At 64.1% G+C, this 42,996-nt stretch carries 33 protein-coding genes; 21 read left to right on the top strand and 12 right to left on the bottom strand.

The window, feature by feature from the left end:
- Positions 1-122 precede the first annotated feature (122 nt).
- A complete protein-coding gene (locus tag IV088_RS13955) occupies positions 123-3,455 on the bottom strand; it encodes a UvrD-helicase domain-containing protein (RefSeq protein WP_291103038.1) in 3,333 nt (1,110 codons plus the stop codon).
- 1,105 nt (positions 3,456-4,560) lie between these two features.
- Between IV088_RS13955 and IV088_RS13950 the strand changes: the two genes are divergently transcribed.
- Entirely contained in the window at positions 4,561-5,610 is a 1,050-nt protein-coding gene (locus IV088_RS13950; protein WP_291103036.1) for a TauD/TfdA family dioxygenase, read from the top strand.
- A 206-nt stretch (positions 5,611-5,816) separates the two neighbouring features.
- Positions 5,817-6,338: a thermonuclease family protein gene (locus IV088_RS13945; protein WP_291103033.1), complete on the top strand. Its 522-nt coding sequence runs from the start codon at positions 5,817-5,819 to the stop codon at positions 6,336-6,338.
- A 20-nt stretch (positions 6,339-6,358) separates the two neighbouring features.
- Here the strand turns inward: IV088_RS13945 and IV088_RS13940 are convergent, their stop codons facing one another.
- Positions 6,359-6,649 (bottom strand): hypothetical protein, encoded by a 291-nt coding sequence (locus IV088_RS13940; RefSeq protein ID WP_291103030.1) that lies wholly within the window; start codon positions 6,647-6,649, stop codon positions 6,359-6,361.
- On the bottom strand, positions 6,646-7,086 hold the full coding sequence (locus tag IV088_RS13935; protein ID WP_291103028.1) for an HAD domain-containing protein: 441 nt from the start codon (positions 7,084-7,086) through the stop codon (positions 6,646-6,648). Before IV088_RS13935 ends, IV088_RS13940 begins: the two co-directional genes overlap by 4 nt.
- A gap of 134 nt (positions 7,087-7,220) precedes the next feature.
- Between IV088_RS13935 and IV088_RS13930 the strand changes: the two genes are divergently transcribed.
- Positions 7,221-7,424, top strand: coding sequence for a hypothetical protein (locus IV088_RS13930; protein WP_291103025.1), 204 nt, complete (start codon positions 7,221-7,223; stop codon positions 7,422-7,424).
- 128 nt (positions 7,425-7,552) lie between these two features.
- On the opposite strand, the gene yfcF is transcribed toward IV088_RS13930, so the two are convergent.
- A complete protein-coding gene (gene yfcF, locus IV088_RS13925; RefSeq protein ID WP_291103022.1) occupies positions 7,553-8,170 on the bottom strand; it encodes a glutathione transferase in 618 nt (205 codons plus the stop codon).
- A gap of 629 nt (positions 8,171-8,799) precedes the next feature.
- Between yfcF and IV088_RS13920 the strand changes: the two genes are divergently transcribed.
- From IV088_RS13920 to IV088_RS13885, 8 genes are all read left to right on the top strand, one after another.
- Entirely contained in the window at positions 8,800-10,653 is a 1,854-nt protein-coding gene (locus IV088_RS13920; RefSeq protein ID WP_291103019.1) for a P-loop NTPase fold protein, read from the top strand.
- A gap of 233 nt (positions 10,654-10,886) precedes the next feature.
- Positions 10,887-11,504 (top strand): Qat anti-phage system associated protein QatB, encoded by a 618-nt coding sequence (gene qatB, locus IV088_RS13915; protein WP_291103016.1) that lies wholly within the window; start codon positions 10,887-10,889, stop codon positions 11,502-11,504.
- Entirely contained in the window at positions 11,501-12,763 is a 1,263-nt protein-coding gene (gene qatC, locus IV088_RS13910; protein ID WP_291103014.1) for a Qat anti-phage system QueC-like protein QatC, read from the top strand. The genes qatB and qatC overlap by 4 nt, the downstream gene beginning before the upstream one ends.
- The gene (qatD, locus tag IV088_RS13905) at positions 12,763-13,503 is read left to right on the top strand and encodes a Qat anti-phage system TatD family nuclease QatD (protein WP_291103012.1); all 741 of its coding nucleotides are present in this window, start codon (positions 12,763-12,765) and stop codon (positions 13,501-13,503) included. Before qatC ends, qatD begins: the two co-directional genes overlap by 1 nt.
- A gap of 305 nt (positions 13,504-13,808) precedes the next feature.
- Positions 13,809-15,542: a DNA internalization-related competence protein ComEC/Rec2 gene (locus tag IV088_RS13900; protein ID WP_291103009.1), complete on the top strand. Its 1,734-nt coding sequence runs from the start codon at positions 13,809-13,811 to the stop codon at positions 15,540-15,542.
- Between the two features lie 96 nt (positions 15,543-15,638).
- The gene (locus IV088_RS13895) at positions 15,639-17,078 is read left to right on the top strand and encodes a circularly permuted type 2 ATP-grasp protein (protein ID WP_291103007.1); all 1,440 of its coding nucleotides are present in this window, start codon (positions 15,639-15,641) and stop codon (positions 17,076-17,078) included.
- Between the two features lie 3 nt (positions 17,079-17,081).
- Positions 17,082-18,044, top strand: coding sequence for an alpha-E domain-containing protein (locus IV088_RS13890; protein WP_291103004.1), 963 nt, complete (start codon positions 17,082-17,084; stop codon positions 18,042-18,044).
- A 103-nt stretch (positions 18,045-18,147) separates the two neighbouring features.
- On the top strand, positions 18,148-18,984 hold the full coding sequence (locus tag IV088_RS13885; protein ID WP_291103002.1) for a transglutaminase family protein: 837 nt from the start codon (positions 18,148-18,150) through the stop codon (positions 18,982-18,984).
- 108 nt (positions 18,985-19,092) lie between these two features.
- Here the strand turns inward: IV088_RS13885 and mltB are convergent, their stop codons facing one another.
- From mltB to IV088_RS13865, 4 genes are all read right to left on the bottom strand, one after another.
- Positions 19,093-20,037, bottom strand: a complete 945-nt coding sequence (gene mltB / locus IV088_RS13880; RefSeq protein WP_291103040.1) for a lytic murein transglycosylase B — start codon at positions 20,035-20,037, stop codon at positions 19,093-19,095.
- Between the two features lie 149 nt (positions 20,038-20,186).
- The gene (locus IV088_RS13875; RefSeq protein WP_291103000.1) at positions 20,187-22,211 is read right to left on the bottom strand and encodes a DUF3488 and transglutaminase-like domain-containing protein; all 2,025 of its coding nucleotides are present in this window, start codon (positions 22,209-22,211) and stop codon (positions 20,187-20,189) included.
- A gap of 124 nt (positions 22,212-22,335) precedes the next feature.
- Positions 22,336-23,358, bottom strand: a complete 1,023-nt coding sequence (locus IV088_RS13870) for a DUF58 domain-containing protein (protein WP_291102998.1) — start codon at positions 23,356-23,358, stop codon at positions 22,336-22,338.
- A 139-nt stretch (positions 23,359-23,497) separates the two neighbouring features.
- Positions 23,498-24,418, bottom strand: a complete 921-nt coding sequence (locus tag IV088_RS13865) for a MoxR family ATPase (RefSeq protein WP_291102996.1) — start codon at positions 24,416-24,418, stop codon at positions 23,498-23,500.
- 26 nt (positions 24,419-24,444) lie between these two features.
- Here IV088_RS13865 and IV088_RS13860 point away from each other — a divergent pair, with 26 nt between their 5' ends.
- The 4 genes from IV088_RS13860 to IV088_RS13845 all read left to right on the top strand — a co-directional run bounded on the left by IV088_RS13860 (position 24,445) and on the right by IV088_RS13845 (position 27,862).
- Entirely contained in the window at positions 24,445-25,398 is a 954-nt protein-coding gene (locus tag IV088_RS13860; protein WP_291102994.1) for a histone deacetylase family protein, read from the top strand.
- Positions 25,399-25,408: 10 nt separating this feature from the next.
- Positions 25,409-25,621 (top strand): hypothetical protein, encoded by a 213-nt coding sequence (locus tag IV088_RS13855; protein WP_291102992.1) that lies wholly within the window; start codon positions 25,409-25,411, stop codon positions 25,619-25,621.
- Positions 25,618-26,403, top strand: a complete 786-nt coding sequence (locus IV088_RS13850; protein WP_291102990.1) for an enoyl-CoA hydratase — start codon at positions 25,618-25,620, stop codon at positions 26,401-26,403. Before IV088_RS13855 ends, IV088_RS13850 begins: the two co-directional genes overlap by 4 nt.
- 145 nt (positions 26,404-26,548) lie before the next feature.
- Complete coding sequence (locus IV088_RS13845; RefSeq protein WP_291102988.1) at positions 26,549-27,862, top strand: mechanosensitive ion channel domain-containing protein; 1,314 nt, start codon at positions 26,549-26,551, stop codon at positions 27,860-27,862.
- Between the two features lie 8 nt (positions 27,863-27,870).
- On the opposite strand, the gene IV088_RS13840 is transcribed toward IV088_RS13845, so the two are convergent.
- From IV088_RS13840 to IV088_RS13830, 3 genes are all read right to left on the bottom strand, one after another.
- Positions 27,871-29,163 (bottom strand): TRAP transporter large permease, encoded by a 1,293-nt coding sequence (locus tag IV088_RS13840; protein WP_291102986.1) that lies wholly within the window; start codon positions 29,161-29,163, stop codon positions 27,871-27,873.
- On the bottom strand, positions 29,160-29,660 hold the full coding sequence (locus IV088_RS13835) for a TRAP transporter small permease (protein ID WP_291102983.1): 501 nt from the start codon (positions 29,658-29,660) through the stop codon (positions 29,160-29,162). Before IV088_RS13835 ends, IV088_RS13840 begins: the two co-directional genes overlap by 4 nt.
- A 79-nt stretch (positions 29,661-29,739) precedes the next feature.
- Entirely contained in the window at positions 29,740-30,756 is a 1,017-nt protein-coding gene (locus tag IV088_RS13830; RefSeq protein WP_291102981.1) for a TRAP transporter substrate-binding protein, read from the bottom strand.
- A 362-nt stretch (positions 30,757-31,118) separates the two neighbouring features.
- On the opposite strand from IV088_RS13830, the gene IV088_RS13825 reads away from it, so the two are divergent.
- The 4 genes from IV088_RS13825 (at position 31,119) to IV088_RS13810 (ending at position 35,751) form a co-directional block, all read left to right on the top strand.
- A complete protein-coding gene (locus IV088_RS13825; protein WP_291102979.1) occupies positions 31,119-31,868 on the top strand; it encodes an electron transfer flavoprotein subunit beta/FixA family protein in 750 nt (249 codons plus the stop codon).
- An 11-nt stretch (positions 31,869-31,879) separates the two neighbouring features.
- Positions 31,880-32,812, top strand: coding sequence for an electron transfer flavoprotein subunit alpha/FixB family protein (locus IV088_RS13820; protein ID WP_291102958.1), 933 nt, complete (start codon positions 31,880-31,882; stop codon positions 32,810-32,812).
- 81 nt (positions 32,813-32,893) lie between these two features.
- Positions 32,894-34,684: an acyl-CoA dehydrogenase gene (locus IV088_RS13815; protein ID WP_291102956.1), complete on the top strand. Its 1,791-nt coding sequence runs from the start codon at positions 32,894-32,896 to the stop codon at positions 34,682-34,684.
- 89 nt (positions 34,685-34,773) lie between these two features.
- Complete coding sequence (locus tag IV088_RS13810) at positions 34,774-35,751, top strand: nitronate monooxygenase family protein (protein WP_291102953.1); 978 nt, start codon at positions 34,774-34,776, stop codon at positions 35,749-35,751.
- A gap of 210 nt (positions 35,752-35,961) precedes the next feature.
- Here IV088_RS13810 and IV088_RS13805 read toward each other — a convergent pair whose 3' ends face one another.
- Entirely contained in the window at positions 35,962-38,244 is a 2,283-nt protein-coding gene (locus tag IV088_RS13805; RefSeq protein ID WP_291102951.1) for a penicillin-binding protein 1A, read from the bottom strand.
- 134 nt (positions 38,245-38,378) lie between these two features.
- On the opposite strand from IV088_RS13805, the gene IV088_RS13800 reads away from it, so the two are divergent.
- Both IV088_RS13800 and IV088_RS13795 read left to right on the top strand, forming a co-directional pair.
- Entirely contained in the window at positions 38,379-41,444 is a 3,066-nt protein-coding gene (locus IV088_RS13800; RefSeq protein WP_291102950.1) for a transglycosylase domain-containing protein, read from the top strand.
- Positions 41,445-41,485: 41 nt separating this feature from the next.
- Positions 41,486-42,895 carry a DUF2130 domain-containing protein gene (locus tag IV088_RS13795; RefSeq protein ID WP_291102948.1) on the top strand — a complete coding sequence of 470 codons (1,410 nt, stop codon included), beginning with the start codon at positions 41,486-41,488 and terminating at the stop codon, positions 42,893-42,895.
- Positions 42,896-42,996 lie beyond the last annotated feature (101 nt).

The following is a 42,996-nucleotide window of genomic DNA, read 5'->3' as shown; positions in this document are numbered from 1 at the left end:
CCCATCTCCAGACTCAGCTCGTCAAGAAACAACCTCTTGACGCTTCACACCTAGCGCCTGACGTACTTCACACTCTTCAGACTTGTAAGCCTGAATGAGCTAGTTCGGTCGCAGAGCTCCAGCTAAGTTGGGATAGACGGGCAGATTGAGGAGAAGTCGCAACGTCCACAATGACGTCCAACCATAGGACTGTTGTCCCCGGTAGCGAACCGCAACGCGGCCTTATACGATTTGGTCATCTCGATTGACCTAGTGCCAGGGACTGCATCCGTCTTGTCTGAAAGAACATGATGAAGTGAAATTGATACAGGCCCAGGGAGGCAAATGCCCTGGAGCAATGGCTTCAGGATGGTCGTGTATTCACTGATACCGCGTCTCGAGAACCGAAGGATTGCAAACTCAGTACCTCCATACGTTCCAGAAATGCGAAACCCCCATGGCATCTGTAGCGTTAGACCGCCAATGACAGCCGACGTCTGCTCGAAAGTGCCACCTCGTTTCCGCAGTGCGATTACATGAGCTTCTCCTCGCTTCAGAGCAAAAATCGCATCACTCCACAGCGACGGGTCTTCGGTTGAAGGGGGCAATTTTTTTGCTATCCACTCGTCTTCGAGTGCACGCTCTGGGGTGCTTTTAGACCCTGACGAGAACGCCTTGAGCGCATCCATCACCGCCCACTTGGCACGCAAAGATGTATCGATGTCGGATTCGCTCTGCAGCTCCAAAACACGGGTATACCAGTAGCGCAGCGAGCAAGTCGCATAGCTGTAGAAGTCCTCGAAAGAAATTGCCGTTGGCGGGACAAACGCTCCGCTCGAGAGGCTCTTTCCCTTGGTCAGGGCTAGGCCCTTGTACGTCTCTGGTTGGAACTTCTTGGGGAAATGGTTTAGCTGGGGCGCAGTCGAATTCTTAAATTTGGTGTCCTGGTAAAGGAAGAGGTGGCGCTTTGCTCTGGATACCGCGACGTAGAGCAGGTTGTTCCGTTCCACTGACGCCTCGAACTTGTACTCGTCTAGGCTGCTGCCGAGCGCCTCTGGCGGCACGATGTCGAGAATTCCATCGGGACTCCAACTTGGTGCCTGGCTTCCATAGCTGTCAGAGCTCACAAAGCCGACGTGCACGGCGTCGAACTCCAGTCCCTTGCTCCCATGAACTGTCATCACTCGGACGCCGTTGAGAACTGCAGCTTCTGGGGGAAGCTCACGCCGGCCTTGGGCATCGCCGATTCTCTGGCGCAGGCGCTGTCTCAGGAAGTACCGGGACAGCCTCGCCTCCTTCATTTCTCCATCCCCGTTTCTCACGCTGTAGGCGAACTGCCAAAGAGCGATGCGGGATACCCAAGCTCGAACGCTTGTGTCCGCGAAGGGCGGAAGGCCGAGGCGCTGCTCCAGTAAGAGGTCGCAAATGACGGCCCACGGGTTGGAGCCATGTTGGTACTTCCCAATCAGCTTGCGGAGGTTTGACGTTACTTCAAGCCCTCGAGAGCTAAGGCCGGGCGGAGGGGTGTGAATCCATCTGCCTCGCTGGAAGGACACGTCGTTCTCGGCCGCCTTTTTGAGAATCTCTATGTCAATCAGCGGCATGTTGAGGGTTGGAATGCCCGATAGACCAACGAGGGCCTTTGGGCGACGCTCCACGAGAAGCTGAATCAGGCAGAGTAAGTGCTTAACCTCCGTCCGGGCGTTCAGTTCACCTACGTAGACAATGGGGATGCCAGCTTGCTCAAGTAGTTCTGCGGCCCTCTCCACATCGCTTGTTTTTCGGCAAAGGACAGCTTGGCCACCAAATGGCACCCCGTTGGCCTCTAGATTGCGAACATGTTCGGAAACTGCGCCGAGAATTGCATCGCTCTCGCTGCAGCTGACAACGACGGGCATTGCGCCCGATGCTCCGTGAGTTGCAAAGACGTCATCCAGCTTCAACGAACTCTCGAGAACATGCTCGCGACCAATCTTTTGAGTGAGGTCGACGACTTCTTGCGAGCTTCTCCTGTTGTATGTGAGAGGGTACCTTTGGATTGCGGACCCTCCGGCGTGGGCCTTAAATTCGGTATCGAACTTCAGCAAACTTTTCAGCGAAGCACCCCGCCAGTGGTGGATGGCCTGCCGAATATCCCCAACTACCCAGATATTTTTTTTGTAGGCCAACTGCCGTAGCAACTCGACCATAGCCTGTGTGACGTCCTGGTACTCATCCACCAGAACGTGCTCGAAGCGGTCGACCAGCTCTACGAAGGGCTTTCTGTCTTCTCGGAGGGCGTTGGCAGGTTTCGAAATGAGGTCTACGAAGTCAACAGTCTGGCGTTCCTTGAGCAGCGTCTCATACAGTTCGAAGAGGGTGGCTACATCAAGGCGCTTCTGCTGGAGCTCCTCATCATCGTCTTCGTTCTTCTCAACGAAATGTCTGTAGGCTGAGGGAGTGACCAATTCCTCTTTGAGCCGCGTGATTCCGTCGATAACAGGGCCAAGCCATTCGTATGGGTCCTCAACACGCAAAAAATGGTTGAGTTCCACTCTTGGCAAGGCCTTGACCATGTTGGTCATCGAACCCATCAGGTCTGAAACGTGTAGGTCAGAGTCCAAACTGAAGTGCTGGTGATACTTTCTCAGGAACTCCAGTCCAAACGAATGGAATGTGCCTGCCCAGATTTCAGAGGCATCCGCAATGCCAGCGTTGCGCAGCCGCTCTACCAGTTCAAATGCCGCCTTGTTTGTGAACGTGAGAACCAGAATCTGGCTCGGGTGTACTTGCTTGTCTTCCACCAGGTACTTCACGCGGTGGATGAGAGTCGTAGTCTTGCCAGTTCCTGGACCGGCCACCACGTTAGCCGCTCGCTCTTGAGCCATCGCTGCGGCGCGCTGGTCGGGACTTGGCTCGCTCAGTGGGCTTGTTGTCGCCGTAGCTTCAGGGAGCAACAGCCCGTCGAGCATCTGCTGCCGGACGAACTCCAGGGGGATGCCTAGCTCATTTGCAGTTTTTGCGGGCCCCTTTCCAGCTAAAGCAAATTGACGGGCATCATTCCGCGGCAGCAACAGCTCGCGAGCGAACACATTCGCTTGGAGCTCCTGCCTCTCACGTGCTCCGTAGGCCTCAACTTGGAGGACGGCTGGACTGCCGGCGCTTCCCAACAGTTTGCTAAGGTGGGTAACCGTTGTTGCCTGCTTAGTTGAGTCAAGGAAGTAGTGCCCGAGTTCGTGCGCAACAAGGCCACAGAATTCAGCACTCCATGACTCTACTTCCGAGCTTACGTAGATGAACATTTGCTCCCGCTGAAGTACTGCAGTTCCTCCGCCCAAGTCGGAGTAGGCAGGCGGCACTGACTCAATCGCAATGTTCAGGACGGACTCTACGTTTTCTAGGAGGTCCTTCGCCGTTACAGCAGTGGGTGAAAGCGTAGACGCTAACTTAGTTCTGATTGCAAGTGCTTCATTTCGCGCACGCTGGAACGGATTCATGTGCCTCAGACCCCTAGGTCCAGAAGGGCCTTGGCGTCTTGAGTCGACAGATTGAGCGACTTCACAGCTGATGTCCAAGTTGCGGGTGCAGTGGAGAGCACAGGCTTTCCGGCGTCTGCCTTATAGGCAGGTACCAACCTGCGGTCAAAGCTACCTCGGAACAATGTTGACAGTAGCGACTCATGGGTCTCAAAAGCCCCTGCCAGTTTGGAAAGCAATTTCCTCGGGGCTCGTATGTTTCCTACAAGGATGCCCGAGACAAGAGGGGTTGCAACTGTTTGAAGTCCAAGCTTTGAAACCAAATTGCGTATCGCGGCTCCCTTGCAACTCGAGACCTTTGTCTCGAGAGTTGCTAACAGCTTCTGCATCGCAAGTCCGTGGGCTGCGCATAGCGTGGTCAGCTCGGAGACTGACTTCTTGTACTCCTTCGCAGTTGTCCGAAGGCGAACAGCGTAGCCTGGGTCCAAGCGAATCATTGTCTGCCCCGTTCCAGAGCCCTGCCAGTCACTAAGCTCGTGACTAAGCATCTCGAATAGCGAAGTCGAGCTCGTATAGAGCGACCTTGAAACGAAATCCTCAAAACCGAAAACAACGTATCTGCGGGATACCTCCGCAAAATTCGTACCTTCTGAGGAAGCTATCTCATAGAGATGCTCCTTCAGGCGCAAAGGCAATGTAGTTCCAATAGTTTGTTGCCGCGACTTGGATAAAGAGCGTTCGGACGAGGATGGGATTTCTGTATCAACTTCAGGCGCGGTTTCGCTGGCGAAACTTTGAGCCGTAGGTTGTTGCTCGGTGCAGTGCGTGAGGATGGAAGCTAGGTCAACCAGTGCCTGTCGAATCGCTTCGTTTGGAGAAGAGGCCACGGCAAGGCATCTCCCTGCGCCAGCAACTTCGTAAGACACAGCAACACACCCGTTAGGCCGCGACTCGAGTTGGGCTGTCTGGAGAATGTTAGAGAATGTGTCCGGGAGGCGAGTCAAGAGCACTTGCCCTTGAGCAAAGTCGACTGGGTTGAGTGTGGTTCGCATTGGCGCCCTCCATGGCTACGGGGCGCACATGTGCCCCTTGACACCAGTATAGTGTGTATATCAACAATGTATCAATGTCAGGGAAATTTATGACAGAGCCAAAGTTGGCGACGGCAATCAGGGCCGTACTAACATCATGGGAGCAGGCGACCACCTTTGAACATCGAACGAACGCTCTAGCTTGTCCTGGTGAGCTCAGTGTTGTCTTGGGTAAGGCAGTCGAGAAGGCTTTGGATGGAGCGGGCGAGGACCCGGTGGTGGTTCGCCAGGAAGTCATCGCGGCGCCCTTCGTTTTGCTTGCCGGTGTGTTCGAGCCTGGTGAGTTGCCCGAGACGCCTGAGTGGTTCACTCCAGTTCCGGACGCCGGCGGCACTCAGATGGGACGCGCTGCGGCAATTGCGACCCACGGGTTCCTTGGCTTAGAGACTGTTTCATATGGGTCGGAAAACAGTGGCGAACTGTTTGTCAGCCTGACAGCGATTCCGGGCGACGGTAAGTTCGCGCACAAGTCGCAGGGGGGACTGCGCGGGCACACGGATGCGGTGAGCTTCCCGTTCAAGGGCGACTTCGACTCTTCCAACTCGCGAATCGCACCTTCGCCGGACTTTGTGACGCTGGTGGGACTGCGGAATCCAAAAGGCGTGCCGACAACGGTGATGGTTCTCCACGAAGCCTTGGCTAAGCTGTCTCCCGACGATGTCCGCGAATTGAAGCAGGGACAGTTCTCCTTCGGGTCGCAAGCTACTTTCCTTGAAGGTATGCAAGACATCTTGGGGGCCGTGCATACAGCCATTGATGAACCTGTCCTCAAGGACGTAGCCTTTGGCACGATTGTTCGCTTCAGCCACTCAAACGTGTTCCCTACAGACCCTGGTGGAGCAGCACAGTCGGCTGCGGATAACTTTGAAAAGGCCTGCCTCCAAGTCGCCATACCAGTGGCTATCGAGCCTGGCGATGTCCTGCTTGTCAGCAATCGGCTCTGCCTACACGGTCGACGTGAGGTGGGAGGCGACATAGGCGGGCATTCAAGATGGCTGCTGCGGACCTATGCATTGGACACGTCGGAGCTGGACGACCACAGACGACACCTCGGCGACTGGCCTCCACACGTGCTCTACCCATAGTCCAAGGTACGCTCTTGGCGTGTGCGGGGGCTTCAGAAAAAGAGGCTCGGTGGGCAGCGTATGCTGATTTCAGCTTCTCAGGTGCGCTCTCTCGATAGCATGCCTGAATCCTCTGAAGTGAGGATGACGAGGCATATTCTCGCGGTCAAAATAGCTGTGGAGTCTTCATTGAGGACTCTCCTCCTTAGCACTTCGTGTGCTTTCTCATGCCCGGTCTGACCGGGCATCGTTTTTTCTCTCAAATGAAGCATCTCATTGCCGCCTTCTTGGTGGCTTTCGTACAGGGGACCAGTCACGCGGATGTCATCGGTGGGCAGGTCGTTGGTGTGACGGATGGCGACACCATCACGTTGCTTGACTCATATCAGCGGCAACACAAAATTCGCCTTTCCGGTATTGACGCGCCGGAACGAAAGCAAGCATTTGGTCAACGGTCCCGCGAACTCCTCGCATCGTTAGTGTTTTCCAAGCACGTAGAAGTGGAGTCGGACAAGAAGGACAGGTACGGCCGTACAGTGGGCAAGGTGGTGTTCGAGGGCAGTGACATCAACCTAGCGATGGTTGCGGCGGGACTTGCTTGGCACTACAAAGCCTATGAGGAAGAACAAAGTCTCCCGGACCGAATCCTGTACGCGAAGTCTGAGAACGAGGCTCGCAGCGAACGAAGAGGTTTGTGGGTTGACCCAGAACCAGAAGCGCCTTGGGACTGGAGGCATAACGGGCGATGAGGAATGTTCAGGAGCTCGCTCTATCGCTTCTTGTCTGAAGGCTCGGTCTTCAAGGTGAACTCAACTGCGTTGGATATTGCTCTCAGAACATCCACAAGGTCGTCACGACGGTCTGCATACTGCCACCAATGAGGGTCCTGCCGGAGCTGAGCGTCTTGCAGCATGTCGTCTGCCTCGAAAAGCAAGTCTTCCACCCGCCGCACCAGCGCCTCTGCGCTGGTGATGACGCTGGCGCCAATCTGCTCTGATTTGATTCGTTCTAGGTCAAGCTCCCGCAGGCCGGGTGTGCGTGTCGGCGGCTCAGTTTTCATGGGGTGACGTGAGACTGAACTGGGGACGTCGCTTGCAGCCAGTTCCTGATGGCGGATTGAGCCGGTTCGTCCGAAATTCCGCGCTGAGGGTTGAGCAGCAACAAGTTGACCGCAGTGCCGGTGAACTCTTGCTTGTCGTCATCGAGTACGAGATGGTGCCGAACAAGTCGATTCGCCTGGAGTACGAGCTCTATCGATTGTTCGCGGGGTCCGCGCGGCGCACTGCCGACAAACTTCGGTCCCAACGGCCCGAGTAGTGCTCGCAGTTCTTGGTCGATGTACTCGTAGCGCCAACTGGAATGAACAACTATGTGTACGTCGGGGTGGCCGACGAGCAGAGATTCAAGTACAGGTAGCCAGCAAAATCGGCGCCCCTCGGGAAGCTCCGCATCAAGGGGATGGAGGACCCCATCAAAGTCGGTGAAGACCAGCCGCATCGAAGTCGCTTTCAGGTGCAGCTTGGGGTGGAGGATTTGTACTTTGGCTCTTGCCCGTCCTCTTCGTCGCACACCCACGTGGGCCCCGCGTGTCTGTTACCTAGCTTCCCTGCCGAATGTTTGGATGCAAACCCATGGGCCGCATCATCAAGCAAATGACGAAATTCGTGTGGGACAGGCTGTTGCGCAGGCATCGCGCGAATGTACCTAGCGAATCCAGTCTTGTCATCGTGTTCCAAAAGTACCGACGACTGAACTGGCAGTGCATGGTGGGTCACCAGGCGTCCGGGCAGGTCATGCTCGCGGACAAAGAAGGTCCGGAAGACGGGGCATATTGACGCTGGATATGCAAGTGGTGCCTACCTGCGTGGAGCAGGCTTTCGGGCTTGGCTTTCGATACTCAAAGAGCAATGGTCAGTACATCGCGTACTGGCCGTTGGTGAATCAGTCAAGTTGCAGGCCGCGCTCAAAGTGCCGGTCGGGGGAACCGTAGCCACTCCTGCACCGCAGCAAGCTGCCACTGCCTGCGCGCGTAGCTGGCCAAGGCTTCGGGGACTGGGTCGCCGTTGAGGACCAGGCGGTTGAGCATGACGGTCAGGTCCAGGTCTGCGATACACCACTGACCAAACAGGTGGCCCTCTCCGTGCGCAAGCAAAGCAGAGGCTGCCTGCAGCAGCTTCTTCGCAGCCACTTCGCCCGCAGGGCTCAGCGGCGAGACGGTGGGGCGGTAGAAGATGACCTCCGTCGAACGGTCTTGCCGCAAAGCCAGCAGGTCACTGCGCAACCACGCCTGAACCTGGCGAGCGCGCGCTCTGGCCTGAGGTGAGGAGGGGTACAGCCGCGGTATGGGGTGCAGCTCTTCGAGGTACTCGGCAATAGCCGATGACTCCGAGAGGGCGAATCCGTCGCAGACCAAGGTGGGCACCCTGCCGGTGAGCGAGGTTTCCTTGTAGTCAGGGGTGGTGTTCTGGCTTGCTGCAAGGTCCAGTGGCACGACCTCGAACGCGATGCCCTTCGTGCGGAGCGCAACGAAGGCGGAAAGCGCATACGGGGATGCGAATTGGGAGTCTACGTAGAGGAGCACGGTGGGGTGATTTCTCGTGAGCTTGGAGGGTTGAGTCAACGTGGCGTGTCCAGGCAGGAGCGAAATCGCTGACCAAAGCCGCGTCCTATCGCTTTTTCTTGCCGCGGTCTGGGTCTGGCGTGGAATGCAAGAGATGCGCTGGGTACTGGCGCATGAAGTCCATCGACTTTGACGGTGCTGCGGTCAGCCACTCGTCGTACTGGTGCTCGTGCAGGATGACGACCAAAATCAATGAGAGCACGCGTTGCTGAATCGACTTGATTTCAGGCCGCCTGCCGGCACTCTTTAGGCTCGACCGTAGTGGCGGCACGATTCTCCCGCGTAGTATGGGGCTCGTGCGGTCGCCTCCCCGTCGCCCGGTAGGAGCCGTTAGCCAAGAAGAATGACTCGATGTCTTTCAATTGCATGCGACATGAGCGACATATTCACCGTTCAGAATGCGTGTTTTGATTTTGAACGGTGAATCAATGAGGGCAATAAAGTCGGTGCCGATTTAAGCGGAGTGCTGGTAACAACTAATATCAGGCAAGGCATCGGTGCCTTATAACCACGAGCGGCGTGCAAGCCGTCAACATAAAATAGCACCTACGTTATTGGTGCAGAGTTACGAAAAATCGGGGAGGGTTTAAATGTGGCATGACAACGAAACGACTGTCGACTATTTGAATTTTGGGGTCGTAGCCGATGCGTGTGCGAAGTTGCTTCAACAGGCTGGCGGAGAGCCTATATCCGTTGGCATCTCCGGTGGATGGGGTGCAGGAAAGACCTCTCTCGTCAAAATGGTGGCGCAACGCCTCGAAACGCTCAACAAGCCGGGCGAAAACACATATGTGCTAGTCACATTCAATCCTTGGCTCTATCAAGATTTTGATAGCGCCCGCAACGCCCTTTTGCAACTGGTAGGTGATGAAGTTCTTGAGAGAGCGCGAACGAATGCAGACCTTTTCGACAAGGCAAAGCGACTTCTAAAACGCATCAACATACTGCGACTCGTTCAACTGGGCGGTGAGGCCGCAGCCACATATTTCACTGGCGTGCCGGTCGGGATGGTTGGCCGAGCCATGCAGAAGTTCGGGCTTATCGGCAAAGGGGATGCCGACGAGAAGGGAGCTGAAGGAGCGGATAAGGAGCAAGGCGGAGACGGCCTGCTCAAGCCAGCGGAGCCAGTTTCCCTGCCTGGTGAGATTCAGGCATTTCGACTGGCTCTCGAATCGTTGCTCGACGAGCTGAAAATCACGCTTGTAGTTTTCGTCGACGACCTCGACCGCTGCCTGCCCAAGACCGCAATTTCGACGCTCGAGTCCATTCGCTTACTGCTCTTTATCAAGCGCAGCGCGTTCGTGGTCGCTGCCGATAATGACTTCATCAAAGGGGCAGTCAGGGTTCATTTCGCTGGGACTGGAATCAAGGATGAGGTCGCGACGAACTACTTTGACAAGCTCATCCAAGTTCCGCTGCAGGTCCCGCGGCTCGGCGTCAACGAAGCCAAGGCATACATCGCACTTTTACTCATGCAGCGTGCGAGGGAGGACGGTCACTTCGAGAGATTGAAGTTCGACGTTGCTTTAGGAGCCGTTTCTGAGAGACTGCGAGAAGCTTGGCGCGGCGACTCGGTAACGCTTGATTTTTTGGAAGCGCAGGTAGGCCTCGACAACCAGCACATGCTCGACTTGATGAAGCTTGCCGATGGCCTCGCACCATTGCTGACAAGGTCACTTGCAGTCGATGGGAACCCGAGGTTGATGAAGCGCTTTCTGAACACCGTCTTCCTAAGGTCGAGCTTGGCTGAACCCCAGGGCATTAAGCTTGACCTCCAAGCGTTGGCGAAATGGCATCTCGTCGAACGCTGTGCCCCCGACCTTTCAATTGCTCTTGCCAATATGGTGACGTCCGAATCCGACGGGCGAGTGGCTCCACTAAAAGCTGCCGAAGAAGCAAATGCAGCCGGAAAAGAGCTCGCAGCGCCTTTCGATGCCAACGACCCGTTTGTTCACCAATGGCTCGGTCTTGCCCCGCCTCTAGGGGATGTTGACCTTCGTCCATTGTTGCACCTCAGTCGAGACACGCAAACCCGCGACTTCGGCATCGACAATTTGACCGCAGTGGGGCGTGAGCTCCGCGATGCCCTAGTCGCAGCCACTGCACGAAATGCGCCGCTAACTGAGGCTATCACTCAGGCCGGTGCTGCCCAGGCAGGCCTGGCGATGACTCGCGCTTGGGCCCTCCAAGCGCCGAAGCGAACGTGGCGTATTGGCGCCGATGTGCTGATGCTCATCGAAACTTGCAGAGTATTTGCGCAGCATGGGCCGACAGCGGCGGAGTTGCTGTCGAAGGCTCCTGCTGCATCTATCGGCTCCGGTCTCATTCCGGAGTTGGCTGCCCAGCCTTGGGCAAAGCCTGTTTTAGAAGTATGGCTTGTCCATGCAGACACGGACAGAACGGTGAAACGTGCAATTGAGCAGATGAAGCAGAGGGGTGGCTGATGGGGACGTCTACTTCGAGCAAAGGCGGCGGACCGCGCTCTCCATTCGACCCTGAGTGGTTAGATGGCCCCGCCGGAGGTGGAGGCGGGGATGGCGATGGGGGCGAAGGTGGAGATGGGCAAAGAGATGGCGACGGTGACGGCGGTGGGGATGGACCTCAGGGCGAAGGGGCACCCGCTCAACAGGCAACAGTGGCTAATCCTTCTCGACGGCTTGCCGCAGCCCGCACTGCCATGTCTGGTGCGTTGGCAGGCGGCGGACGAGACGACTTCAAGGCCGCTGCGAAGCGGATGGTCGGTCGAGGGATGGGGGGCCCAGCTCGCGCTGCCAGCACCATGCGTTCCACAGCGCAGGGCGCCGGCGCTCTGGGTCAGTTTCTTACTCAGGCACGTGATGGGACCAACGCGGGTGTCGTCAATTGGGTTCAGCGTGTCCGCGCGGCAAACCTCTCTGCCGAGGACCTCATTCTGGAGGTCGTAAAAGAGGTCATACCAAACTCGGGCAGCATAGATGAAGAGTCGCTTCGCAATGCAGCTACGGAGACATTCTCGATGCTGTATGAGACATCTCCCGATGTCGACATCTTCAATCTGACCGACCGGCAAATCGCGGACGTCATCGGTTTCACCGTCGCGAACGACATCTGCAATCGCGTCGACCTTCTCCTGGGCCAGAGCTATGAGAAGTTGAAGTACACACCTCAACAGGTGCAGTTATGCCGCAACGATATTCGCGAGTACGTGCGCGGACTGGTACGAGTGGAGCTTGATAAGTTGGGACCACGTCCCGTCGATTCCCACGGATTGGCCAGCGATGTCTTGGCGGCTACTTTGGAGGTGTTCGGCGAATGAAAATTCTATGCACCAGCGTTGAGAGTCTGCCGGAGAACCTTCTGCCGGATGAGCAGGCTTTCTCGTTTTTCAAATCGGCCAGTCGTGAGGGCGTGGGCAACATCGCCAACAAGTGGAAGCGCCTGCTCAAGCGCAAGGGCTTTGCACCCGATGCCGCGAGGTGGGACTTCGTGCAGTTCTGTTTGGCTGTCTGCGCGGCAGACCTGGCTTGCCCCAGGGCGACAAGCGCAGACGGCTGGACGCGTGTTATCGAGCTGACCGTAGGGTTGCACGAACCAATGCGGTGGTCCGGGTTCGAGGCACACCTTGAGAAGATGCTCAAGTTGTTGACAGGTGATTATTGGACGCTCCACTTCATCGCAGGGGGTGAAGCACCTCCGGCAGGCACGAAGGCGGTCGTGCCGCACGATTGCGTCTGTCTGCTCTCCGGGGGACTGGATAGTTTGGTCGGCGGTATCGACCTCGTATCGCAAGGCCGCCGGCCCGTGTTTGTTTCTCAGCGCGCCCACGATGACTCACCTCGTCAGGTTTCGTATGCGGCCAGGCTGGGAGGCGCCAATTCGCACTGGCAGTGGAGTCATGGCATCACCTTTCCTGGGGCGCGTGAGACGTCCACTCGCGCTCGCTCCTTAGCCTTCTACGCATTTGCCGTGTTGGCTGCCTCTCGGATTGAAGGAGAGAGAGTTCAGGTGTACGTGCCTGAGAACGGATTCATCTGCATAAATCCTCCCTTAGTCCCTGGGCGTGTGTCGAGCTTGAGCACCAAGACCACCCACCCTCAGTTCATCGGGATGATGCAAGAGATGTTGGATGGGCTCGGAGTCGCCGTAACGCTCGAGTTGCCCTACAAATTTAGAACCAAGGGGCAAATGCTTCGGGAGTGCCTTAACCAGCCTCTCCTGGAAGAGCTGGCAAGTAGTACCACGAGCTGTGGCCGCTTCCGGACTTACAACCGCACCCACTGTGGGCGCTGCGTGCCCTGCATGATTCGCAAAGGAGCATTCTTCGCATGGGGGCCCGACCGGGATGGAACAAATTACGTCCATGACCCACTCGCCGAAGCCGATAAGTCAAGCGGGCCCGACGACGCAATGGCGGCGGCTCTTGCTGTGCTCACAGTCGAGGAACGCGGCCTGGACAGATTCCTGGGAGCAACACTCGGCTTTGCTGCGCCAGAAGAGCGGGCTTCGTATCGGCAAGTTCTGAGTGACGGATTGTCCGAGGTCGAAGCAATCCTTCGCAGGGATGGCGTGCTCTGATGGACTTTCATTGCCATTTGGACCTTTACCCAAACGCAAGAGCAGTCGCTGAGGAGGCTGCGCGTCGAAACGAGTTCACCTGGCTGGTGACCACGAGCCCACGAGCTTACGAAGCCACGTCGAGAGTTCTTGGCCATGTTCCGCGTGTGCTCATAACCCCCGGCTTGCATCCCGAGTTAGTCGCACGACGCGCATCTGAGCTCCCTGAACTGCTGAAGCAAATAGAGCAGACTGCAGCAGTGGGTGAAATTGGCATTGATGGCTCCTATCGCTTCAAGGCAAGCCTGCCCGTACAGCGACAAGTGTTTGAGGCCGCCGTGTCACGCAGCAGGGAGCTCGGCGGCAAAGTCCTAAGCATCCACTCGCGCGGAGCTGTGAAGGACGTCCTGACCATCTTGCTCAAGCACCCGGGCTACGGTACCGCCGTGCTTCATTGGTTTACTGGGACCGTCGCAGAGATGGAAGCTGCGTACAAAATGGGGTGTTGGTTCAGCGTGGGGCCAGCCGCATTCTCAAGCGAAGCCGGCAGCGCGATGGCCGCTAGGCTTCCGCGTGAAAGGGTGGTTCCTGAAAGCGATGGCCCGTTCGCCGAAGAGAATGGTGCACCTATCCAGCCATGGAGCATGGAGAGGACGGCGCAGCTGTTCGCGCCGCATTGGGAATGTACCGCGCATGAGGCGTTGGCAGCTCTGCATGCAAACGGACAGAGGTTACTGCGCACAATTGATTGGCCGTCGTAGTAACTCGAAAGCTGACCGCTGACCTCATGACGAGCCCGTCCGCTCTCGCACCGGGTGGATGCAACGCCCTGCAAATAGCTCATTGGGCATTCCCCAGTTTCCCGGGCGGTTTGCTTAGCCCATAGTGCTTTGCTCAAAGTCGACTGGGCTGGAGTCGTCGTTTGCTGTTGGCCTGGGGTGTGGAGCGGTTCTCCAGAGTACAACTCTTTTGTTTGTCCGGTCGCCTGAACGCCCCCACCAGAGTACAACTTTCCAAGTTTGTTGGTCAGCGTAGAACCATTTGTTCGAGAGTACAACTTTATTGTTTGTCTCCAGACCACAGCGATTGGACCCTGTTCCGCAGCACTGGCGTGGCCCACCTGATGAGCATTTCAGGCCTGCACGTCACCCTGTTTGCCTGGCTGGCCACGGCGCTGCTGGGGCGGCTCTGGCGGCGGGTGGGCCGGGCGTGGCCGCGCGCCTTGCTGGCGCTGCCGGCCCCGGTGGCGGCGGGCTGGGGCGGCCTGGTGCTGGCGGCGGCCTACGCGCTGTTCTCCGGCTGGGGCGTGCCCGCCCAGCGCACGGTCTTGATGCTGGCGGTGGTGGTCGCGCTGCGGCTGTCGGCCCGGCGTTGGCCCTGGCCCGTGGTGTGGACGCTGGTCATGGCGGTGGTGCTGTTGCTCGATCCGTGGGCGCTGATGCAGGCGGGGTTCTGGTTGAGCTTTGTCGCGGTGGGCATCCTGTTTGCTTCGGGTGCCCGGGTGGAGCGGGACGATCCGCTGGACGCGGTGCCCCGCTGGCGGCGCTGGGGCGGAGCGGCGCTCGGCATGCTGCGCGAGCAGGCCGCCATCACCGTGGCGCTCGCGCCCCTGTCCTTGCTGCTGTTCGGCCAGGTCTCGCTGATCGGGCTGTTGGCCAACCTGCTCGCGATCCCCTGGGTGACGCTGGTGGTCACGCCGCTGGCGCTTGCGGGCGCGCTGCTGCCGCCGTTGTGGGACGCGGCGTCGCTGGCGGTGCAGGGCCTGGGCGCCTGGCTGGCCTGGCTGGCGCAGTGGCCCTGGGCGGCGGTGTTTCGCGCCATCCCGCCCGTGTCGCTGGCGGTGGCCGGGGTGTTGGGGGGTGTGCTGCTGGTGCTGCGCCTGCCCTGGGCGCTGCGCCTGGCGGGCGGGGTGCTGCTGTGGCCGGTGCTGGCCTGGCAGCCGCCGCGCCCGCCCTCGGGCGCCTTTGAGGTCATGGCGATCGACGTGGGGCAGGGCAGTGCGGTGATGGTGCGCACCGCGAACCACACCCTGCTCTACGACACCGGGCCGCGACATGGCAGCGACAGCGACGCCGGCCAGCGGGTGGTGGTGCCGCTGCTGCGCGCGCTGGGCGAGGTGCCCGACACGGTGTTGGTGAGCCACCGCGACAGCGACCACTCAGGCGGTTCGGCGGCCGTGCGCGTGGCCTGGCCCGGCGCGCGCTGGTTGTCGTCGTTTGGCGTGGGGGAGGCCTGTGTGGCGGGCCAGCACTGGGTCTGGGACGGGGTGGCGTTTGAGGTGCTGCACCCGGCGCCCGGGCTGTACGGCCCCGACGGGCAGGGGCTGCGTTCGACCAACGCCATGTCCTGTGTGCTGCGGGTGAGCAATCCGAGCGAGGCCGCCTGGCTCAGCGGTGACCTGGACGCCGAGGGTGAAACCCGCCTGGCCATGGCGCGGCCCGACCTGCGCGCCAGCCTGATGCTGGCGCCGCACCACGGCAGCGCCAGCTCCAGCAGCCCGGTGCTGCTCAACACCCTGCGGCCCCGGCAGGTGCTGATCCAGTCGGGCTACCGCAACCGGTTTGCCCATCCGTCGCCGGTGGTGCTTGATCGCTACCGGGCGCGGCGGCTCACCTGGGTCGAATCGCCCCAATGCGGTGCGGCTCTGTGGCGCAGCGAGGCGCCCAACACGGTGCATTGCCACCGCCAGGCCGCGCGGCGCTATTGGCACCACTTTGATGCGCCCACCGGGACGGCACCCGCAGAACCGGGGGAGCCGGACACGGACACGGATGTCCCACCCGCCCGAACCGCGGATTGAGTGGTCCATTCCCCTTCGGATGGGCGCACTGCTTTGGGGCCACTCTCACACCGCTGGCCCACTCCTTGCTATGCTGTCTCCAGGAGAAAAATGCCCATGAGCCGACCGATGTTTGACGAGATGAACGCTTCGCCTTCCGAGGTGCGGGCCCATTACCAAGCCTACGCCCACTGGCTGGCGCAGCAACCCGCGGAGGTGATGGCGGCGCGGCGCGAGGAGGCGGAAATGATCTTCCGCCGCGTCGGCATCACCTTCGCGGTGTACGGCGCCAAGGACGAGGACGGCTCCGGCACCGAGCGCCTGATCCCCTTCGACCTGATCCCGCGCATCATCCCCTCGAACGAGTGGAAGAGCATGGAGCAAGGCCTGGTGCAGCGCGTGACCGCGCTCAACCGCTTCATCCACGACGTCTATCACGACCAGGAAATCATCAAGGCCGGCCACATCCCGGCCGACCAGATTTTCCAGAACGCGCAGTTCCGCCCCGAGATGATGGGCGTGGACGTGCCCGGTGGCGTGTACTCGCACATCTCGGGCGTCGACATCGTGCGCGCACCGAACGACAAGGGCGAGGGCGAGTACTACGTGCTCGAAGACAACCTGCGCGTGCCCAGCGGCGTGAGCTACATGCTGGAAGACCGCAAGATGATGATGCGGCTCTTCCCCGACCTGTTCGGCCAGAACCGCGTGGCCCCGGTGGCGCATTACCCCGACCTGCTGCTCGAAACCTTGCGCGCCGTGAGCCCGGCCACCACGGCCGAACCCACGGTGGTGGTGCTCACGCCCGGCATGTACAACAGCGCCTACTTCGAACACGCCTTCCTCGCGCAGCAGATGGGCGTGGAGCTGGTCGAGGGCCAGGACCTGTTCGTGAAAGACAACTTCGTCTACATGCGCACCACCAAGGGCCCGCGCCGTGTGGACGTGATCTACCGCCGCGTGGACGACGACTTCCTGGACCCGCTGGTGTTTCGCCCTACCTCCACGCTGGGCTGTGCCGGCCTGCTGGGCGTGTACCGCAGCGGCAACGTGACCATCTGCAACGCGGTGGGCACGGGCGTGGCGGACGACAAGTCCATCTACCCCTACGTGCCCAAGATGATCGAGTTCTACCTGGGGCAGAAGCCGATCCTGAACAACGTGCCGACCTTCATGGGGCGCAACCCGGAGGACCTCAAGTACATGCTCGACAACATGGCCGAGCTGGTGGTGAAAGAGGTGCACGGCGCCGGCGGCTACGGCATGCTGGTGGGGCCGGCGTCCACCAAGGCCGAGGTGGACGAGTTCCGCGCGGTGGTGAAGGCCAAGCCCGAGGGCTACATCGCGCAACCCACGCTCTCGCTCTCGACCTGCCCCACCTATGTCGAGAGCGGCATCGCGCCGCGCCACATCGACCTGCGCCCTTTCGTGCTCAGCGGCAAGGAGGTGCAGATGGTGCCCGGCGGCCTGACGCGCGTGGCGCTGAAGGAGGGCTCGCTGGTCGTCAACTCTTCACAGGGCGGCGGTACAAAAGACACTTGGATTCTCGAGGACTGACCCATGCTTTCACGCACCGCCGACCATTTGTTCTGGATGTCCCGCTACACCGAGCGTGCCGAAAACACGGCGCGCATGCTCGACATCAACTACCAGACGTCCCTGTTGCCGCAGTCCGCCGCCGTGGCCCAGGTGGGCTGGGAAGGCCTGCTGGTCATCAGCGAGCTGATGCCCAGCTACACCGTCAAATACGGCAAGGACATCACGCCGCGCAACGTCATGGACTTCATGGTGCGCGACGAGTCCAACCCGTCGAGCATCGTCTCCTGCCTGCGCGCCGCGCGTGAAAACGCCCGTGCCGTGCGCGGCGCGCTCACCACCGAGCTGTGGGAAACGCAGAACGCCACCTGGCTCAAGCTGGCGGGCTACCTCAAGTCCAAGGAGTTCGAGCGCGACCCCGGCGCGTTTTTCGAATGGGTCAAGCACCGCTCGCACCTTTCGCGCGGTGTGGCGGTGGGCACCATGCTGCAGGACGAGGCCTTCCACTTCTACCGCATGGGCTCGTTCCTGGAGCGGGCCGACAACACGGCGCGCCTGCTGGACGTGAAGTTCCACGCGGTGCAGAGCGACTTCTTCGGTGCGGCGAACGAGCAGGATCAGGAGTACGACTTCTACCACTGGAGCGCGATCCTGCGCTCGGTCTCCGGCTTCGAGGTCTACCGCAAGGTCTACCGCGACGTGATCACGCCCGAGCGTGTGGCCGAGCTGCTGATCCTGCGCCCGGACATGCCGCGCAGCCTGGCCGCCAGCATGAACGAGGTGGTGAGCAACCTGGCCGTGGTGGCCAACGACACCTCGGGTGAAACGCTGCGCCGCGCCGGCAAGCTCAAGGCCGACCTGCAGTACGCCCGCATCGACGAAATCCTGTCCACCGGCCTGCATGCGTTCCTCACGCAGTTCCTCGACCGCGTGAACGAACTCGGCGGACGCATCAGCCAGGACTTCCTGGTGCCGACGGTCCACTGAAGCTTTTCCGTGCTGCGAGTCGCCCCAGCGGCTCGCAGGCACAATGCGGCTCCCTGGGCCAGCCAGCGGGTTCACGCCCCTGGCCCAACCCTGTGAGCACCGCATGAAACTCGTCATCCACCACAACACCCTTTACCGCTACAGCCAGCCGCTGCTCTACACGGTGCAGACCCTGCACCTGTGGCCCGTCAGCAGCGCCTGCCAGACGGTGGAGTACTGGGAAATCCGCACCCCCGGCACGCTGCACCCCCAGCCCGACACCGAAGGCAACCGCGTGCACAGCTTCAGCCTCGTGGCCCGGCCCGAGCAGAACCTGCGCGAGAACAGCATCTCGGCCATGGGCACGGTGCTGACCCACGGCGTGTCCGAGTTCACCGACCCCCCGACGCTGCCGCACCCCTCGTTTTACCTGCGCTCCACGCCGCTGGCCGAGCCGCACCCGCGCATGGCGCTGTGGGCCATGCAGACCGTGCCCTCGCTGATGGCGGCGCGCGCGCGCGGCGAGCTGCCCGGCGTGGCCGACCTCGTGGCCCTGGCCAGCGCTGTGGCCGACAAGGTGCAGTACCGCAAGGGCAGCACCGGCGTGGAGACCACCGCGCTAGAAGCGTTCGACTGGGAACTCGGCGTGTGCCAGGACCAGGCCCATGTGATGGTGGCCGTGTGCCGCAGCATCGGCCTGCCGGCGCGCTACGTGAGCGGCTATTTCTACGCGGCCAACGAACCCGACCTCGCCAGCCACGCCTGGGCCGACGTGTGCCTGGACCCCGCCACGCGCCGCTGGATCAGCCTCGACGTCACGCACCGGTGCCCCACCGACGAACGCCACACCCGCCTGGCCGCCGCCACCGACTACACCGCCTGTTTGCCGATCAAAGGGCTGCGCCGCGGCGGGGGCGAAGAAAGCATGGACGTGGACATCCGGATCGGGCCCTGGGCCTGATCTGGAACACCCCCGCAGCGCTTCGCGCTACCCCCTCAAGGGCGGCACTGGCCGTCCGGCGAAGCCGGCCCGGCGGTGCCCTGGCTTGCACCGTTTCAGGGTGAAGGTTCAGCGGTTGACCAGAGCTTCGATGGCCTGGCCCAGCTCGATCACCGCCAGCGCGTAGTAGCTGCTCCAGTTGTAGCGCGTGACCACATAGAAGTTGTCGGTGCCCGCGAGGTAGGTGGCCGGGGCGCCACCGTTGGCGGGGTCCCCGTTCTGCAGCTCGATCAGGGCCAGCTTGCCCGGGTGTTGCAGGGCGGGGCCTTCGAGCACGGCCCCTTTGGCGGTGAAGCTCTCGACGCCGAACGTGGGCAGGATGTCGGGGGCGAGCAGGCCGTCCTTGTCGAGCCGGGTGGCATCGAATGCGACGGGGTAGTGCGTGGGCTGGCCAGCCTGCCAGCCGTAGGCCTTGAAGTAGTTGGCGACGGAGCCGATCGCGTCGGCGGGGCTGTTGAACAGATCGACCTTGCTGTCGCCGTCGAAATCAACGGCGAATTTGGTCCAGCTGCTGGGCATGAACTGCGGCCAGCCCATGGCGCCGGCGTAGCTGCCGCGGGCGGCCAGCGGGTCCATGCCGGTGCGCTGGGTGAGGCTCAGGAACTGCTCCAGCTCGCTCCGGAAAAACTCGGTCCGGGCTTCGGCGCGGGGGTGCACGGCGGGGAAGTCGAAGGCCAGGGTGGCCAGTGCGTCGATCACGCGGAAGTTGCCGGTGTGCTGGCCGTAGATCGATTCGACGCCGATCACCCCGACGATCAGGCTCGCGGGCACGCCGTACTCGAGCTCGGCCCGGGCCAGGGCCTCGCGGTTCGCTTCCCAGAAGCGCTGGCCGGCGCGCACGCGGACGGGCTCGATGAAGCGGGCGCGGTAGGCCGCCCAGTTCTTGTAGGCGCCGCTCGGGGCCGGTGTCATCAGGCGGATCACGCCGGGCAGGCGTTGTGCTGCGCCGAGCTGCTGCCGCACCCAGTCCGCATCCAGCCCGCGCCGCTGCGCGAGATCGTCGGCGAAGGCCATGGCGGCGGGCGAGGTGCCGTAGCTGGTCACGGCGATCGGGGCGGGTGGAGCGCTGTCGGTGGTGGGGGTGGCTTGAACGGCGGGGCTCAGCAGCGCCGCAGCGCAGGCCAGCACACCGGTGGCCCGCCGGGTGAGTGTGTGAAGGGTCGTCATCGCGGGTCTTTCTTGGGCCAGGCCAGTTTCCGGAACTCGGCCTGCAAGGCCGTGAGGGTGTCTGGGCTGTGCGGGGCGTAACGCTGGGCTTCCAGCCGCAGCAGCCAGGCGCTCAGCGATCTTGAAAATTCGGTGTCGCCCAGGCGCTCGCGTGTCCACCGCGCCAGCTCGCGGGGCGTGAGGTGGGCGCTGTCGTGAAGCCCCAGGCCTTGCAGCCGCTGCCGGCTGCGCGCGAGCAGGCGCAGCCACGGGTCGTGCTGCTGGCGCTCCCACAGCGTCCAGCCAGCGCCGGCGAGGCTCACCAGCACCACCACCCCGATCAGCACATACGCCAGGTCGGTCCAGCTGGGCGACTCGAAGCCGATGTGCTTCAGCAGGTCCAGCTGCTTGCCCTGGGTGTAGTTGAGCACCCACTGGTTCCAGCCGTTGTTGATGGCTTCCCAGACCTCGCGCAGGCGCTGGGCCGTGCCCGGGTCGATCGAGCCGATGGCGGAGGCGATGGCGCCCTGCGGCGCGCGCAGCCGGTCCAGCGAACCGGTGCGGCCCGGCGCCACCGCCGAGGTCGGGTCCACCCGCACCCAGCCCTGGCCCTGCAGCCAGACCTCGGCCCAGGCATGGGCGTCGCGCTGGCGCACGGTCCAGTAGCCATCGACGCCGTTGAGCTCGCCGCCCTGGTAACCGGTGACGATGCGCGCAGGGATGTCGAGGGCGCGCATCAGGATCACGAAGCTGGACGCGATGTGTTCGCAGAAGCCCTCACGGCGGTCGAACCAGAACTCGTCTGCCGTGTGTTGCCCGTAGACGCCCGGGTCCAGCGTGTAGGTGTAGCCGCCGGTGCGCAGGCGCTCCAGCGCGGCCCGGATCAGGGCCGCCGACGATGCCGGGCCGGTACCGTGTTCGCGCCGCAGCTGCTGCGCCAGTTCGAGCGTGCGCGGATTGAAGCCGGCGGGCAGCTGAATCTGGTCCTGCAGCGCCAGGGCGGGTTCCAGCGGCCCGTGGCGGAACTGGGTGTAGGCCTCGGCCCGGTAGCGCACCAGCTCGGTCATGGGCCGCCGGGTGAACCACTGCAGTTCCGGTGTCATGAAGGCGCGCATGCCGGGCAGCTCGGGCGCCTGGTTGGCCGCTTCGAGCAGGAACACCCAGGGCCGCTGGTGCGGCTCCATCGTGACCTCGTAGCGGATGGGTTCACCGGCCACGGCCAGGTCGGCCTGCAATTCCATGTGGGGCGGGAAGGCCGAGCGCAATGGGCGCCACTCCACACCGTCGAAATCGGTGAGCACGGGGCCCCTGAAATACAGGTCCCGTTGCGGTGGCGCCGCCGTGTCGAAGCGCACGCGAAACGCGACCCGGTCGTCCAGCACCAGCTCGGCGATCTGGCCCACGCGCATCTTGCCGGAGAGGCCGCTGCGGCCTTCCATGCCGTCACCCGGCACGCCCCAGAGCGGGGAGAGGCGGGGAAACAGCATGAAGGCCACCAGCATGATGGGCGCGCCCAGCGCGGCCATGCCCGCGGCGATGCGAGCGGCCTGGGCCAGCGGGGGCCGGCCCACGGGCATGTGGGCGTTGACCAGCGCGGTGAGAAGGCCCAGCAGCGCGATCAGGATGCCGGCCGCCGTGAGCAGCGACTGGGAATAGAAGAAGTGGGTCAGCAGGGTGAAGAACCCCAGGAAGAACACGACGAAAGCGTCGCGCCGCGCGCGCAGTTCCAGCGTCTTGAGCGCCAGCAGCACCACGATCAGCGTCACGCCGGCATCCCGCCCGAGCAGGGTGCGGTGCGTGAGCCAGGTGGCCACCAGCGTCAGCGCGAGCAGTCCGATGCGCCAGCGCCAGCCGGGCAGCGGCCGTCCGCGCAGCGTCAGCACGCCGCGCCAGACCAGCACCCCGGCCGTGAGCGCCGTGCACCACCAGGGAATGTGGCCGATCTGCATGAACACCACCCAGCCGATGACGGCGAGCAGGAAGAGGGTGTCGCGCGTGTCCCGGGGCAGGGACGCGGCAAAGCTGCCCAGGGCGCGTTTCATGTCAATGCTTCCTCCGTGCCCAGCGCGGCCTGCCACGCATGAGACGGTCCAGTCGGGGACGGGCTGGCTTTGCCGCACGGCTGGTCTTCAAGGAGGGTGGTGCCGGAGGCGACGCGGTGGGTGTTCATACGGACGCCATCGCCTCCAGGCAACGCGCGCGTTGCGACGGCCCCTGGTCGGGCGCGATCTCCCGTCCGGGGATGCGCAGTCCGTAGTCCAGCCCCAGGCGATCGGCCATCAGGACCCAGGCGGTCAGCCGGGACAGGCGGGCCTCCAGGTCGCTGACGCCGCAGTGGGCATGGTCCAGCCAGAGCTGCTGGCGCTGGCTGGACAGGGTGTCGCGGCTGACGAGGTCGTCCCGGCCGGCCGCAAAGGCCTGCGCGGCCTTTTTCCAGACCACGGTCTTTTGCGGATCGCCGCGGCGGTAGGCACGCACGCCGTCGAACTCGCCGGTGGACTGCTGGCGCGCGCTGCCGGCGTGCCCGGGCTGCGGCTCGCCCGCGGGCAACGCCGGCGGGTGCGCCTCCGGGGCCGGGTACACCAGCACCTGCGCGGCCGGACGCCAGACCGTCCACACCCGGAATGTGCCGAGCGGAAAGAGCGTGACCGCGGTGAGCGCCGGCAGGGCGTGCAGGCCGCGGCGCGGTGTGGCCCAGGCCACCTGCAACTGGGTGCTGCCCTGCGCCGGCACATCGGTCCAGGCGAGGTGGGCGTCGCCCGGGTGGTCGGGATCGATGACGCCGAGCCCGATGCCATGGCGCGCGCCCTTGCGTTCGCTGGTCAGGCGGATGTCGAGCGCGGCGGCCTGGCCGGCGTGCACCGGCATGGGCGGCGTGAGGTGCATCGTCAGTCCGCGCAGGTTGCCGTGACACAGGTGCATGCCGACCACCGCGCTGCCCGCCAGCAGAAAGGTCAGCAGGTAACCCAGGTTGAGCTGGTAGTTGATGCTGGCGACCAGCAGCAGAAGCAGCGTGAACGCCATCATCAGACCCGCCCGCGTGGGCAGGATGTAGACGTTGCGCTGGGTCAGGACCAGTGTGTCCGAGCGCGGCATGCGCTCGTGGAACCAGCGCTGCAGGCGGCTGCGCAGCGCGCGCAGCGGGTGGCGCCATGGGAGGACAGAGGGTCGCAAGATGGCGGTGTTCATGGCAGTGAAACCAGCGGGTGGGTGCTGTGTCTCCGGCGCGAAATGCCCCAACCCAGGACGCGGTGGAACCGGCTTTGCCAGGCCACTTCGCATCGCCCCCTTGAGGGGGGCGCGCGCAGCGCGGCGGAGGTGTTCCATCTCACGGCAGCGGCACGGCCTCGATCAGCGCCCGGACCTGTTCAACAGACCCGCGCCCGGCGTCGCTCACCGGAACCATGCGGTGCGCCACCGTCTGCGGCAAGATGGCGGCGATGTCGTCCGGCGCCACATAGTCCCGGCCCGACAGGTAGGCCTGGGCCTTGGCCGAACGCACCACGGCCAGCGCGGCGCGAGGCGACAGGCCTTGCGCGAACCAGCGGCCCGAGCGGGTCGCGGCCACCAGGTCCTGCAGGTACTCCAGCACCGGATCGGCGGTGTGCACCGCCTGCACCGTGGCCTGCAGCCGCGCCAGATCGGCGGGGGTGAGCACGGGCGCCATGTGTTCGATCATGTTGCGCCGGTCGGCGCCGCGCAGCAGCTCGCGTTCGGCGGCTCGGTCGGGGTAGCCGAGCGAGAGGCGCATGTGGAAGCGGTCGAGCTGCGATTCGGGCAGGGCGTAGGTGCCAAGCTGGTCGTGCGGGTTTTGCGTCGCGATCACGAAAAACGGCTCGGGCAGGGCACGCGTTTCGCCCTCGACCGTGACCTGTTTTTCTTCCATGGCTTCGAGCAGGGCGCTCTGCGTCTTGGGGCTGGCGCGGTTGATCTCGTCGGCCAGCAGCACCTGCGCAAACACGGGGCCGGGGTGGAACACGAAGGCCTCGCGACCGCGCTCGTAGATCGACACGCCAACCAGGTCGCTGGGCATCAGGTCGGCGGTGAACTGCACACGCGAAAACTGCAGGCCGAAGGAGCGCGAGAGGGCGTGCGCGAGCGTGGTTTTGCCGACGCCGGGCACGTCTTCGATGAGCAGGTGACCACCGGCCAAAAGGCAGGCCACGCAGTCGGAAACCTGGGCACTTTTGCCCACAATGACCGTGTTAAGCTGGGTCAAAAGCTGCTGGATTTTCGAGTCGGCGTGCATGCCGTGAACCTTAACGTAAAAATCTGATGAGCCAGGCAACAGGTTATTTCACCCACAAGGATTGCTGGAGACATGAGATGGGCAACGGGCACCCCGAATGCCCCGCCCGGCTCGATGCCATCGAGGACCGTTTGCTGATCACCGGGCTCGACACCGCGCTGGAGCGGCGCGAAGCCACCGCCGCTTCGCTGACCGATCTGGAACTGGCGCATGGTCGCATGCATCTGGCCGCGATCCGGGGCCTGAGTGACGGTCTTCGTGACGAAATTGCCGCCGGCGGCCCCACGCACGCGCAGATCGATCCCGACACGGCCATCAACATCCACTCTTGGGACGCGATCCTGATGGCGGCCGGTGCCGCCATCGACGCCACCGACGCGGTGCTGGCCGGTGAGATGGTCAACGCCTTCTGCGCCGTGCGCCCGCCCGGCCACCACGCGACGCGGCATCAGGCCATGGGTTTCTGCTTCGTCAACAACGTGGCGGTGGCCGCCAAGTACGCGCTGGAGCGCCACGGCCTGAAGCGGGTCGCGATCATCGACTTCGACGTGCACCACGGCAACGGCACGGAAGACATCGTGGCCGGCGACGAACGCATCCTCATGTGCAGCTTCTACCAGCACCCGTTCTACCCGCCATGGGAGCACTCGACGGCGGCCAACCTCGTGAACCTGCCGGTGCCGGCCTACACCAAGGGCATGGACGTGCGCGAACTGATCGACATGATGTGGTTGCCCCGGCTGGACGCGCACAGGCCGCAGCTGATCTTCATCAGCGCCGGTTTCGACGCCCACCGCGAAGACGACATGGGCCAGATGGGCCTGGTGGAGAACGACTACGCCTGGATCACCGAGCGCGTCAAGGAAGTGGCGCAACGCCACGCCCAGGGGCGCATCGTGAGTGTCCTGGAGGGTGGCTACAACCTGAGTGCGCTGGCGCGCAGCGTGGAGGCGCACCTGCGGGTGCTGGCAGGGGTTTGATGCTGTGATCATGAAAAAAATGCTGAAACGCCTGCCGGGCTTGCGCGGGCTTGCCGCCGAACTGCACGACCTGCGGATTCGCCGGGATTCCGATCTGGACGACGCCTTCCTGACCGAAGCGGCCGAGCGGGCGCCCGATGTTTGCGGGCACAGCGTGGTGTGGCCCTGGATCAAGGAACACATCCACCGCCCCGTGCACGCAGAAAGGACCATGCCCGCATGACCCCAGACGGTTCCACCGACATCCTGCTTCACACCCGAGATCAACGCGGTGTGCACACGGTCACGCTGAACGCGCCGCGCAGTTTCAACGTGTTGTCCGAGGCCATGATGGCGGCCTTTCAGGCCGCGCTGGATGCCGTCGCGGCCGATCCGGCCGCCCGTGTGGTGGTGGCGGGCGCCAGCGGACGCGCCTTCTGCGCCGGGCACGACCTCAAGGAGATGAAGGCGCGTCCCGAACTGGCCTACTACCAGGCGCTGTTCGCAACCTGCTCGAAATTGATGATGAGCGTGCGCAAGCTGGAGGTGCCGGTGATCGCGCGGGTGCACGGCCTGGCGACGGCGGCCGGTTGTCAGCTGGTGGCGCAATGTGATCTGGCGGTGGCGGCGCAGGAGGCGAGCTTCGGTGTGAACGGCATCGACGTCGGCCTCTTTTGTGCCACGCCCAGCGTCGCCCTGTCGCGCAACATGGGGTCCAAGCAGGCGATGGAAATGCTGTTGACGGGCGATTTCATCACCGCCGATGAGGCCAAGGCGCGTGGGCTGGTGAACCGGGTGGTGGCTGCCGACGCGCTGGACGCCGAAGTCGCTGTGCTTGTCGACCGCATCCTGTCCAAGCCACGCGAAGCCATCGCCATGGGCAAGGCCCTGTTCTACCGTCAACTGGAAACCGGCATGGAGTCGGCCTACCAGCTGGCTGGCCAGACGATGGCCTGCAACATGGTGCACGGTGTGGCGCAGGAAGGCGTGCAAGCCTTCATCGAGAAGCGCGCGCCGCATTGGTAGGCTGCCGCTGGCCCGCCGCGCGCAGTCGCACACCCCCGAGGGACCACGCCTGCGACCCGTCCTGTCGGCAGGCGGTTCCGCGGTGTGGCGGGAACCGGCCCCTTTCGGCCCCATTCCAACGGCCCCTTTCTTTCAGTGACATCGAATGACTTCCACCTCGACCCTCACCCCCACCCCGCCGCCCATCGACGACTTCCAGGGCTGGCTCGCCGGCTTCACCGAACCCACGGTCGGTGCCGAACTGGCCGCACTGGCCGCTTGCGTGCTCCTGGCCTGGGGACTGTCCGCCGTGTTGCGGCGGGCCCTGGGCATGAAGGACGAAAAGAGTTCGGTGCTGTTTGGCCACCGTCTTTTTGATGGCGTGATGTTCCCGCTGCTGCTGCTCACGCTGGCCTACATCGCGCGCAGCCTGTTGTCCCAGCAGCTGCCGCTCGCGGTTTTCAGGGTGGCGATTCCGGTGCTGGTGTCGCTGGTGGCGATCCGTGTGGGCGTGAAGGTGTTGCAGGTGGCGTTTCCCCTGGCCACCTGGATCAAACCGCTGGAGCGCACGATCTCTTGGGTGGCCTGGGGTGCCATGGTGCTGTGGGTCAGCGGCCTGCTGCCAGTGGTGCTCAACGAACTGGACCAGATCACCTGGAAGATCGGTGGCTCGGTGCTGAGCCTGCGCACCCTGATCGAAGGTGCACTCACCGCGAGTGCCGTGCTCATCCTCAGCCTCTGGGTCTCCGCCGCGATCGAGAGCCGCCTGCTGCGATCGGCCGTGGGTGGTGATCTCTCGCTGCGCAAGGCGGTGAGCAACGCCATGCGCGCACTGCTCATGTTTCTGGGCCTGATCATTGCGCTGACCACCGTGGGCATAGACCTGACCGCGCTGTCGGTGCTCGGTGGCGCGATCGGCGTGGGCATCGGCTTCGGCCTGCAGAAGCTGGCGGCCAACTACGTGAGTGGCTTCGTGATCCTGGCCGAGCGCAGCATGCGCATCGGCGACAACGTGAAGGTGGACAACTTCGAGGGGCGCATCAGCGACATCAAGGCGCGTTACACCCTGATCCGCTCCACCACAGGGCGCGAGTCCATCGTGCCCAACGAAATCCTGATCACCAACCGGGTCGAAAACCTGTCGCTGGCCGATGCGCGGGTGTGGCAGTCCACCGTGGTGTCGGTGGCCTACGACAGCGATGTGGATCTGGTGCGCCGCCTGCTCACCGACGCGGCGCTCGCCCAGCCGCGCGTGATGCGCGATCCGGCGCCGAGCGCGGCCCTGTCGGCCTTCGGCGCCGACGGACTGGAGTTCACGCTGGGTTACTGGATCGCCGATCCGGAAAACGGGCAGCTCAACCTGCGTTCCGACATCAACATGGCGATCCTCAAATCGCTGCGGGGCAACGGGATCGAGATCCCGTACCCTCAACGCATCGTGCACATGAAGCCAGGTCCGGCGCCTGAACCCCGCGCCTGATCAAGCGGTCATTTCATCAGGCTGGGCAGCCACAGGGAGATCGCGGGGAAGGCGATCAGGATGCCCAGGCGAACCACATCGGCCGTCACGAAGGGCCACACGCCCCGGAAGATGGTGGAGAGCTTCACATCGGGCAGCAGGCTGTTGATCACGAACAGGTTCATGCCCACCGGCGGCGAGATCATGCCGATCTCCACGATGGTCACGATCAGGATGCCGAACCACACCGGGTCAAACCCCAGCGCCGTGATCACCGGGAAGAACACCGGGATGGTCAGCAGCACCATCGACAGCTCTTCCATGGCCAGGCCGAGCACGATGTAGATGCCCATCATCATGATCACCACCATGATGGGATTGGGGCTGAACTGCAGGATGAAGTCGCGCAAGTCGCCGGGCATCGACGTGAAGTTCACGAAGCTGCTGAAGATCATGGCCGCGATCAGGATCGTGAACAGCATGGCCGTGGTGCGCGCGCTCTCCACCAGGATGTCGGTGAGCACGCGCGGCGTGAGCGCCCCCCGCGCCAGCGCAAACATGAAGGCACCCGCCGCGCCCACACCCGCGCCCTCGGTGGCGGTGAACACGCCACCATAAATGCCGCCGATCACCAGCGCAAACAGCACGACCACACCCCACACGCCACGGATCGCCGTCCAGCGCTGGGCCCAGCTGGTGCGCTCGGCCGGCGGACCGGCCGAAGGGTCGCGCCAGGTGATGAACACCACGGCCAGGCAAAGGCAGACGACGGCCACGATGCCAGGCAGGATGCCGGCGACGAACAGCTTGCCGATATCCGTCTCGGTGATGATCCCGTAGATCACCATGATGGTGGACGGCGGGATCATGATGCCCAGGGTGCCGCCTGCGCCGATGGCGCCGGCCGCCAGCGAGTCCTTGTAGCCGTGCGCCCGCATTTCCGGGAACGCCACGCGGGTCATGGTGGCGGCGGTGGCGATGGACGAGCCGCAGATGGCGCCAAAGCCGCCGGAGGCAATCACGCTGGCCATGGCCAGTCCGCCGCGTTTGTGGCCCACGAAGGCGTTGGCCGCCGAGAACAGCTCCCTGGCCATGCCGGCGCGGGCGACAAAGTTGCCCATGAGCACGAACAGAGGGATCACCGACAGCACGTATTGAAAGCCGGTCTCAAAAATGACCTGACTGGTGCTGGCAAACGCCGCAGGCCAACCGCGCAGCAAGCCCAGGCCCGCGATGCCCACCAGCGACATCGACACGGCCAGCGGCACCCTCAACAGCGCCAGCAGGAAGACGGCGGCAAAACCCAGCGCGGCTTCGGTCATGTCGCGGCTCCTGCCGTGTTGTCGTCCCGTTCGGGGGGTGGCATGAAAACAAACACCAGATGCACCAGGGCGGTCAGGACGAGCAGCGCCGCCATGAGCCAGGCCACGGGTGCGATGGAGAACTGGAGGTAGACGGTGGTGTCGCCGTATTCGGCAAAACGCTCCGCGCGCTGCGACATGAGCCAGGCCAGGCCGCCAAACGTGAGCGCATTGATAGCCTCGATGGCGCGGTTCTGTATGCGCTTGATCCAGCGGGGAATCAGGTGATCAAGCGAGTCGAACACCACATGCTCACCACCGAACGACACCAGGGGCAACGCGCCGAAGATCACGATCACCATGAGGATTTCGGTGAGTTCGAGGCCGCCGGGCAATGAATGGTCAAAGAACTTCCGGCCGGTCACGTCGATGAGCGTGAGCCACATGATGGTGAACAGCGCCACCGCCGCCATGAATCCGGTGGACCAGCGCAACAGCTTTTCTAGGTTCTTGAGCATGGGAATGGGGTACAGAAAAACGAAACCGGCGAGGCAGTATGAACCACTGCCTCGCCGGCGATCGGGTGGCGCGTCGGGTTTATTTCGCCTTGATGATCTCAGCCCGGAATTCGGCCAGCACACCCTTGGGGTTCTTCAGGCCCTTGGCTTCGGCGGCGGCGGCCCACTGGTCCTCCAGCTGGGACTGCTTGGCTTTCACTTCATTGATGAAAGCCTCCGGCGCTTTCACGCGCTGCACGCCCTGGGCCTTCTGCGCGCCATCGCGGGAGGCATCGTCCACCTTGTCCCAGCCGGCACCGAATCGTGAGGCCACGTACTCGCCCGAGAGCTTGTCCACCACCGCCTTGTCCTGGGCCGACAGGGCGTCGTACTTGGCCGGGTTCATCATGAAGACGAAGCTGGTGTTGTACAGACCACCTGGGAAGGTGGTGGCGTGCTTGATCATGCCGAGCTTGAACGAAGCGATGGACTCGTCCGGGAAGAGGGTGCCGTCCATCACGCCGGTGGACAACATCTCAAACGACTCCGAGGCGGGTTTCAGCGTCGTGTTCCAGCCCATGAGCTTGGTTAGGTCGTTGATGTTGCCGCCGCCGATGCGCCACTTGAGCGAGGCCGCGTCGGCCGAGGACAGCACGGGCTTCTTGGTGTTGAAGATCACGCCAGGGCCGTGTGTGAACACGCCCAGCACCTTCACGCCACGGTGTTCACCCAGAGGCGCAAAGTGCTTGGTGTACACGCGCTGGTAGGCAATGGACGTGGCGCGCGAATCGTCACCGAGGAAAGGAAACTCGGCCACTTTGGTGTTCACGAAACGGCCGGGTGTGTAGCCGTCCACCGTGAAGGAGATGTCGGCCAAACCGTCACGCACGGCATCAAACGTGCCGGGAGGCGCCGAAACCGCCTTGGGCAGGATGTTGCACTTCATGCGGCCCGCGCTTTCCTTTTCGAGCGCATCGCACCACTCCTTCTGCGCCACGCTCAGGGTGTGGGTTGGAGGCACCCAGCTGGACGCGGAGAACACGGTCTGGGCAGAGGCGGGTGCGCCCATGAACAGAGTGGCTGAAAGGGCTGCCGAAGCGGCGAGGCGGAATTTCATGCAGGGTCTCCGGGGGATGAATATGGTTACAAAATATAAATACAGGACCTGATTTCACTATAGGCGAATACCCGTGGTTCCAGCCTACAGACTTACCCGAGTTCGCCGACCGAACGGTTGGGAAATAGGGAAATCCCTTGCTTTGTCGTCCCGACGGCAGACGGCAACACGGGGAAGCCGGATGATCCAGATCCTTGCTCTATAATCTCAAAAAAGCACGACCGTTCGATTTTTTAGACCCGTTGGTTGAACCCGAAAAATCGTCGTCCGTCCGAGCACCGACATACAATCCGAATTGACGTGCACGTCAACTCGGGCACCCGGTTTTTTGTTTGTCCCCCCATCATCTGGAGCAACTGAATATGAAGGTCATCGTCCCCGTCAAACGCGTGGTGGACTACAACGTCAAGGTGCGCGTGAAGGCCGACCAGTCCGGCATGGACCTGGCCAACGTCAAGATGAGCATGAACCCGTTTGACGAGATCGCGGTCGAAGAAGCCGTGCGCCTGAAAGAGAAGGGTGTCGTCACCGAAGTCATCGCCGTCTCCTGCGGCGTCACGCAGTGCCAGGAAACCCTGCGAACAGCCATGGCCATCGGCGCGGACCGCGCCATCCTGGTGGAAACCAACGAAGAACTGCAGCCCCTGGCCGTGGCCAAGCTGCTCAAGGCCCTGATGGACAAGGAACAGCCGGGCCTCGTGATCCTGGGCAAGCAGGCGATCGACGACGACTGCAACCAGACCGGCCAGATGCTCGCCGCGCTGGCGGGACTGCCCCAAGGCACCTTTGCCAACAAGGTCGAGGTGGTGGACGGCAAAGTGAACGTGACCCGCGAAGTCGACGGCGGCCTGGAAACCCTGAGCCTCACGCTGCCGGCCATCGTCACCACCGACCTGCGCCTGAACGAGCCGCGTTATGTGACGCTGCCCAACATCATGAAGGCCAAGAAGAAGCAGATGGACATCGTCAAGCCCGAAGACCTCGGTGTGGACGTGAGCCCGCGCATCAAGACGCTCAAGGTCAGCGAGCCGCCGAAACGCGGTGCGGGCATCAAGGTGCCGGATGTGGCGACCTTGGTCGAAAAACTCAAGCTCGAAGCCAAAGTCATCTGAGGAACAACAACATGACCGCACTCGTCATTGCCGAACACGACAACGCCATCATCAAGGGCGCCACGCTCAACACCGTCACCGCCGCCGCCCAGTGCGGGGGTGAGGTGCACGTGCTCATCGCCGGCCACAACGCAGGCCCGGCCGCTGCCGCCGCCGCCCAGATCGCCGGCGTCGCCAAAGTCATCCACGCCGACGCCGAGTACCTGGCGCACGGCCTGGCCGAGAACATGGCCGCGCAGGTGCTGGCCATCGCTTCCAGCTACAGCCACATCCTGTTCCCGGCCACGGCCAGCGGCAAGAACATCGCTCCGCGCGTGGCCGCGCAGCTCGACGTGGGCCAGATCAGCGACATCACCAAGGTGATCGCCGCGGACACCTTCGAACGCCCGATCTACGCCGGCAACGCCATTGCCACCGTGCAGAGCGGCGATGCCACCAAGGTGATCACCGTGCGCACCACCGGTTTCGACCCGGCCGCCGCCACCGGTGGCAGCGCTGCCGTTGAAACCCAGGCAGCGCAAGCCGACAGCGGCAAGAGCACCTTCCTGGGCAGCGAGATCGCCAAGAGCGACCGCCCCGAACTCACCGCCGCCAAGATCATCGTCAGCGGTGGCCGCGCGCTGGGCAGCGCCGAGAAGTTCAACGAGATCATGACCCCGCTGGCCGACAAGCTGGGCGCCGCGCTGGGCGCCAGCCGCGCCGCGGTGGACGCGGGCTACGCGCCCAACGACTGGCAGGTGGGCCAGACCGGCAAGATCGTGGCGCCGCAGCTGTACGTCGCCTGCGGCATCTCGGGGGCGATCCAGCACTTGGCCGGCATGAAGGACTCCAAGGTGATCGTGGCGATCAACAAGGACCCGGAGGCCCCGATCTTCTCGGTGGCCGACTATGGGCTGGAGGCCGATCTGTTCACCGCTGTGCCCGAGCTGACCAAGGCGCTGTAAGCACCGCACCACCGGCAAGGGCATCGTTCGCGATGCCCTTGTTGCATCTGTACTTCCCGAAGAACCTCTGGAGACATTCGAATGAGTTACGTCGCACCCCTCAAGGACATGTTGTTCAACATGCAGCACCTGGCCGGCCTCGATCAGGTGGCCCAGTTGCCCGGCTTTGAAGACGCTGGCCTGGACACCGCGCAGGCCGTGCTGGAGGAGTGCGCCAAGCTCAACGAAGGCTTGATCGCGCCGTTGAACTGGGAAGGCGACAAGTACCCGTCTTCCTTCCACGATGGCAAGGTCACCACGACGCCCGGTTTCAAGGAGGCGTTCAAGCAGTACGCCGAAGGTGGCTGGCAGGGCCTGCAGCACCCGGTGGACTTCGGTGGCCAAGGCCTGCCCAAGACCATCGGCGCGGCCTGCGGCGAAATCCTCAACAGCGCCAACATGAGTTTCGCGCTGTGCCCGCTGCTGACGGACGGCGCCATCGAAGCACTGATCACGGCTGGCAGCGACGAGCTCAAAGCCGTCTACCTGGAAAAACTGGTGAGCGGCGCCTGGACCGGCACCATGAACCTGACCGAGCCGCAGGCCGGCAGCGATCTTGCCGCGGTGCGCAGCCGCGCCGAGCCACAGCCCGACGGCAGCTACAAGGTGTTCGGCACCAAGATTTTCATCACCTACGGTGAACACGACATGGCCGAGAACATCGTGCACCTCGTGCTGGCCCGCGTGACCGGCGCGCCCGAAGGCGTGAAGGGCATCAGCCTGTTTGTCGTGCCCAAGTTCATGGTGAACCAGGACGGCTCGCTCGGTGCACGCAACGACGTGCATTGCGTGAGCATCGAACACAAGATGGGCATCAAGGCCTCGCCCACCGCCGTGCTGCAGTACGGCGACCACGGGGGTGCCGTGGGTTACCTGGTGGGCGAAGAGAACCGCGGTCTCGAATACATGTTCATCATGATGAACGCCGCGCGCTACGCCGTGGGCGTGCAGGGCATCGCGATCGCCGAGCGCGCCTACCAGAAGGCCGTGGGCTACGCGAAGGACCGCGTGCAGAGCCGCCCGGTCGACGGCTCGCTGAGCGCTGCAGCGCCCATCATCCACCACCCTGATGTGAAGCGCATGCTCATGACCATGCGCGCCAGCACCGAGGGTTGCCGTGCCATGGCCGCCGTGGCTGCGGTCGCTTACGACGCGGCCCACCACCACCCGGATGCCGATGCCCGCAAGGACAACGCGGCGTTCTACGAATTCCTGGTGCCGCTGGTCAAGGGCTACAGCACCGAGATGAGCCTGGAGGTCACCTCGCTGGGTGTGCAGGTGCACGGCGGCATGGGCTTCATCGAAGAAACCGGCGCCGCGCAGTATTACCGCGACGCCAAGATCCTGACCATCTACGAAGGCACCACCGCGATCCAGGCCAACGACCTCGTGGGCCGCAAGACGTCGCGCGACGGCGGCGTCAACGCCAAGGCCATCGCGGCACAGATGGAGAAGACCGAAGCCGAGCTGGTGCAACGCGGCAGCGCCAACGCGCTCGCCGTGGCCAAGCGCCTCACGGCCGCTCGCCAGGCGTTTGTGGACGTGGTGGAATTCATCGCCGCCAACACCCGCAGCAACCCCAACGCCGCCTTCGCCGGCAGCGTGCCCTACCTCATGCTCGCGGGCAATGTGGTGGCGGGCTGGCAGCTGGCGCGCGCGCTGCTGGTGGCCGAAGACCTGCTGGCCGCCGGCACCGACGCCGCCTTCATGCAGGCCAAGATCACCACCGCACGCTTCTACGCCGACCACATCCTGAGCCGCGCCCCGGGCGTGCGCGACAGCATCTGCGAAGGCGCAGAGGGTGTGACATCCATGGCGGTGGAGTCCTTCTGAAATGCATGACCCTGTTGCTGCGGTGACAGGGCTTGTGCATGGGCTGAACCAGAATCCAGCGTACTTTTGAGATTCCCAACGGAGACCACATGACCCGCCAACGCTACCTGCCCCCGGTGCTGAAGAACATCCAGTTCCCGGTGATCGGCTCGCCGCTGTTCATCATCAGCAACCCCAAGCTCGTCATTGCCCAGTGCAAGGCCGGCGTGGTGGGTGCGATGCCCGCGCTCAACGCGCGCCCGGCTTCGCAGCTCGACGAATGGTTGGCCGAGATCACCGAGGCGCTGGCTGCGCACGACCAGGCGAACCCGGACAACAAGGCCGCGCCATTCGCCATCAACCAGATCGTGCACAAGAGCAACGACCGTCTGGAGCACGACATGCAGTTGTGCGCCAAGTACAAGGTGCCGATCATCATCACCAGCCTGGGCGCGCGCGAGGACGTGAACAAGGGGGTGCAGAGTTGGGGTGGCGTGGTGCTGCATGACGTGATCAACAACGTGTTCGCGCACAAGGCGATCGAAAAGGGCGCCGATGGCCTGATCCCGGTGGCGGCCGGTGCCGGCGGCCACGCCAGCGTGAAGAGCCCGTTTGCCATGGTGCAGGAAATCCGCGAGTGGTTCGACGGCCCGGTGGCGCTCTCCGGCGCCATCGCCTCGGGTGGCGCCATCCTGGCCGCGCAGGCCATGGGCGCCGATTTCGCCTACATCGGCTCGGCCTTCATTGCCACCGAAGAAGCGCGCGCCGTGGACGGTTACAAGCAGATGATCACCGAGAGCAACTCGGACGACATCGTCTACAGCAACTTCTACACCGGCATCCACGGCAACTACCTCAAGGGCAGCATCCAGAACGCCGGCATGGACCCGGACAACCTGCCGCAGAGCGACCCGAGCAAGATGAACTTCTCCACCGGCGAAGGCGCCAACGCCGCCAAGGCCTGGAAAGACATCTGGGGCTGCGGCCAGGGCATCGGCGCGATCCGCGAGGTGATGCCGGCGGCCGATCTGGTGGCCCGCTTCAAGCGCGAATACGCCGAGGCCAAGGCGCGCATCTGCGGCGGCTGAGTTTTCGACGCGAAAAAAGCCGGCCTCGATGGCCGGCTTTTTTTTATGGATCACTCAAAGAGCCCATCGGTGCCGTTCTTTCATGGCGCCGGAGCGCGTACCGCGACGCATGAAGCAGCCCAGCCCAAGGCATCGCCGGGACGGCTTTGCCGGACGGCCAGTGCCGCCCCATTCAGGGGGTAGCGCGAAGCGCCGCAGGGGTGTTTCCCTTCATGGTTTGAAGAAATCCCGGATGGCGTCGATCAGCGTCGGCGGGCCGGCATATTCGGTGGCGCCGCTGTCGCCGATGGCGGTCACGGCGCCGCCGTTGGCCCACTCGCTGTAGAGCCAGTCGTCGTTCACCCGCACCAGGCCCGGCGGTGGTTCGCCCTGCGGGCTGACCGGCACGCCCTTGAGCGCGGTGGTCATGTAGTCGGCCCAGATCGGGAGTGCCAGGCGGCCGCCCGATTCGTGGTCACCCAGGCTGCGCGGCTTGTCGTGGCCGAGCCAGACCACGGCCGCCACGCTGGGGTGGTAACCCGTGAACCAGGCGTCGAACACGTCGTTGGTGGTGCCGGTCTTGCCGTAGATGTCGCTGCGTTTGAGCCGGGTCTGCGCGCGCGCGGCCGTGCCCACGCGCGTCACGTCGTTGAGCAGGCTGCCCATCACGTAGGCGTTGCGCGCGGGGACGGCACGGTTGTCTTCGGTCAGCGGGGCGGGCGGCGGTGCTTCAAAAAGCACCTTGCCCTGGGCGTCCGTGATGCGTTCCACCAGCAGCGGTTCCACGCGCCAGCCGCCGTTGGCCAGCGTGGCGTAGGCGCGGGCCATCTGCATGGGCGTGACCTGCCCCGTGCCCAGCGCCATCGTGAGGTTGTCGGGCTGCTTGGCGGCGTCGAGCCCGAAGCGGGCGACCCAGTCGCGGGTGCGCTGGGTACCGGTGTGCTGCAACACGCGCACACTCACCAGGTTGCTCGACTGCGCCAGCGCCTGCCGCACGGTGATGGGGCCACCGCTTTGACCGTTGGCGTTGCCCGGGCTCCAGCCGTTGGGCGCGGTGAAGGGCGAGTCGTCCACCAGCGTGGCGGGCATCACGCGCTCTTCCAGCGCCGCCGAGTAGAGCAGCGGCTTGAAGGCCGAGCCGGGCTGGCGCCAGCTCTGGGTGACGTGGTTGAAGGGCTGTCGGGTGAAGTCAAAACCACCCACCAGCGCGCGCACGCGACCGCTGCGCGCATCGAGGGCCACCAGCGCGGCCTCGGCGTCGGGCCACTGCGAGATGGCCCAGGTCTTGTCGGTCTTCACGAGGCGCAGCACAGCGCCACGCTGCACCTTGAGCGCCGCCTTGGCCTTCGGGCCCAGGCCCGCCTGCGCCCAGCGCAGGCCTTCGCCGGTGACGCGAACGCGCTCGCCGGTGGCCAGTTGGGCATCGACCGCCTTGGCGCTGGCCGAGAGCACCACCGCCGAACGCAGGGTGTCGTCGTCGCGGTGGTCTTTCAGGATCTCGGCCGCCGCACGCTCGATCTCGGGCCCGTCGCCGTTGGGCAGGTCTTCCTGCGCCTCAGGGCCGCGCCAGGGGTTGCGCCGGTCCTGCGCGAGCACGCCGCGTTGCACCGCGGCGTGGGCGGCGCGCTGTTCGGCCGCGCGCAGCGAGGTGTAGACCTTGATGCCGCTGGAGTAGGCCTCGGTGCCAAAGCGGTCCACCACGGCCTGGCGCGCCATCTCGGCCACGTGCGCCGCGTCCACACTGGTCTGGCCCGGCGTGCGCAGGGTGATCTTTTCGTTGCGCGCGGCGGCCAGCTGGGCGTCGTTGATCACGCCGACCACGTGCATGCGTTGCAACACCACGCGCTGGCGCTGCGTGGCCCGCTCGAGGTTGGCCACCGGGTTGGCGTAGTAGGGGTTCTGCGGCAGGCCGGCGAGCATGGCGGTTTCAGCGACGCTCAGCTGGTTCATCGGCTTGCCGAAGTAGATCTGCGACGCGGCGGCAAAGCCGTAGGCGCGCTGTCCCAGAAAGATTTCGTTGAGGTAGATCTCCAGGATGCGGTCTTTGCTGAGCGCGTCTTCGACCTTGAAGGCCAGCAGGATCTCCTTGGTTTTGCGTTCCACCGAGAGCTCGCGGGTGAGCAGCATGGTGCGCACCAGCTGCTGCGTGATGGTGCTCGCCCCCTGCTTGCGACCACCGGTCAGCATGGCCAGCGCGGCGCGCGCCATGCCCTTGGGGTCCACCCCCGAGTGTTCGCGGAAGCGCGCGTCTTCCACGGCGAGCACCGCGTCCTGCAACAGCTTGGGGGTGCGCGCCAGCGGCACATAGTCGCGCCGTTCGGCGCCGAACTGCGCGATCTCCACGTTGTCGGCCGTGAACACCTGCAGCGGCAGCTTGGGCTGGTAGTGGACGATCTTGTCGATGGGCGGCAGGTCGAACGTGGACGCGTGAACCGCGGGTGCAGTCAGCAGCAGCGGGGCGGGGGCAACGAACACCAGGCTGACGAGCAGGCGGCGCGATAGGGGCAAAGACATGGACCCGGATTATCCGGTTGGCCGGTGTGCCGGAGATGAACCGGGCGTAACCGAATGTGCCATCATGATCGCCGTCACACTGGTACTGCGTCCGATGGCACACAATTGCTGCGGTGCAGCACATGGAGCCCTCCATGCCAGAAGAAACCATGAAGGAGAGCGGTCCGCCGGTCTCCAGCCCTTCCAACCCCGAGCCGGGGCGTGGATGGCGTCTGGGCCGTCGCCGGATGGCGGTCGGTCTGGCGGTGCTTGCCCTGCTCTTGGCCGGGGGTGCCTGGCTGCTGGGGCACGAGGCCCAGACCTCCCGTCTGCAGGCCCGGATGCTGACCCGCTATGCCGCCGATCTGGCCTACCAGACCGAGCCAGGGGCCAGTGACCGCGTGCGCTTTCCGGCGCACGGCCCGTTCGACCAGCGCCTGGGCTACACCGGCATCCCGGGCTTCGTGGACCGCCTGGAGACGCGCGGTTTTGCCATCACCGAGCAGGTGCGCCAGAGCCCGGCCCTGCAGGCCCACCTGGAGCGCGGGCTGTACGCCCCCTACGCCGAAAAAGGCCAGGCCGGGCTGGCCGTGTTTGACTGCCGCCGGGAGCCGGTTTACGCCTTCCACTACCCGTACCGGGCCTTCGAGCGCTTCGATCAGGTGCCGCCGCTGGTCACGCAGGCCCTGCTGTTCATCGAAAACCGCGAGCTGCTGGACGCCGACCGGCCGCAGATGAACCCCGCGGTGGACTGGGTGCGCTTCACCCGTGCCGTGATCGGGCAACTCGGCAGCCGCATCGACCCCGAGCTCGACACGCCCGGCGGCAGCACCCTGGCCACGCAGATCGAAAAATACCGCCACTCGCCCGACGGCATCACGCACAGCGCCCGCGAGAAGCTGCGCCAGATGGCGTCGGCCTCCGTGCGCGCCTACCGGCAAGGGGCCGACACGCTGCCGGTGCGTCGCCAGATCCTGCTGGACTACCTGAACACCGTGCCGCTGTCGGCCGCGCCCCGGCATGGCGAGGTGCACGGGCTGGGGGATGGTCTGTGGGTCTGGTTCGGGACCGACTTTCAGCGCGCCCGCTCGCTGCTGATGCCCGGTGAAGACCTGGCCGGCGACCCCGCCGAGCGGGCCCAGGTGCTGCGCCAGGTCGTGGCCCTGATGGTGGCTCACCGGCGGCCGTCGTGGTACCTCGCGCAGGGCCGCGAAGACCTCGACCAGACCACCGACGCCTACCTGCGCCTGCTCGCCGCCGAGGGCATCGTCGATCCCGGCTGGCGCGACGCGGCGCTGCAGCAGCGGCTGGTGTTCCGCGACATGGTCCGCCAGCCACCGCGGGTGCCCGCCAGCCCGGGCAAAGGCAGCGCCGCCGCGCGCGGCCGCCTGGCGGGGTGGCTCGGCACCTCGCTCTACACCCTCGATCGGCTCGACGCCCGCCTCGACACCACCCTGCATGGCGGCCTGCAGGACGCCGTCGGCGGCTACCTCGGCCGCCTCGGCGACCCGGCGTTCGCCCGCTCGCAGGGGCTCATGGGCGAGCGCCTGCTGCAACCCGCCTCGCTGGGCGCGGTGCGCTACAGCTTCACCCTGCTGGAGCGGACCGCTGAGGGCAACCTGGTGCGCGTGCAGACCGACACCACCAACCAGCCGCTGGACATCAACGAAGGCAGCAAGCTCGAACTCGGCTCCACCGCCAAGCTGCGCGTGCTGGCCACCTACCTGGAGCTGGTCGCCGGGCTGCACGCGCGCCTGGCCTCGCTGGAACCCAAGGCCCTGCGCAGCACCGCCGTCGACCGGCAGGACACGCTCACCCGTTGGGCCGTGCAGCACCTGACCACCAGCCCCGACCGCAGCCTGGATGCCATGCTCGAAGCGTCCCTGGAGCGCCGCTTCTCGGCCGATCCGGGCGAGCAATTTTTCACCGGCGGTGGCCTGCACACCTTCAACAACTTCAACGCCGACGACAACCGGCGGTCGCCGACGGTGCGCGAGGCCATGCAGGCCTCGATCAACCTGCCCTTCGTGCGCGTGTTGCGCGAGGTCGTGCGCCACACCATGTACCAGGTGCCCGGCAGCACCGCACGCCTGCTCGATAACGACGACGACCCCCGCCGTGGCGCCTACCTCGCCCGGTTCGCCGATCGCGAGGGTCAGACCTTCCTGCGCCGCTTCTGGCGCAAGACCGACCAGCGCAAGCCCGCAGAGCTGCGCGCCCTGCTGCTCGACGGGCTGCGCCCCACGCCCGAGCGGCTGGCCGCCGTGTTCCGCTACCTCGAACCCGACGCCAGCGCCGACGCGCTGGGGGCTTTCCTGCGCGAGCGCCTGGGCGAGAAGGCACCCGACGCGACGCGCGTGGCGCGGCTGCACAGCCGTTTCGCGCCCGGCACGCTTGACCTGCCCGACCGGGGCTATGTGGCCGGGGTGCACCCGCTCGAACTCTGGCTGGTGGCCTACCGCCTGCAGCACCCCGAGGCCAGCCTGAGCCAGGCGCTGAAGGACAGCGCCGAAGAGCGGCAGGCCGTCTACGGCTGGCTGTTCCGCACCCGCGTCAAGAGCGCGCAGGACAACCGCATCGCCACCCTGCTCGAAGTCGAGGCCTTTCTCGACATCCACAGCCGCTGGGCCCGGCTGGGCTATCCCTTCGGCCACCTTGTGCCCTCGCTGGCAACGGCCCTGGGCAGCTCGGGCGACCGCCCCGCGGCGCTGGCCGAGCTCATGGGCATCATCGTCAACGACGGGGTGCGCCTGCCCAGCCGCCTCATCAACGGCGTGCACCTGGCCGACGGCACGCCCTGGGCCACCGCGCTGGGCCCCACGCCGGTCCAGGGGGAGCGCGTCATGGAACCGGCGGTCGCGCGGGCGTTGCGCAAGGCCCTGTCCGAGGTGGTGGAGCGGGGCACCGCACGCCGCCTGTCCGGCAGCTTTCGCACCGAGGGCGGTGACGACCTGTCACCGGGCGGCAAGACCGGCACCGGCGACAACCGCGTGGTGGTGCGCGGGCGCGCCACGCTCGCGCTCAACCGCACCGCCACCTTCGTGTTCCACCTGGGGCCGCGCTACTTCGGCAGCCTCACCGCCTATGTCGTCGGGCCGGACGCCGCGCGCTACCACTTCACCTCCGGCCTGCCGGTGCAGATACTGACCTCGATGGCGCCGATCCTGATGCCGTTTCTGGACACGTCCACCGGCAACGCCTGCCCGCCCGCGCCGCCCTGACCGGAACCGCAGCGCTCGGACATGGGTATATTGGTTCCACCATGCACGACATCATCTGCCCCCACTGCGGCAAAGCATTCAAGATCGACGAAGCCGGCTACGCCGACATCCTCAAACAGGTGCGCGACAGCGACTTCGAGCAGCAACTGCACGAGCGGTTGGAACTGGCCGAGCGGGACAAGCGCAACGCCGTCGAGCTCGCCACCACCAAGGTCACCAGCGCGTTGCAGACGGCCGCCGCGGCCAAGGACACACAAATCCAGGCGCTGAAGGCCCAGCTCGATGCCGGCGAGGTCGCGCGCAAACTCGCCGTGGCCGAAGCCCTGAGCGCCGTGGAAAAACAGCGCGACGCGCTCGCCAACGAGCTGGAGCAAAGCCGGCGCGACCAGCAGGCCACCGCCGATCTGGCCGCCGCCAGGCTCGTGAACGAACTGCAAAAAACCGCCGCCAGCAAAGACGCCGAGATCCAGGCGCTGAAGGCCCAGGTCGACGCCACCGCCGTCGCGCAGCGGCTCGCGATCACCGAAGCCCTCAGCGCGGTCGAGAAAGAGCGCGACGAACTCAAAAGCGGGCTGGAGCGCGCGGCGCTGGAAAAGCAGCTGGCCCAGCAGGCGCTCAAGGACAAGTACGAGACCCAGATCAAGGACCGCGACGACGCCATCGAGCGGCTGCGCGACATGAAGGCACGCCTGTCGACCAAGATGATCGGCGAGACCCTCGAACAGCACTGCGAGACCGAGTTCAACCGCATCCGGGCGACCGCGTTCCCGCGCGCCTACTTCGAAAAAGACAACGACGCGCGCAGCGGCAGCAAGGGCGACTACATCTTTCGCGACAGCGACGAAGCCGGAACCGAGATCGTCTCGATCATGTTCGAGATGAAGAACGAGGGCGACCGCACCGCGACCAAGAACCGGAACGAAGACTTTCTGAAAGAACTCGACAAGGACCGCAACGAGAAAGGCTGCGAATACGCCGTGCTGGTCTCCCTGCTCGAACCCGACAGCGAGCTCTACAACACCGGCATCGTCGACGTGTTCCACCGCTACCCGAAGATGTACGTGGTGCGCCCGCAGTTCTTCCTGCCCATCATCACGCTGCTGCGCAACGCGGCCATGAACTCGCTCAAATACAAGTCGGAGCTGGCGCTGTTCAAGGCGCAGAACATCGACATCACGAACTTCGAGGGCGAGCTCGAAGGCTTCAAGAGCGCGTTCGCGAAGAACTACGACCTGGCCTCCCGGCGCTTCCAGACCGCGATCGAAGAGATCGACAAGTCGATCGACCACCTGCAAAAGACCAAGGAAGCCCTGCTCGGCGCCGACCGCAACCTGCGCCTGGCCAACGACAAGGCGCAGGACGTGACGATCAAAAAATTGACCCGCGGCAACCCGACGATGGCGGCCAAGTTCGCCGAGTTGAAGGATCAGGGGCCTTCGGGGGGCGGGTAGGGCGAGGGAGCGGGCCGAATGATCTGGGTTGTTCCAGAGACTGTTTAGTTAAGGGTTGTAGGACGCCCTCCCGCGCAGGCGTGCCGATGACACACGCTGAC

The organism is Hydrogenophaga sp. (genome assembly GCF_018780075.1).
Classification (GTDB): Bacteria; Pseudomonadota; Gammaproteobacteria; order Burkholderiales; family Burkholderiaceae_C; genus Hydrogenophaga.
Note: the sequence above shows the minus strand (reverse complement) of the source record. Positions and strands in the feature narration are given on the sequence as shown.

Coding starts and splice junctions, on each gene's coding strand:
- qatB (WP_291103016.1), top strand. CDS start 10,887: ATGTCTGGTGCGTTGGCAGGCGGCGGACGAGACGACTTCAAGGCCGCT.
- IV088_RS13920 (WP_291103019.1), top strand. CDS start 8,800: ATGTGGCATGACAACGAAACGACTGTCGACTATTTGAATTTTGGGGTC.
- IV088_RS13945 (WP_291103033.1), top strand. CDS start 5,817: ATGCCCGGTCTGACCGGGCATCGTTTTTTCTCTCAAATGAAGCATCTC.
- IV088_RS13955 (WP_291103038.1), bottom strand. CDS start 3,455: ATGAATCCGTTCCAGCGTGCGCGAAATGAAGCACTTGCAATCAGAACT.
- IV088_RS13860 (WP_291102994.1), top strand. CDS start 24,445: ATGAGCCAGGCAACAGGTTATTTCACCCACAAGGATTGCTGGAGACAT.
- IV088_RS13830 (WP_291102981.1), bottom strand. CDS start 30,756: ATGAAATTCCGCCTCGCCGCTTCGGCAGCCCTTTCAGCCACTCTGTTC.
- IV088_RS13845 (WP_291102988.1), top strand. CDS start 26,549: ATGACTTCCACCTCGACCCTCACCCCCACCCCGCCGCCCATCGACGAC.
- qatC (WP_291103014.1), top strand. CDS start 11,501: ATGAAAATTCTATGCACCAGCGTTGAGAGTCTGCCGGAGAACCTTCTG.
- IV088_RS13885 (WP_291103002.1), top strand. CDS start 18,148: ATGAAACTCGTCATCCACCACAACACCCTTTACCGCTACAGCCAGCCG.
- IV088_RS13940 (WP_291103030.1), bottom strand. CDS start 6,649: ATGAAAACTGAGCCGCCGACACGCACACCCGGCCTGCGGGAGCTTGAC.
- IV088_RS13835 (WP_291102983.1), bottom strand. CDS start 29,660: ATGCTCAAGAACCTAGAAAAGCTGTTGCGCTGGTCCACCGGATTCATG.
- mltB (WP_291103040.1), bottom strand. CDS start 20,037: ATGGCCTTCGCCGACGATCTCGCGCAGCGGCGCGGGCTGGATGCGGAC.
- IV088_RS13800 (WP_291102950.1), top strand. CDS start 38,379: ATGCCAGAAGAAACCATGAAGGAGAGCGGTCCGCCGGTCTCCAGCCCT.
- IV088_RS13805 (WP_291102951.1), bottom strand. CDS start 38,244: ATGTCTTTGCCCCTATCGCGCCGCCTGCTCGTCAGCCTGGTGTTCGTT.
- IV088_RS13840 (WP_291102986.1), bottom strand. CDS start 29,163: ATGACCGAAGCCGCGCTGGGTTTTGCCGCCGTCTTCCTGCTGGCGCTG.
- IV088_RS13820 (WP_291102958.1), top strand. CDS start 31,880: ATGACCGCACTCGTCATTGCCGAACACGACAACGCCATCATCAAGGGC.
- IV088_RS13875 (WP_291103000.1), bottom strand. CDS start 22,211: ATGAAACGCGCCCTGGGCAGCTTTGCCGCGTCCCTGCCCCGGGACACG.
- IV088_RS13865 (WP_291102996.1), bottom strand. CDS start 24,418: ATGCACGCCGACTCGAAAATCCAGCAGCTTTTGACCCAGCTTAACACG.
- IV088_RS13935 (WP_291103028.1), bottom strand. CDS start 7,086: ATGCGGCTGGTCTTCACCGACTTTGATGGGGTCCTCCATCCCCTTGAT.
- IV088_RS13930 (WP_291103025.1), top strand. CDS start 7,221: ATGGGCCGCATCATCAAGCAAATGACGAAATTCGTGTGGGACAGGCTG.
- IV088_RS13895 (WP_291103007.1), top strand. CDS start 15,639: ATGAGCCGACCGATGTTTGACGAGATGAACGCTTCGCCTTCCGAGGTG.
- IV088_RS13890 (WP_291103004.1), top strand. CDS start 17,082: ATGCTTTCACGCACCGCCGACCATTTGTTCTGGATGTCCCGCTACACC.
- IV088_RS13850 (WP_291102990.1), top strand. CDS start 25,618: ATGACCCCAGACGGTTCCACCGACATCCTGCTTCACACCCGAGATCAA.
- IV088_RS13795 (WP_291102948.1), top strand. CDS start 41,486: ATGCACGACATCATCTGCCCCCACTGCGGCAAAGCATTCAAGATCGAC.
- IV088_RS13810 (WP_291102953.1), top strand. CDS start 34,774: ATGACCCGCCAACGCTACCTGCCCCCGGTGCTGAAGAACATCCAGTTC.
- IV088_RS13950 (WP_291103036.1), top strand. CDS start 4,561: ATGTCAGGGAAATTTATGACAGAGCCAAAGTTGGCGACGGCAATCAGG.
- IV088_RS13815 (WP_291102956.1), top strand. CDS start 32,894: ATGAGTTACGTCGCACCCCTCAAGGACATGTTGTTCAACATGCAGCAC.
- qatD (WP_291103012.1), top strand. CDS start 12,763: ATGGACTTTCATTGCCATTTGGACCTTTACCCAAACGCAAGAGCAGTC.
- IV088_RS13870 (WP_291102998.1), bottom strand. CDS start 23,358: ATGAACACCGCCATCTTGCGACCCTCTGTCCTCCCATGGCGCCACCCG.
- IV088_RS13825 (WP_291102979.1), top strand. CDS start 31,119: ATGAAGGTCATCGTCCCCGTCAAACGCGTGGTGGACTACAACGTCAAG.
- IV088_RS13855 (WP_291102992.1), top strand. CDS start 25,409: ATGAAAAAAATGCTGAAACGCCTGCCGGGCTTGCGCGGGCTTGCCGCC.